Origin of the sequence: Pseudoalteromonas luteoviolacea DSM 6061 (assembly GCF_001625655.1) — a bacterium.
Classification (GTDB): Bacteria; Pseudomonadota; Gammaproteobacteria; order Enterobacterales; family Alteromonadaceae; genus Pseudoalteromonas; species Pseudoalteromonas luteoviolacea.
The window spans coordinates 1-56,566 of record NZ_AUYB01000151.1; the positions used below are offsets into that span (position 1 = coordinate 1).

At 42.6% G+C, this 56,566-nt stretch carries 59 protein-coding genes (1 of these 59 cut by a window edge); 46 read left to right on the plus strand and 13 right to left on the minus strand.

The genetic code is table 11. From position 1 onward, the window contains the following. A partial coding sequence (locus N475_RS25775) for a hypothetical protein (RefSeq protein ID WP_162269627.1) occupies positions 1-245 on the plus strand: 245 nt, incomplete at its 5' end. An 89-nt stretch (positions 246-334) separates the two neighbouring features. On the opposite strand, the gene N475_RS23615 is transcribed toward N475_RS25775, so the two are convergent. After that, positions 335-2,473 (minus strand): winged helix-turn-helix domain-containing protein, encoded by a 2,139-nt coding sequence (locus N475_RS23615; RefSeq protein WP_063366062.1) that lies wholly within the window; start codon positions 2,471-2,473, stop codon positions 335-337. A 247-nt stretch (positions 2,474-2,720) separates the two neighbouring features. Here N475_RS23615 and N475_RS23620 point away from each other — a divergent pair, with 247 nt between their 5' ends. The 7 genes from N475_RS23620 to N475_RS23645 all read left to right on the plus strand — a co-directional run bounded on the left by N475_RS23620 (position 2,721) and on the right by N475_RS23645 (position 9,843). Beyond that, positions 2,721-3,566, plus strand: coding sequence for an alpha/beta hydrolase (locus tag N475_RS23620; RefSeq protein WP_063359178.1), 846 nt, complete (start codon positions 2,721-2,723; stop codon positions 3,564-3,566). Between the two features lie 10 nt (positions 3,567-3,576). Then, positions 3,577-4,797, plus strand: a complete 1,221-nt coding sequence (locus tag N475_RS23625) for a serine hydrolase domain-containing protein (protein WP_063366063.1) — start codon at positions 3,577-3,579, stop codon at positions 4,795-4,797. Between the two features lie 157 nt (positions 4,798-4,954). Further along, positions 4,955-5,110 carry a hypothetical protein gene (locus N475_RS25635; RefSeq protein WP_155730994.1) on the plus strand — a complete coding sequence of 52 codons (156 nt, stop codon included), beginning with the start codon at positions 4,955-4,957 and terminating at the stop codon, positions 5,108-5,110. A gap of 536 nt (positions 5,111-5,646) precedes the next feature. Beyond that, positions 5,647-6,786: a cytochrome c oxidase subunit II gene (coxB, locus tag N475_RS23630; RefSeq protein ID WP_063359176.1), complete on the plus strand. Its 1,140-nt coding sequence runs from the start codon at positions 5,647-5,649 to the stop codon at positions 6,784-6,786. Further along, positions 6,786-8,375, plus strand: a complete 1,590-nt coding sequence (ctaD, locus tag N475_RS23635) for a cytochrome c oxidase subunit I (protein ID WP_063359175.1) — start codon at positions 6,786-6,788, stop codon at positions 8,373-8,375. Before coxB ends, ctaD begins: the two co-directional genes overlap by 1 nt. 3 nt (positions 8,376-8,378) lie before the next feature. Beyond that, entirely contained in the window at positions 8,379-8,975 is a 597-nt protein-coding gene (locus N475_RS23640) for a cytochrome c oxidase assembly protein (protein WP_063359174.1), read from the plus strand. Beyond that, positions 8,968-9,843, plus strand: a complete 876-nt coding sequence (locus N475_RS23645; protein WP_063359173.1) for a cytochrome c oxidase subunit 3 — start codon at positions 8,968-8,970, stop codon at positions 9,841-9,843. Before N475_RS23640 ends, N475_RS23645 begins: the two co-directional genes overlap by 8 nt. On the opposite strand, the gene N475_RS25265 is transcribed toward N475_RS23645, so the two are convergent. Then, the gene (locus N475_RS25265) at positions 9,749-10,051 is read right to left on the minus strand and encodes a DUF2909 domain-containing protein (protein WP_081216101.1); all 303 of its coding nucleotides are present in this window, start codon (positions 10,049-10,051) and stop codon (positions 9,749-9,751) included. The two genes, N475_RS23645 and N475_RS25265, sit on opposite strands and share 95 nt — an antisense overlap. Before the next feature lie 78 nt (positions 10,052-10,129). Here N475_RS25265 and N475_RS23650 point away from each other — a divergent pair, with 78 nt between their 5' ends. From N475_RS23650 to N475_RS23710, 13 genes are all read left to right on the plus strand, one after another. Beyond that, positions 10,130-10,792 carry an SURF1 family protein gene (locus N475_RS23650; protein WP_162269628.1) on the plus strand — a complete coding sequence of 221 codons (663 nt, stop codon included), beginning with the start codon at positions 10,130-10,132 and terminating at the stop codon, positions 10,790-10,792. Beyond that, positions 10,785-11,249: a hypothetical protein gene (locus tag N475_RS23655; protein WP_063359171.1), complete on the plus strand. Its 465-nt coding sequence runs from the start codon at positions 10,785-10,787 to the stop codon at positions 11,247-11,249. The genes N475_RS23650 and N475_RS23655 overlap by 8 nt, the downstream gene beginning before the upstream one ends. A gap of 9 nt (positions 11,250-11,258) precedes the next feature. After that, positions 11,259-12,254 carry a COX15/CtaA family protein gene (locus tag N475_RS23660; protein WP_063359170.1) on the plus strand — a complete coding sequence of 332 codons (996 nt, stop codon included), beginning with the start codon at positions 11,259-11,261 and terminating at the stop codon, positions 12,252-12,254. Further along, positions 12,251-13,156 (plus strand): heme o synthase, encoded by a 906-nt coding sequence (gene cyoE, locus N475_RS23665; protein WP_063359169.1) that lies wholly within the window; start codon positions 12,251-12,253, stop codon positions 13,154-13,156. Before N475_RS23660 ends, cyoE begins: the two co-directional genes overlap by 4 nt. After that, complete coding sequence (locus N475_RS23670; RefSeq protein WP_063359168.1) at positions 13,156-13,773, plus strand: SCO family protein; 618 nt, start codon at positions 13,156-13,158, stop codon at positions 13,771-13,773. Before cyoE ends, N475_RS23670 begins: the two co-directional genes overlap by 1 nt. 130 nt (positions 13,774-13,903) lie before the next feature. After that, positions 13,904-14,176 carry an STAS domain-containing protein gene (locus N475_RS23675; RefSeq protein ID WP_063359167.1) on the plus strand — a complete coding sequence of 91 codons (273 nt, stop codon included), beginning with the start codon at positions 13,904-13,906 and terminating at the stop codon, positions 14,174-14,176. Between the two features lie 9 nt (positions 14,177-14,185). Continuing rightward, a complete protein-coding gene (locus N475_RS23680; protein WP_039607675.1) occupies positions 14,186-14,548 on the plus strand; it encodes a response regulator in 363 nt (120 codons plus the stop codon). Between the two features lie 18 nt (positions 14,549-14,566). Further along, positions 14,567-16,717 carry a chemotaxis protein CheA gene (locus N475_RS23685; RefSeq protein ID WP_063366064.1) on the plus strand — a complete coding sequence of 717 codons (2,151 nt, stop codon included), beginning with the start codon at positions 14,567-14,569 and terminating at the stop codon, positions 16,715-16,717. Continuing rightward, positions 16,714-17,220 (plus strand): chemotaxis protein CheW, encoded by a 507-nt coding sequence (locus N475_RS23690; protein WP_063359165.1) that lies wholly within the window; start codon positions 16,714-16,716, stop codon positions 17,218-17,220. The genes N475_RS23685 and N475_RS23690 overlap by 4 nt, the downstream gene beginning before the upstream one ends. 12 nt (positions 17,221-17,232) lie before the next feature. Further along, positions 17,233-19,959, plus strand: a complete 2,727-nt coding sequence (locus tag N475_RS23695; RefSeq protein ID WP_063359164.1) for a methyl-accepting chemotaxis protein — start codon at positions 17,233-17,235, stop codon at positions 19,957-19,959. Positions 19,960-20,067: 108 nt separating this feature from the next. After that, complete coding sequence (locus N475_RS23700; RefSeq protein ID WP_063366065.1) at positions 20,068-20,892, plus strand: CheR family methyltransferase; 825 nt, start codon at positions 20,068-20,070, stop codon at positions 20,890-20,892. Next, entirely contained in the window at positions 20,889-21,512 is a 624-nt protein-coding gene (cheD, locus tag N475_RS23705) for a chemoreceptor glutamine deamidase CheD (protein ID WP_063359162.1), read from the plus strand. The genes N475_RS23700 and cheD overlap by 4 nt, the downstream gene beginning before the upstream one ends. Positions 21,513-21,523: 11 nt before the next feature. Continuing rightward, positions 21,524-22,552, plus strand: coding sequence for a protein-glutamate methylesterase/protein-glutamine glutaminase (locus tag N475_RS23710; protein WP_063359161.1), 1,029 nt, complete (start codon positions 21,524-21,526; stop codon positions 22,550-22,552). A 5-nt stretch (positions 22,553-22,557) separates the two neighbouring features. Here N475_RS23710 and N475_RS23715 read toward each other — a convergent pair whose 3' ends face one another. Then, positions 22,558-23,604 carry a polysaccharide deacetylase family protein gene (locus N475_RS23715; protein WP_063359160.1) on the minus strand — a complete coding sequence of 349 codons (1,047 nt, stop codon included), beginning with the start codon at positions 23,602-23,604 and terminating at the stop codon, positions 22,558-22,560. Here N475_RS23715 and dinF point away from each other — a divergent pair. Further along, positions 23,569-24,900 (plus strand): MATE family efflux transporter DinF, encoded by a 1,332-nt coding sequence (dinF, locus tag N475_RS23720; protein WP_081216099.1) that lies wholly within the window; start codon positions 23,569-23,571, stop codon positions 24,898-24,900. The two genes, N475_RS23715 and dinF, sit on opposite strands and share 36 nt — an antisense overlap. Here the strand turns inward: dinF and N475_RS25270 are convergent. Continuing rightward, positions 24,845-25,120: a hypothetical protein gene (locus N475_RS25270; protein WP_081216098.1), complete on the minus strand. Its 276-nt coding sequence runs from the start codon at positions 25,118-25,120 to the stop codon at positions 24,845-24,847. The two genes, dinF and N475_RS25270, sit on opposite strands and share 56 nt — an antisense overlap. A 10-nt stretch (positions 25,121-25,130) precedes the next feature. Continuing rightward, positions 25,131-25,706 (minus strand): Fe-S biogenesis protein NfuA, encoded by a 576-nt coding sequence (nfuA, locus tag N475_RS23725; protein ID WP_063366066.1) that lies wholly within the window; start codon positions 25,704-25,706, stop codon positions 25,131-25,133. 144 nt (positions 25,707-25,850) lie between these two features. Between nfuA and N475_RS23730 the strand changes: the two genes are divergently transcribed. Further along, positions 25,851-28,385 carry a M14 family zinc carboxypeptidase gene (locus N475_RS23730; RefSeq protein ID WP_063366067.1) on the plus strand — a complete coding sequence of 845 codons (2,535 nt, stop codon included), beginning with the start codon at positions 25,851-25,853 and terminating at the stop codon, positions 28,383-28,385. Between the two features lies 1 nt (position 28,386). Here N475_RS23730 and N475_RS23735 read toward each other — a convergent pair whose 3' ends face one another. Next, positions 28,387-29,064, minus strand: a complete 678-nt coding sequence (locus N475_RS23735) for a ComF family protein (protein WP_063359157.1) — start codon at positions 29,062-29,064, stop codon at positions 28,387-28,389. 57 nt (positions 29,065-29,121) lie between these two features. On the opposite strand from N475_RS23735, the gene bioH reads away from it, so the two are divergent. From bioH to N475_RS23750, 3 genes are all read left to right on the plus strand, one after another. Continuing rightward, a complete protein-coding gene (gene bioH, locus N475_RS23740; protein ID WP_063359156.1) occupies positions 29,122-29,859 on the plus strand; it encodes a pimeloyl-ACP methyl ester esterase BioH in 738 nt (245 codons plus the stop codon). A gap of 103 nt (positions 29,860-29,962) precedes the next feature. Continuing rightward, positions 29,963-30,271 carry a hypothetical protein gene (locus N475_RS23745; RefSeq protein ID WP_063359155.1) on the plus strand — a complete coding sequence of 103 codons (309 nt, stop codon included), beginning with the start codon at positions 29,963-29,965 and terminating at the stop codon, positions 30,269-30,271. A gap of 2 nt (positions 30,272-30,273) precedes the next feature. Then, positions 30,274-31,185, plus strand: a complete 912-nt coding sequence (locus tag N475_RS23750; protein WP_063359154.1) for a putative metalloprotease CJM1_0395 family protein — start codon at positions 30,274-30,276, stop codon at positions 31,183-31,185. 54 nt (positions 31,186-31,239) lie between these two features. Here the strand turns inward: N475_RS23750 and N475_RS23755 are convergent, their stop codons facing one another. Together N475_RS23755 and greB are read right to left on the minus strand one after the other, a co-directional pair. Further along, positions 31,240-33,573: a Tex family protein gene (locus N475_RS23755; RefSeq protein WP_063359153.1), complete on the minus strand. Its 2,334-nt coding sequence runs from the start codon at positions 33,571-33,573 to the stop codon at positions 31,240-31,242. Positions 33,574-33,658: 85 nt separating this feature from the next. Continuing rightward, positions 33,659-34,132 carry a transcription elongation factor GreB gene (gene greB, locus N475_RS23760; protein ID WP_063359152.1) on the minus strand — a complete coding sequence of 158 codons (474 nt, stop codon included), beginning with the start codon at positions 34,130-34,132 and terminating at the stop codon, positions 33,659-33,661. 149 nt (positions 34,133-34,281) lie between these two features. On the opposite strand from greB, the gene ompR reads away from it, so the two are divergent. The 3 genes from ompR (at position 34,282) to N475_RS23775 (ending at position 36,917) form a co-directional block, all read left to right on the plus strand. Beyond that, the gene (gene ompR, locus N475_RS23765; RefSeq protein WP_063359151.1) at positions 34,282-35,001 is read left to right on the plus strand and encodes an osmolarity response regulator transcription factor OmpR; all 720 of its coding nucleotides are present in this window, start codon (positions 34,282-34,284) and stop codon (positions 34,999-35,001) included. Next, positions 35,001-36,302, plus strand: a complete 1,302-nt coding sequence (gene envZ / locus N475_RS23770) for a two-component system sensor histidine kinase EnvZ (RefSeq protein WP_063366068.1) — start codon at positions 35,001-35,003, stop codon at positions 36,300-36,302. Before ompR ends, envZ begins: the two co-directional genes overlap by 1 nt. A 246-nt stretch (positions 36,303-36,548) precedes the next feature. Continuing rightward, positions 36,549-36,917, plus strand: coding sequence for a hypothetical protein (locus N475_RS23775; RefSeq protein ID WP_063359148.1), 369 nt, complete (start codon positions 36,549-36,551; stop codon positions 36,915-36,917). A gap of 116 nt (positions 36,918-37,033) precedes the next feature. Here the strand turns inward: N475_RS23775 and N475_RS23780 are convergent, their stop codons facing one another. The 3 genes from N475_RS23780 to hslR form a co-directional block, all read right to left on the minus strand. Next, positions 37,034-38,572, minus strand: coding sequence for a phosphoenolpyruvate carboxykinase (locus tag N475_RS23780; protein ID WP_063359147.1), 1,539 nt, complete (start codon positions 38,570-38,572; stop codon positions 37,034-37,036). A 261-nt stretch (positions 38,573-38,833) separates the two neighbouring features. Further along, entirely contained in the window at positions 38,834-39,679 is an 846-nt protein-coding gene (gene hslO / locus N475_RS23785; RefSeq protein ID WP_063359146.1) for an Hsp33 family molecular chaperone HslO, read from the minus strand. 10 nt (positions 39,680-39,689) lie between these two features. Then, positions 39,690-40,064, minus strand: coding sequence for a ribosome-associated heat shock protein Hsp15 (hslR, locus tag N475_RS23790; RefSeq protein ID WP_169809468.1), 375 nt, complete (start codon positions 40,062-40,064; stop codon positions 39,690-39,692). Positions 40,065-40,363: 299 nt separating this feature from the next. Between hslR and gspC the strand changes: the two genes are divergently transcribed. The 13 genes from gspC to N475_RS23855 all read left to right on the plus strand — a co-directional run bounded on the left by gspC (position 40,364) and on the right by N475_RS23855 (position 52,382). Then, complete coding sequence (gspC, locus tag N475_RS23795; RefSeq protein WP_063359144.1) at positions 40,364-41,260, plus strand: type II secretion system protein GspC; 897 nt, start codon at positions 40,364-40,366, stop codon at positions 41,258-41,260. Between the two features lie 28 nt (positions 41,261-41,288). Next, positions 41,289-43,349, plus strand: a complete 2,061-nt coding sequence (gspD, locus tag N475_RS23800; protein WP_063366069.1) for a type II secretion system secretin GspD — start codon at positions 41,289-41,291, stop codon at positions 43,347-43,349. Then, positions 43,342-44,898, plus strand: coding sequence for a type II secretion system ATPase GspE (gene gspE, locus N475_RS23805; protein WP_063359142.1), 1,557 nt, complete (start codon positions 43,342-43,344; stop codon positions 44,896-44,898). The genes gspD and gspE overlap by 8 nt, the downstream gene beginning before the upstream one ends. Next, positions 44,898-46,124, plus strand: coding sequence for a type II secretion system inner membrane protein GspF (gene gspF, locus N475_RS23810; RefSeq protein WP_063366070.1), 1,227 nt, complete (start codon positions 44,898-44,900; stop codon positions 46,122-46,124). The genes gspE and gspF overlap by 1 nt, the downstream gene beginning before the upstream one ends. A gap of 76 nt (positions 46,125-46,200) precedes the next feature. Further along, positions 46,201-46,626, plus strand: coding sequence for a type II secretion system major pseudopilin GspG (gspG, locus tag N475_RS23815; RefSeq protein ID WP_063359140.1), 426 nt, complete (start codon positions 46,201-46,203; stop codon positions 46,624-46,626). Then, positions 46,626-47,222, plus strand: coding sequence for a type II secretion system minor pseudopilin GspH (gene gspH, locus N475_RS23820; RefSeq protein WP_063359139.1), 597 nt, complete (start codon positions 46,626-46,628; stop codon positions 47,220-47,222). Before gspG ends, gspH begins: the two co-directional genes overlap by 1 nt. Continuing rightward, the gene (gspI, locus tag N475_RS23825) at positions 47,219-47,608 is read left to right on the plus strand and encodes a type II secretion system minor pseudopilin GspI (protein ID WP_081216096.1); all 390 of its coding nucleotides are present in this window, start codon (positions 47,219-47,221) and stop codon (positions 47,606-47,608) included. The genes gspH and gspI overlap by 4 nt, the downstream gene beginning before the upstream one ends. 2 nt (positions 47,609-47,610) lie before the next feature. Continuing rightward, positions 47,611-48,372: a type II secretion system minor pseudopilin GspJ gene (gene gspJ / locus N475_RS23830; RefSeq protein ID WP_063359181.1), complete on the plus strand. Its 762-nt coding sequence runs from the start codon at positions 47,611-47,613 to the stop codon at positions 48,370-48,372. Continuing rightward, a complete protein-coding gene (gene gspK / locus N475_RS23835; RefSeq protein ID WP_063359138.1) occupies positions 48,369-49,355 on the plus strand; it encodes a type II secretion system minor pseudopilin GspK in 987 nt (328 codons plus the stop codon). Before gspJ ends, gspK begins: the two co-directional genes overlap by 4 nt. Then, the gene (gspL, locus tag N475_RS23840; RefSeq protein ID WP_063359137.1) at positions 49,352-50,560 is read left to right on the plus strand and encodes a type II secretion system protein GspL; all 1,209 of its coding nucleotides are present in this window, start codon (positions 49,352-49,354) and stop codon (positions 50,558-50,560) included. The genes gspK and gspL overlap by 4 nt, the downstream gene beginning before the upstream one ends. Further along, positions 50,557-51,033: a type II secretion system protein M gene (gene gspM, locus N475_RS23845; protein WP_063359136.1), complete on the plus strand. Its 477-nt coding sequence runs from the start codon at positions 50,557-50,559 to the stop codon at positions 51,031-51,033. The genes gspL and gspM overlap by 4 nt, the downstream gene beginning before the upstream one ends. 2 nt (positions 51,034-51,035) lie before the next feature. Further along, entirely contained in the window at positions 51,036-51,797 is a 762-nt protein-coding gene (locus N475_RS23850; RefSeq protein ID WP_063359135.1) for a type II secretion system protein N, read from the plus strand. A gap of 3 nt (positions 51,798-51,800) precedes the next feature. After that, positions 51,801-52,382, plus strand: coding sequence for a YecA/YgfB family protein (locus N475_RS23855; RefSeq protein ID WP_063359134.1), 582 nt, complete (start codon positions 51,801-51,803; stop codon positions 52,380-52,382). A gap of 37 nt (positions 52,383-52,419) precedes the next feature. On the opposite strand, the gene N475_RS23860 is transcribed toward N475_RS23855, so the two are convergent. Beyond that, positions 52,420-52,623 carry a hypothetical protein gene (locus N475_RS23860; protein ID WP_063359133.1) on the minus strand — a complete coding sequence of 68 codons (204 nt, stop codon included), beginning with the start codon at positions 52,621-52,623 and terminating at the stop codon, positions 52,420-52,422. Further along, the gene (locus N475_RS23865; protein WP_063359132.1) at positions 52,623-52,979 is read right to left on the minus strand and encodes a hypothetical protein; all 357 of its coding nucleotides are present in this window, start codon (positions 52,977-52,979) and stop codon (positions 52,623-52,625) included. The genes N475_RS23860 and N475_RS23865 overlap by 1 nt, the downstream gene beginning before the upstream one ends. A gap of 215 nt (positions 52,980-53,194) precedes the next feature. On the opposite strand from N475_RS23865, the gene ccoG reads away from it, so the two are divergent. The 4 genes from ccoG to N475_RS23885 all read left to right on the plus strand — a co-directional run. Then, the gene (gene ccoG / locus N475_RS23870) at positions 53,195-54,622 is read left to right on the plus strand and encodes a cytochrome c oxidase accessory protein CcoG (RefSeq protein ID WP_063359131.1); all 1,428 of its coding nucleotides are present in this window, start codon (positions 53,195-53,197) and stop codon (positions 54,620-54,622) included. 146 nt (positions 54,623-54,768) lie between these two features. Then, positions 54,769-55,743, plus strand: coding sequence for a serine/threonine protein kinase (locus N475_RS23875; protein WP_063366071.1), 975 nt, complete (start codon positions 54,769-54,771; stop codon positions 55,741-55,743). Between the two features lie 18 nt (positions 55,744-55,761). Further along, complete coding sequence (locus N475_RS23880) at positions 55,762-56,388, plus strand: thiol:disulfide interchange protein DsbA/DsbL (RefSeq protein WP_063359129.1); 627 nt, start codon at positions 55,762-55,764, stop codon at positions 56,386-56,388. A 13-nt stretch (positions 56,389-56,401) separates the two neighbouring features. Then, positions 56,402-56,566, plus strand: partial view of a thiol:disulfide interchange protein DsbA/DsbL gene (locus N475_RS23885; RefSeq protein ID WP_063366072.1) — the start only. It continues 468 nt past the right edge of the window; 165 of the gene's 633 nt are visible here — the first part of the coding sequence; the start codon lies at positions 56,402-56,404; the stop codon falls past the right edge of the window.

The window sequence follows — 56,566 nt, forward strand, 5'->3', positions numbered from 1 at the left end:
GATTTAGTTGCGCAGAACAGATTGATTTACCACGTAAGCAGGGGACAGTTATTATGGATGAGTCTGTATGTCCCAGCAGCTGCTACAAATTCGAAATGACGGTAAAGCTTGGTGAGTGGATAGAGCAAACGGCAAAAGATCTGCAACAGCAGGCTGCAGTGACTTTTATGCTAACTCATAGTGATTTCGAAGAACTTACGAAAGACATTAATTACATTCGAACACTGCAGTTAGTGTCACCGTGAAGGTGGTATGCATGATGCTGTCTGTGCTTTAAGCTGATACCAAAAAAGCCCGAGCAATTGCTCGGGCTTTTTTAGCTTTTACTGAACGGCTATTGTTTTAATACCAACTCGGCAAGTTCTTTTTTGGCTTCAATGCGCAGAGAAATAAATGCTTTATCTCCACGCACATCACTCAGGTAATCAATGTTTCTAGGTATATCTCCAATGATGGTAAATTGTCGTGTTTTGAGGGAGTAGCGCCACAGCTGAAAGCGTTCGTTAATACCATAGATGATGTCGTTGTCGATGACGAATTGTAGGTTGCTGCCCTGCTCATTGAGTGCTTCTATGAGCGTGTTTTCTAAGGTGCTAGAGTACCAAAACCTGTCTAGTCCATCCGTATAAACGAGTCTGCCTGTACTGTCTTTTTGCGCCCAGTTTACTGGTTGATTGGTTAAAATTGTATGGCTTAGTTGGGATAAATCGAGTTCGGCGAATTTGACGATGCCATTGATACGTATATTTGCCAAGGCGGTTTGGGCTTGGCTATCCCAATGGAATAACTGTTCAATCGGGTAATTAAATGCATAGGTTTGGGTATCGCCCGTCAGTGAGAGGCGTTGTAATTCCTTTGATACATTGACTAACAGGCTTTGCCCATCATTGGCCCAGCGCATCCCATAAATAAAGGAATCTAACGGAAAGTTAGAAAGTTGTCTGACTTTGCTATTCTCTTTTATCCATACTTGCTGAATGCCCGAGCGAAAGGTATAGAAAGCTAATAAATTGCCATTGGGTTGAAAAGTAGCCCCACCTTCTGAGGTGATTGAGCGTTCTTCAATGGTGTGTAACTGTCGATGTTTATCCCTTAGCGGATCTTCATAATGTGCAGCCAACTCAGATAGAGAAACGCTCGCCATATCTCTATCATAAAAGCCTTTAATCACTAGTAACCGAGAACCATCTGGATGAAATCGTGGTGAGCCCATAGGCACATCAACTGGGAGCTCAATATTAGAGATTTTACCCTCATAGGACAGTGTAAATAGCTGTCGCCCAGTGCTAAACATGAGCCGGTTTTTAAACGATGAAAAATTTGGGTAAATATAGCGATGTTTTGCGATTTCAGGCGGCAATTCGATTGGATTTTGCGATATCACAGTGCCGTCTGGTTTGAGCATCGTTAAATTATAACTACCATCTTTGCTGATATGGGTGAGTGCGATTAAATCATCGGCGAGGGAATAATCATAATCAATAACGCTTCCTTCAATTGGCGCAAATACATCACGACTTTGTTGATCATCGATTGAATAACTGATGAGTTTCCAACGCTGCTCACTTTGCTGTAAAAGCGCGATTTGATTGCCTTGCATCCAAATGGGAGTGTTTATTCGGGTATTTTTACACTCCATTAAAGTTGATGGAACTTGTGCATTTTGCAGGGATTTCACAAAGTCAAAGCCCATTAACTTATAACATTGTTTTTGTGTGATAGGTTGTCGGCAGTCTTGTTCTTGAATGAAGTATAGTGTTTTTCCATCTTTGGAAAAGGTATGCGAGCCATGGGAGTTAAGTTTTTGAGTTAGCTGGAACTCTTCTTGTGTTTTAGTGCTTTTTGCCCAAATATTATTGATGCACAGTCGCTCTTCATAGCGATGAAAAACAACGTATTCTCCATCGGGGGAATATATTCCTGCATTTTCTCTATGATCTGTGGCCGTTAATGCATTTAATTTGGCAATTTCTAACTTGGCTGGGGCACTTTTAGGCAATAAGTACATAACCAGTGCGACTAAAGCGACGCTGCTTACAATTGCAGTGGTACGTTTGATTATTGACCCGCGTTCTGAGTTTGTGACGGTTTGCGTGTTAGTGGTTGGCTGTTTAGGCGCTTTTTTTGCTCTACTTGAGTTGGCAGTATCATCTTCTTGCTGCCATCTTACATTGCTTTCTAAACTGTACCCTTGTTTAGCATGGGTCTTAATGAAGACTTGAACTTTACCGTCGTCCCCCAATGCTTTTCGTAATTGAGCAATACTGCGTTGCAAGGTATTTGGTGAAACAACTGTGCCAGCCCAAACGGTGTCTAACAAGGTATCTTGGCTAACGACTTTTCCTTGATTTTGTGCGAGTGCAGTCAGTACAGCGATGGCTTTGGGGGCAAGTGTTTGGGTGTAATCTTGGTGTGTTATTTGGTTGCGAGAGATATCAACAAAAAAATCCCCGACCCAGTATTGTTGCGTCATAGTCCTTCTTACTCAATCTGAAGCTAATCGATAAATGCGCTTAAAAGCCCGCCAAACGAGAGTAACACAATCTTTTAGATAACAAAATTCCATTTTTAATATGTTGAATATTAAGCTTTTTTAATAAATCAGAGTGAATCATCCAAACATCAGTGCAACGTCATGTAAGGCGATTGGCGCAACGCTAATGTAACTGAGTAATTATTTTAGAAGATACACAAATGTGATTCATTTTAGAGGAATAGCGATGAATAAAATAATTTTGTTAGTGGTCTTGGCACTTTTACCGATGTTGAATTTACAAGCCAAAGAACTTGAGCCATATACAATGCCCAGAACAGAAGTACTGCCGCTCAAAAGCTCAGTAAATGGGGGGCAATATGAACTATTAGTAACACTACCAGATGGGTACTCCAAAAACACAAAACAACACTATCCGGTGATCTACTATACAGATGCAGTATGGCAGATTGACCTGCTGTCTGCCGCGACAACTTTTTTAATGGAAGACGTCATTTTAGTCGGGGTTTCATGGCAAAAAGACATGGATGCAGCAATGCTAGCAAGTTCTGGTGAACATGTTAGTCGTTTTAGAGACTACACTGTCACACCGTCCAAAGACTCTAAACGTCAAGCCAAGTATCAATTTGGCAAAGCGAATGAGCATTTAGAATTTATTCGCAAAGATGTATTTACCGCTGTAGAAGCTCGCTATCGAACGGTTCCTCAGCAGCGTGCATACTTTGGTTATTCACTGGGGGGGCAATTTGGCCTGTATGCTTTACTTGCACACCCTGATACTTTCAAAAACTACATTCTAGGCAGCCCTTCTATTGGGGGGAGTATTGATTACCTGAGTAAGCTCTTGGATAAGCAAAATACGATTAATGCCAATGTGTTTATCTCCTATGGTGACAATGAATCGCGCTTGAGCAAGTATGTTGACGACTTTCTTACGGAACTTAAATCAAGCAAACAGAGTCGGCTATCGCTAACGCATGAGGTAATGAAAGGAGATCACTCTCAAGCTGTGCCAATGACCGCAGCACGAGGTGTAACTTGGTTATCACAACGTCAGGTTGAACTTCACTAAGGAGAGAGCAATGCGCATACTTTTAAGTAACTTTTTTAAAAGACTGGTGGTTTTTATCAGTTGCATCGGCTCAATTGCCTGTACAGAAGCGATATCGGCAGTTGAGTTAGTAATGGCTCCACAGGTGTCGAAATCAGAAGCAAACTTACCATTTGAGAAACTTCCGGACTTGAAAAAGCCCTTTGTAGATTTGTCGCCAAAACAGCAGCCGGATGGTATTTTGGTTGGGGAGTTTAATAAAAGCGGTGCAAATAGTGCAAAGTTAATTGAGTTTGCAGAGGCTCTATCTACAAAAGGGCTCGGTCGCTATGACAGTGTATTGATAGCTCATCAAGGTAAGCTGATATTTGAATCTTACTATCGACGGGGGCGTGTGGATCTTCCTCATTGGCAAGCATCTACCACTAAAGCATATTTAAGTTTGGCTGTTGGTCGAGCGATTCAACTTGGCTATCTAAGCATGGCCGATTTAAACAGGCCCGTCGCAAGCTTTTTAAACAAGCTGGATCCAACAAAGTTCGTAGACGGGGCATCAACCATTACGCTTCATCAGGCGATGACTATGCGCTCTGGATTACGGATCAACGCCAAACAAAAGGAGGCATTAAAAAACCGCCAAGATAAGATGACAGGTCAAAATCAAGTTCAAGCACTTTTTGAAGTAACTGCGCCCATTTCTGCTCAACAGCAAGTTTTTCATTATCAGAGTGAAGATCCTATTCTGGTTATGCAAGTGTTGAATGCGGTTGTGCCTGGAGGTGCACGGTCATTCATTGAAGTTGAATTATTCAATAAATTAGGCATCGAGAATTTTAAGTGGAGAGACGATGTAAGTGGTTTACCCATGGGGCCTTTTGGATCGCAGTTACTGTCTCGCGACATGTTGAAACTGGGCCTGCTAGCATCAAGAAATGGTGAATGGCAGGGGGAGCAAGTTATATCCAAGGCATTTATAAAATGGTCAACCCAGAGAATAATAGCGCATAAAGATTCGGATATTTTCTTTACTGGAGATACTGTTGTAAATGCAGGATATGGCTACTATTGGTGGCAAGCAGATATGAAAGTAGGAGACAAATATTATAGTACTCGTTCGGCTCAAGGTGGTGGCGGGCAGTATATTGTTTTAATTGATGAACTTGACCTAATTGTTGTTACAACGGCACATGAGCGTAATGATGAAACAATGAAGTTAGTGTCGGAAAAAATATTACCCTTGTTTCTAATCTGAAAATAAGAAAGAAATTTTATCCTTCAAACCGCTTTCTTTAAAAACTGATAAAGTTTGAAGGGAATTAAATATTTTATAAAATATTATTTTTCATTGATTTAAAATTTATTAGGGGGTAGTTTGATACTTCCAAACACGGAAATAAAAAGGAATATTTATGAACATTAAAATTAAAAAAACACAGCTTAAAAACCTTAATCAAAGCAAAAAGTCTCTTTCTTTAGATGTAACTCCGAAAGTTGGCGGTGCAGGGCATCACAGAACTGCAAGCCATTGTATTACACAGCATGATGACACACTTCCATGCGCATAACTAAGTCATTTAAATACAAGTAAATGATTTTTGTAAAGCAGCTAATATGCTGCTTTTTAAGTTTTCTGCTATGTATTTGAACACAGAAAAAAGTCAATATCGAGTGTTAACGCATTTTTACGATTATACCTGAATTGGGTATATTGAATTTTGTTTTTTTTGTAAATTAATTTCTTTAATCTCATCTTATATAATTGAATCTTTCTAGTCCCTTTTTTAAGAAGTAAAATCATATTTCTAAAATGAAGTGACTGATTATATTGGTAATGTTTTTCATTAACGTGTTAGTTCTAAATAACTAAATCTCATACCCATCTGATAATACATCTTATTATCGAATCTGTACCTTTTTATTTGTTGAAATAATTAACCTAAATAAAACTGGATATTCACAGTGATAAAACTTGCAAGCTGGTTATTTATTGACTAGTTGTTAAGGAAGTCGTGCGGTATTGGCAATAAATTATGCCTTTTTGACAGTCACCCAATAATAAAAATCCTTTGAGCATATCGCGATAGGAAAGCGGAGACGCCACATGAATCTTTCTAAATTACAGGTGTTTGTTTTTTCATGGTTTTTTAGTGCTGGAACGGTAGCCAGCGACTATAACTTGCGTCAGGGTGTGACTGACGTAAGTCATGAAGTCTATGAACTTCATATGACGATATTTTTGATTTGCTGTGTCATAGGAGTCATTGTCTTTTCTGTGATGTTTTGGGCTTTAATACATCATCGCAAGTCAAAGGGAGTAGAGCCAGCTCAGTTCCACGAAAGTACAAAAGTAGAAATCTTTTGGACGGCAGTGCCGTTTCTTATTTTGGTGGTTATGGCTATCCCAGCAACAAAAACCCTCATAGCAATGGAAGATACAAGTAAGTCAGACCTCACAATCAAAGTTACTGGCTCTCAATGGAAGTGGCATTACGAGTACATGGGGCATGATGTGGACTTTTTCTCAGTGCTTTCTACACCCCGAGAGCAAATCAACAATCAACAAACCAAGCAAGAACATTACTTGTTAGAGGTAGATAAACCTCTAGTGATACCAACTGACCGCAAAGTGCGATTTTTACTTACCTCCGATGATGTTATCCATTCTTGGTGGGTACCAGACTTTGCAGTGAAAAAAGATGCCAATCCGGGCTTCATTAATGAGGCTTGGACACGAGTAAACGAAGAAGGCCTATATCGAGGTCAATGTGCAGAGTTGTGCGGCAAAGATCATGGTTTTATGCCAATTGTTGTTGATGCCCGTAAACCAGAAGCATTTGATTTATGGTTGGCACAAGCGAAGCAAGACAAGCAGCAAGCGGCAGCAGCCGAAGCCGCTTCTGCCAGCAAGACTTTGTCAAAAGATGAGTTAATGGCAGATGGAGAGCGAGTCTATATGGCATATTGCGCGGCTTGCCATCAACCAACTGGTATGGGGTTGCCTGGCGTATTCCCTGCGATGAAAGGAAGCCCTGTGGTGAATGGTGAATTGAAAGCTCACATCGATATTCTCATTAATGGGCGACCAGGTACAGCCATGCAAGCATTTGGCAAGCAACTCACGCTTACAGAAATAGCAGGTGTTATTACATACAAAAGAAATAGCTGGGGAAATGACACTGGTGAAGTAATTCAGCCAGGACAGATTCAGGCCTTTATCGATGCGACTAAGGAGAAAGAGTAATGTCTATTGCTGCAGAAGAACAACAAACATCGCACGAGCATTCTCATGGCGCACCTTCGGGTTTAAAGCGTTGGTTATATACCACAAACCACAAAGATATCGGTTCACTCTATCTGCTGTTTTCGCTTTTGATGTTTTTGACTGGCGGAGCCATGGCAATGGTGATTCGTGCTGAGCTGTTTCAGCCAGGAATGCAGCTCGTTGATCCTCACTTTTTTAACCAGATGACAACAGTCCATGGCCTCGTCATGGTGTTTGGGGCTGTGATGCCAGCTTTTACCGGGCTGGCTAACTGGATGATCCCTATGATGATTGGTGCGCCTGATATGGCGCTACCAAGAATGAACAACTGGAGTTTTTGGATATTACCATTCGCCTTCGCAATCTTATTGATGTCTTTATTTATGGAGGGTGGGGGACCCGCATTTGGATGGACATTTTATGCGCCATTATCCACAACCTATAGTAATGATAACACTGCATTATTTGTTTTTGCTGTTCATATTATGGGCATTAGTTCAATAATGGGGGCGATTAATGTCATCGTGACTATTGTTAACATGCGGGCACCAGGTATGACTTGGATGAAGCTCCCACTATTTGTTTGGACATGGTTGATAACCGCCTTTTTACTGATAGCAGTTATGCCGGTACTGGCGGGAGCTGTGACTATGGTATTAACAGACAAATACTTTGGTACGAGCTTTTTTGATGCGGCTGGTGGAGGTGATCCAGTGATGTTCCAGCATATATTCTGGTTCTTTGGACACCCTGAAGTTTACATCATGATATTGCCTGCGTTCGGTATTATTTCGACGATAGTTCCTACTTTTTCACGCAAAAAGTTGTTTGGTTATGCTTCTATGGTATACGCGACATCATCCATTGCGTTGCTATCTTTTGTAGTGTGGGCGCATCATATGTTTACTACTGGAATGCCCTTAGCTGGTGAATTGTTTTTCATGTATGCAACCATGCTAATTTCAGTTCCTACGGGTGTTAAGGTGTTTAACTGGGTTGCGACGATGTGGCGTGGCGCGATCAGCTTCGAGATCCCCATGATGTTTGCGATTGCGTTTATTGTGTTGTTTACCCTAGGTGGCTTTTCTGGCTTGATGTTAGCGATCACTCCTGCTGACTTTCAGTATCATGACACCTACTTTGTGGTCGCACACTTCCATTATGTGCTCGTAACTGGTGCTGTATTTTCCATTATGGCAGCGGCATATTATTGGCTACCTAAATGGACTGGGAATATGTACAGCGAGACACTTGCACAATGGCATTTTTGGATGTCGTTGGTAAGCGTAAATGTGTTGTTCTTCCCGATGCATTTTGTTGGTTTGGCGGGTATGCCTAGACGAATTCCAGATTATGCGCTTCAGTTTGCAGATTTTAACGCCATCATTAGTATCGGCGGATTTGTGTTTGGATTGTCACAGTTGTTATTTGTGGCGGTTGTGTTTAAGTGCATTCGTGGTGGAGAGTCTGTGCCTGACAAAGTTTGGGATGGTGCCGAGGGGTTGGAGTGGCAGGTCGCATCACCTGCTCCATACCACACGTTTTCTAAGCCACCTAAGGTAGACTAACTAATGCATACGCCATTGTTGAAAAAACTGATACTTGCAGTGCTTGGCATGTTTGCTTTTGCATTTGCTCTGGTGCCTTTGTATGACGTGTTTTGCGATATTACAGGTCTAAATGGCAAAGTGGATTTGGTTGTTGCCGAGAAAAGTAAAGAGATAGATAAGTCGCGATCAGTGGATGTGAGTTTTACAACTCATGCAAAAAGCAGTGCTCCGTTTAGCGTAAAGGCTCAGCAATACTCTGTCACGGTTCAACCAGGAAAGTTATCCGAGGTGGAATTCGTAGCTCAAAATTTGAGTGATAAAGCACGGATTATGCAGGCAATACCCTCGGTTTCACCTGGCCAAGCTGCTAAATACTTACATAAACTAGCATGCTTCTGCTTTGACCAACAAAGCTTAGAAGCAAATCAAACAATGAAGTTCACGTTACGTTTTTACGTCGACACAGAGTTACCAGCAGATGTTCAAGAGCTCACACTGTCATATACCTTGTATGACATCACAAGCAATACCGCTCAGATAACTCAGGCGCCCAATATTTCAGACCAGTTACTGAGTGTAGTTGAACATGCTCATCAGCGAGGACATAACAATGGATAAAAGTTATCAAACGTATTATGTACCAGAGCAGAGTCCATGGCCAATTATAGGTGCTGTAGCCATGTTTCTAATTGCCGTTGGTGCAGGTTTGACAGTGATGCAGCTAAATAGTGATACGAGCTATGGCGCTTGGGTTTTGTTTGCGGGGATTTTAGTGCTGATTGCCATGATAGTTGGTTGGTTTAGACATGTAATCGATGAATCAATGAGTGGTTTATATTCTGCACAAATGGACCGTTCGTTTAGGCAAGGAATGGGGTGGTTTATTTTCTCCGAAGTGATGTTTTTTGCCGCATTTTTTGGCGCGTTGTTTTATGTTCGTATGTTTGCTGTCCCTTGGCTTGGCGGCAGCAGCAACAACTTAATGACAAATGAAGTACTGTGGCCAAGCTTTGAAGCCGTATGGCCACTCTTAGTGACGCCAAGTGGAGCGGTAACACAAGCTATGCCTTGGCATGGGTTGCCACTTATAAATACCATTATTCTACTGACTTCTTCTGTGACTTTACACTTTGCTCATACTGCTATCGAGCAAGATCAACGTGCCAAATTGACCTTATTTTTAGGCGTGACAATTCTACTTGGTTTCATATTTTTGGGGCTTCAAGTTGAAGAGTACATCCATGCATATCAAGAACTCGGTCTGAAGTTAGACTCTGGAATCTATGGCAATACTTTCTTTATGTTAACAGGCTTTCACGGCATGCATGTAACGCTTGGTGCGCTCATGCTGTTAGTGGTTTGGCTAAGAATTATTAAGGGGCATTTGGATTCTAATCAACACTTTGCGTTTCAGGCTGCGGCTTGGTATTGGCACTTTGTTGATGTTGTGTGGCTTTGCTTGTTTGTATTTGTGTATGTGTTGTAGCGGCCTCAAAACGGTTGAGTTTTATCAGACCAAATTGGCTCGACAACGAAATAAATAAGATCACAGCCAGAGAGTAAAAAACTCGTTTCCCGAGCATTTTTGACATATTTTTTGAGGTCTCTTGGCCTTTAAGCATCGCAAAAAGAGCTCGGAATAAGTGATAAAGAATAACAAAAAGTAGTGCGGTAATAATCCACTTTATTAGCATGAGGGTTCTACCATTAGCCTGTTTAAAAAAAAGACTAGTACAGTTCTTACCATTTTGGCAGTGATAATTGTGGTTTCTGTGTGCTTTCGGCTGGCTTTTTGGCAGTGGCAAAGAGCCCAAGAAAAACAAGGGCTCATCGAGCAAATAGATGCCAGTAGTGGAGAGTATTGGTGGCGTAAGGTTTCGAAGCCTGAACAACTACAAGGCGCGACAGCTCAGATCCGAGGGCGCATTGACACTTCACAATTTTGGTTTTTGGATAATCAAATTGTAAATGGTCAAGTAGGCTACGACTTGGTTGTGCTGTTCTTACCTCAAGATTATACCGAATACTTTGTCCTTAATTTGGGTTTCATAGCTGGTGAGCGAGATCGTAAACAGTTACCTGATTTTGACCTACCGACGAATGAAGTAATGATCGAGGTCGAGTTTAAAATTGGCGATTGGGCAGGGTTTACTTTAGCCACATCACCTAATCAAAGTGCTCATCACAGTAACGTATTACAGTACTTAGATCATACATTTTTTGTTCAAAATACGGGTCAACAGCTCTCACCTTTATTGATGATTGCGAAAAATGCCGTATTTGATGACGTTGAGCCACACTACCAAGCAGTAGTAATGAGCCCTGACAAGCACCGGGCCTACGCATTGCAATGGCTTTTAATCGGTATATCTGCAGGTGTGATTGCGTTTTTTGCATATCGACCAAAGAAACTAGGGAGTAGTCACTATGAATAAAACTCTGGCATTGTTTATTGGATGCTTTCTGTTGCCAGTGGCAGCGGCCATCGCGGTATTAAAGTTTGATCTGGCGCCTACTTCAACCACCAATTACGGGCGCTTTTTAGAGCATGAGGTCGTTCTCCCCTTAAAATCAGAAGACAAGATGTGGAGTATCGTACTCAATGTACCTTCCCGGTGCGATGCAGTTTGTGATGTACAACGAGAAAATGCAGAACAACTAAAAGTAGCTTTAGGAAAACACAGCCAAAAAGTATCCGTTGTGTTGCTCGAAGAGCCAAATTCGGTGCAGTCCAACGGCACGCTAGTTCCTGGTGCATTTTATTTGGTGGATAAGCATGGTTTAGTGGTATTGGAATACCTCTACCAACCTAATCCTGAATCAAACCGATTAGTGCTCAAAGGTTTGTTAAAAGACATGAAAAAGCTACTCAACTACGCTCGTTCAAAATAAGGAGGGAATATGTCGCATGTATTTCGTCGCGCGATCACCTTTGCCTGCATATTGGCAATGTGTGTAGTGGTTTTGGGGGCGTATACTCGCCTAAGTAATGCAGGGTTGGGTTGCCCAGATTGGCCTGGCTGTTATGGGTTCTTGACAGTTCCGAATGAGCAGCATGAGATAGCTGTGGCGCAGCAAGAGTTTCCAAGTAGCAAGCTTGAGCCACGTAAGGCTTGGATTGAAATGATTCATCGCTATTTTGCAGGTGGATTAGGGGTCGTTGTGCTATTTATCTTTGCAGTGATTGTTCGTTCAAATCAAAGACAAGCACCAAAGTTGTTGGCTGCAAGTCTACTGGTGATGATTTGTTTTCAAGCGTTACTCGGTATGTGGACTGTGACTTTGAATTTACAACCATTTGTTGTCATGGGCCACCTGCTGGGTGGTTTTACAATTCTTTCTCTGCTTACTTTAATCTATCTGCGAACTGCGAAAAATGACATAACTTTTGATAGCAATGCATCTGTTTGCTTAAAAGCGGGGCTAGCATGTTTGGCTGTATTAGTGATGCAAATAGCCCTTGGAGGATGGTTAGCTGCAAATTATGCGGCGCCCCATTGTACAGGCTTGCCGCTATGCTCAAATGGTGAGTTATTTTCTTGGAGCAGTCTACTAAAAATCCCCGAACCAGCGAGCACTTACGAATATGGTGTACTGCCTTTTGAAACGCGCTTGTCAATTCATTTGGTTCATCGTATTTGGGCAGCCGTCACAGTTCTGGCAATGATTGGTCTTGCTGTGGTCGTGCACATGAAAATACACCAGCCGATTATTCGTCGTGCTGCTAATCTTGTGTTGACCCTAGTATTGGCGCAGGTAGCTATTGGAGCAATTATTGTTCACTTCAGTTTTCCTATTCTTTTAACGCTATTTCACAATCTGATGGCGGCAATCCTATTGTTGTCACTGATAAGGGTATGTTATTTCCTTGGCCGGGCGAAAAAGGTGATGCTATGAGTTTACTGGTTGAGAAGTACCTGACGTTTGTTGCCGTAATACCTAAAAATGCTGCGTTATACTTAAGAATATGCAAGCTTAAAGTCGTTTTAATGCTCGTTATCACTGCGTGGGTCGGAATCGTTTTGGCTCCTGATATGGGGCGCTCTTGGTTGGTCCAGCTTGCTAGCTTAGCTGGAATCGGTTTGGTTTCAGCGGCTGCTGCCGCTATCAACCATATTGTCGATCAGGACCGAGACCAAAAAATGGCTCGTACGCGTCACAGACCTCTAGCTCAACAGCAATTGAGCGCAAAACAAGCACTCTGCTTTGCGGCGAGCATTGGTATCATGGGTGTCATTCTACTGCTGGTGTATAGCAATTGGTTATGTACCCTGTTAACGGTTGGGGCGTTGTTTGGATATGCTGTGGTGTACTCTGTTTTTCTGAAACATATGACACCGCAAAATATAGTTATTGGTGGGTTGGCAGGCGCGATGCCTCCGCTATTGGGTTGGGTCAGTGAAACAGGCTCTTTTAATGCCGAGCCTTGGCTGCTCGTGATGATTATATTTACCTGGACACCTCCACATTTTTGGGCATTAGCTATAGCGCGAAAGCAAGATTACGAGCGTGCTGATATTCCAATGCTACCGGTTACGCATGGTGTCCGGTTTACCAAATTGTGCATGTTAGTTTATTCTGTGTTATTAACTTTAGTATGTTTATTGCCATTTTTAATCGGAATGTCAGGGTGGCTATATTTGATTATATCCAGCCTTCTAAATGCTATATTTGTGCAAAAAGTAACCAGGTTGTATTTTGAATCAAAATCTGAGTCAGCAATGTCAGTTTTCCGTTTTTCAATTACGTATTTGCTGTTACTCTTTGTTGTATTATTCGCCGATAAGCTGATTTTGTAATGCGTTTAACATTAATGTTTATTTCATTGGGTATTCTATTGAGTATACTCACCGCATGTAAATCAGATGAGATTGTTTCTGAGTTAACTGTTCACTACCCAAAGCCCAAAGAATTAAAGTCCTTTGAGCTGTTGGATCAACATGAGCGGGTTGTGACTAACCAAGATTTAGCTGGCCGCTGGAATCTGTTGTTTCTCGGTTACACTAGTTGCCCTGATATTTGTCCAATGACGCTCTCAAAATTGACCCATATAAATACCAAAATCAGTCAATTGGCAGACTCTCAAGTGTGGTTTATTTCGGTCGATCCAAATAGAGATACCAGTGTAAAACGTCGAGCATATATTGATTACTTTGATAACTCATTTATTGCGGCGACACAGCAGCACAAGCAGCTTTTCCCCTTCGTTCGAGATATTGGCCTTATTTACGCGATTAATGATGATGGGAGTGGGGGGGATTATTTCGTAGACCACAGTGCTTCTATCGCATTAATTAACCCTCAAGGTAAACTAGAAGCTATTTTCAAACCTGAATTTAAACACGGCGAGGTGCCAAATATCAATGCTGATAAAATGGTGCGAGACTTTAGAATAATTCTAGAAAAAAGCAAGTAGCATTTCCCGCACGCAAGATCCTATTCTAAATACATAATATTTGATTTCTTTTGCCAAGATTTTTGGCAATTTCATCATCAACGACTAATCTAATCTTATCTATAACTTTTACAGGGAATGTGCCAAGCGCATGATAAAACTTCCTTCAGAGTTAGCTATCAATAAAGTTGAAGAGCTGTATCAGCAATTTGTTCATGAACTGGAAACGGGGCAACCCATTTGTATTGATATCCACGATGTGATCAAAGTAGATACAGCCAGCATCCAAATGTTGTGTGCGTTGCAAAAACGCTTAATGAATTCAGATCAACAGATAACTTGGCATGGTGAGAGCCGTGTTCTATTTGAGTCTGTTGAGCAGTTGGGTTTAACCGATATTTTATCCTTTAGCAGTAAGATTTAAGAGGTCAATATGAAAAAGATTTTAGCTGTGGATGATTCTGCTTCGATGAGACAAATGGTGGGCTTCACTCTTAAAAAAGCAGGGTTTGATGTCACAGAGGCAAAGGACGGTAGCGAAGCGCTAAATCTCGCTAAACAGCAGGGATTCGATGCCGTGATCTCAGACGTTAACATGCCAGTAATGGATGGGATTACCCTTATTAGGGAGTTACGAAATCTACCTAATTATAAATTCACGCCCTTACTGATGTTAACGACAGAATCAGGCCTTGATAAAAAAAGCGAGGGGAAAGCCGCCGGTGCAACTGGTTGGATAGTCAAACCCTTCAATCCGGATCAATTATTAGCTGTATTGAAAAAAGTCATTCGCTAGTACCAAAGAGGTATAGGCATGAGTATCGATTTAAGTCAGTTTTTTGATGTGTTCTTTGAGGAGAGCTTTGAAGGCTTGGATGCCATGGAGGCAGAACTTTTAAACCTTGAGCCAGGTAAAGAAGATTCTGAAACCATCAACACCATCTTTAGGGCTGCGCACTCTATCAAAGGAGGCAGTGGGACGTTTGGATTTGTATCTGTTTCTGATTTTACTCATGTACTTGAAACACTACTTGACCAAATTCGCGATGGACAAAGGGTGCTTACCGCAGAGCATGTGAACCTGCTGCTAAAGTCTGTAGATTGTGTAAGAGCGTTACTTAGTGCGTTGCAAGCAGAAGAAGAACCTGATTTAAGTGAAGCACAAGCACTAAAGGCGCGTTTCGAGGCGATTTTAGGTGGTGAAGAGCCATCTAGCGAGTCGGCGGAAGCGGCTGCTCCTGAAGTGGAAACGTTGCAGAGTACGACTTACCAAATTGAGTTTAAGCCCGAACCCCACTTGTTTAAAACAGGTAATGAACCACTTTATATGTTCTCTGAATTGGCTGAATTAGGAGAACTTGAAGTCAGTGCATTTCATGATGCGATTCCAGATTTTTTGGCATTTGATCCTGAAGATTGCTTTTTGCATTGGCGCTTCTTTTTGACCACAACCCGTGAAGAGCAAGCAATTGCCGAAATATTTGAGTGGGTTGAAGATGATGCAGAGATAAAGATAGAAGCGTGTGGTGGTTTGTTTGATGATGAGCCGGCACAGCCTCAGGCCGCTCAGGTAACAGAACAAGCTGCAACACCAAGCGCGGATGTTGCGACTGAGTCAGGTACAGTAAAACAAGATGCCGAAGCTGAACAGGCCCAGCAAACACTTGAAGCTGTACAGCAGAAAGTCGAAACAGTTAAAAATATTAAGTCAGAGAGCAGAAAGTCTAATGACTCTGGAGCAACATCAATTCGGGTTGGTATTGATAAAGTTGACTCACTTATAAATATGGTTGGTGAGTTAGTAATTACTCAAGCTATGTTAAGCCAAATTGGTGATCAAGAAATAACAGAATCAAGTATAGCCGCACTACAAGAAGGCCTTACCCAGCTTGCGCATAATACACGAGATTTACAAGAAAATGTGATGCGTATCAGGATGCTTCCAATCAGTTTTGTGTTCAGCCGTTTTCCTCGTTTAGTTAGAGATACCTCACAAAAATTAAATAAGCAGGTTGAGTTAAAGCTTGTTGGTGAGCAAACCGAGCTCGATAAGACAGTGATGGAAAAGCTGTCAGACCCTATGGTTCATTTAGTGCGAAACTCTCTCGATCATGGTTTAGAAACCCCCGAAGAAAGAATCGCGAATGGTAAAGATCCTGTTGGAACAGTCACACTCAATGCTTTTCACCAAGGCGGCAATATTGTTATCGAAATAATGGATGATGGTAAGGGACTGGATACTGAAAAAATACGCAGTAAAGCCATCGCCAATGGCTTGATCCAAGAAGCAGACGAATTAAGTGTTGAAGAAATCAATGAACTTATCTTTATGCCAGGGTTTTCGACCGCAGATAGTGTCAGCGATATTTCCGGCAGAGGCGTGGGGATGGACGTCGTAAGACGAAATATTCAGGCTTTAAATGGTTCGGTGGAAGTGACATCTAAGCAGGGCGTTGGTTCTACGTTTACTATTCGACTACCACTTACTTTAGCTATTTTAGATGGCCAGTTAGTACAAGTTGCTCAGCACACTTACATTATTCCTCTTATTTCAATAGTTGAGTCCTTGCAAATTGACATATCCAAAGTGAGTAAGGTTGGCAAAGGGCTTGAGGTCTTAAGACTTAGAGATGAATACATTCCCATTTTAAGACTCTATGGCATTTTTAGCCACCAAGGTGCGAGAGAAGAATTAGATAAAACACTATTGGTAGTCGTGGAAAGTGACAACTACAAAATAGGTTTGTTGGTAGATGATTTACTGGCTCAACAACAGGTAGTGATAAAGAGCTTAGAGGCAAATTATCAAAAAGTAGATGGGATATCTGGTGCAACTATCTTGGGAGACGGCACGGTTTCTCTGATCATTGATATTAGTGGCTTGATAAAACTAAGTGGATTGCGCCGCCCTGGTTCAACTGAACTGTTAGTTGATTTGAAAGGCGAGGAGGCGGAACCTGCATGATTGATCAAGTAGGCGTAAATCAACAATTGATGTTCGATGGAGAGTCGGACGAAAAGCAGTTTTTAACTTTTATGATGCATGACGAAGAGTACGGTATGGATATCTTAGCCGTGCAAGAAATTAGGGGCTGGGAGCCCGTAACGACGATCCCTAATTCGCCTAACTTTGTTCGCGGTGCGATGAATTTAAGAGGCACTATTGTGCCAATCATCGATTTGCGGATGCGTTTTGGCATTGAAGCGATTGAGTATGGACCGCTGACCGTCGTGATTGTGGTGTCGGTGCAAATAAAAGAGCAGCAAAAAATTATGGGGCTAGTCGTGGATGCAGTTTCAGATGTGTACAGCATAGCGGAAGAGAAAGCGAAGGATGTACCCGACTTTCAGGACTCTGACAATGCGTACTTTGTTCACGGACTAGTCAATGTAGGGCAAAAAATGGTTGTGCTTTTAAATCTAGAAAAGGTTTTAGATTTGAGTGATAAAAGTGGGCTCAAGGGCTAATTGGGGGTCGAAATGAGTGAACAGAGTATCCAAAGTAGTATTAATAACAAGATCTTAATTACAGGGGTCATACTAGTTGTTAGTGTCATTCTTGGTGCTCAGCTGGGGCAGGCTGAATCAGAGCAAATGCGTATGTTATCGTTTGTTGTGCCATTACTAGGGATTGCGGCATCATTGATATTTTTGAAGCAAGGCCTATCTGGTTTAACATCTCAATTAGCTACGGTGTACAATGCTTTACCCAATATTCAAGCTCGTGATGAAGCGTTGTTGGGGCAAGTTGATTTCTCTAGTTTTCCACAACTCTATCGAGCGTTATCCAAACGTGAATTGGAACAAGAAGTCCATCAGGATGACCACACTCAGAGTCTACTATTGGCACTGAAAGGCTGCCAAGCTAATATCATGGTGGCAGACAGTGATAATAACATTGTTTACATGAATGATTCAGTGACCAGTATGCTTCGCAAAAATGAGCATCAGTTACGACAGGACCTACCCAACTTTAATGTGGCAACAACTATTGGCAGCAATATTGACATGTTCCACGCTAACCCGAGCCATCAACGCAATTTATTGGCGAACTTAAGAGATGTGTACAAAACGCAAATTACGGTATCGGGGCTTACTTTCGACTTGATAGCGACCCCTGTTTTTGACGATGACAATAATCGTATTGCTACCTTGGTGGAGTGGGGTGACTTGACAGAGCAATTAGCCATAGAGAAAAAGCAAAAAGATGAGGCGGCTAAAAATGCGCGTATTTCCAGTGCGCTAAATGTGTGCCAAGCGAATGTCATGTTGGCCGATGATGACTTTAATATCGTGTACACTAATCAGTCGGTTACTCAGATGCTTAGAAAGAATGAAGCTAAGCTACAAGAAGCCCTACCGCGTTTTAATGTAGATGGTTTGATAGGCCAAAATATCGACATTTTCCATGCTAATCCTGCTCACCAAAGAAACTTGCTTAGCAGCATGACCGGGACTTACAACACAAATATTCAAGTCGCTGGGTTTACTTTCGGCTTAATCGCGACGCCCGTACACAATAGTGAAGGAAAGCGCATAGGTACTGTTGTTGAATGGGAAGATAAAACTGAGCGCTTGGCTCAAGAGCGTGAGGCGCAATCTATAGCAAATGAAAACTTACGAGTACGCCGAGCACTAGACAATGTGGCAACCAATACAATGATTGCAGACTCGCATTTCAATATTGTTTATATGAATGAATCAGTGGTTGCCATGATGAAAAATGCGGAGCGAGATATTCGTCAGGATTTACCAAATTTTGATAGCGCTAAATTGATTGGTGCGAACATTGATGTTTTCCACAAAAACCCTGCGCATCAGCGCAACATGGTAACTAACTTAACAGATACTTATAAAACAGAAATAAAAGTCGGTGGACGCACATTTGGTTTAGTCGCGAACCCGATCATCGCCGCAGATGGTGAACGTATTGGAACTGTGGTTGAGTGGGAAGACAGAACTGATGAAGTTGCAATAGAGTCTGAAGTAAATGAATTAGTCGAGTCTGCGCGCTCTGGTAATTTGTCAGCAAGATTAAATGAGAATGATAAGTCAGGCTTCTACTTGAGACTCGCTCAAGGGCTAAATGGGCTAGTGTCAATCGTTGACGATGCCGTGTCAGACACCGTCAATATGCTTGATGCATTGGCCAATGGTGATTTGACTCAGCGAATCAATGCAGACTATAAGGGCGCATTTGATAAGCTCAAGCAAGATGCTAACACCACGGCAGACAAGTTGACGGAAGTTCTAAATCGCATTAGTTCGTCTGCAGCGATGGTGGCAAGTGGGGCTGAAGAAATTTCTCAAGGTAATGCTGATTTAAGCCAGCGTACTGAAGAGCAAGCATCTTCGCTCGAAGAAACGGCTTCGAGTATGGAGGAGATGACCAGTACAGTGAGGCAAAACGCAGACAATGCCAAAGTTGCCAATGAGCTGGCATCTGAAACCAGCGAAAGGGCTGTTGCTGGCGGTGAGGTAGTTAACCGAGCTGTTGCAAGTATGTCCGAGATCAATGAATCCAGTAAGAAAATAGCCGATATTATTAGTGTAATCGATGAAATAGCATTTCAGACCAATTTACTTGCACTCAATGCTGCGGTGGAGGCTGCAAGGGCAGGAGAGCAAGGGCGTGGTTTTGCAGTTGTTGCTGGAGAAGTGCGTAACTTAGCTCAGCGCTCAGCGGGAGCAGCAAAAGAAATTAAAGACTTGATCAGAGACAGTGTAGGAAAAGTAGAGGACGGTACATTATTGGTGAATGAGTCCGGTGCAACGCTTAAAGAGATTGTTGAGGCTGTTAAGCGCGTAACAGAGATGATTTCAGATATTGCAGAAGCATCCGAAGAACAGAGTTCAGGTATCGAGCAAGTGAATAAGGCAGTTGCTCAAATGGATGAAATGACACAGCAAAATGCGGCACTAGTTGAAGAAGCGTCTGCGGCAGGCGAATCTATGGCGGAACAAGCCAATGATATGAGAAGATTGCTTAACTTCTTTAATGTTGGTGAATCTGGTGGAGGTAATGGACTGCCCGAGGTTGCCAATATTTCAACAGAGCGGTTGAATAAACCACAGCCTTTATCGGGCAACACTGCGAGTATTAAGCTGCCAAGTGCTTCTCCAAATGGCAGTGCAGAATTGAGCCGCAATACTTCCGAAACAGCAAATCGATTTGCTGATGATTCTGATGAATGGGAAGAGTTCTAAAACCCTATTTTAAGTGCGTAAAGGGAAGCGCATGCTTCCCTTTGAGTTCGGTACTGTACTTGCCATTAATTCCGGTTAAAAAGTGAACTATTTTAAAAGTGTGCTCGTATGAAAGAATTTCCATTCACGGACAAGGATTTTCAGAATATTTCTGACAGAGTGTACAACGCCTGTGGCATTGTACTTGGGCCCCATAAAAGGGAGATGGTGTATTCAAGGTTAGCTAGGCGAATAAGAGCGAATGGACTGAGATCTTTTGACGAGTACTTGAACTTTTTGAATAGGCAGGGTGATCAGGAGTTTAGCCATTTTATTAATGCTATCACGACAAACCTTACTTCGTTTTTTAGAGAGTCACACCACTTTGAGTTCTTAAGGTCAGGCCTTTTACCGAGTATTAAAGCTGACAATAAATTATCCAAGCGAGTTCGCATCTGGTCTGCGGGGTGCTCAACTGGTGAAGAGCCCTATAGCATAGCAATGACAATCGCAGATGAATTTCCCAGTGACTGGGATGTGAAAGTGTTGGCAACCGACTTGGATTCGAATGTACTGCAAAAAGCTTCAGAGGGCACATATAACAGTACGTCGGTAACGGGTTTAGAAGAAAGTCACCTACGAAAATGGTTTTTAAAAAGCAGCGATGGAAGTCAATATAGAGTCAAAGATAAGTTAAAAGACCTGATCTATTTTAAGCGTTTGAACTTGTTAGAGCCCTGGCCAATGCGAGGCCCATTCGATCTAATATTCTGCAGAAACGTTTTGATATATTTCGATAAAGAAACAAAAGACAATTTGTTTAAGGGATATCACGATTTACTCGACGAATCGCATGGGCATCTTTTTATTGGTCACTCAGAAATAATGAGTAAAGAGCGAACCGATTTTAAGAACTTGGGCAAAACAATGTATAAGAGGATCGACGCGGGATGAATCAGTTTAGACCGGTTATTCGGGGCTTTGAGCATGTTAAGCGATTTTGGGATGCAGGTCGTAGCAAAGTTGTGGCCAAAGTATTGCCTGGTGAGTTTTATGTTTCAAAGAATGACGAATTGATCTCGACTGTACTAGGTTCTTGCATTGCTGCCTGTGTGTATGATGAAAAGCTTGGCATTGGAGGGATGAATCATTTTATGCTGCCTGGTGCGCAAAATATGAAAGAGATTACCAATGTACATTCAGACGACTTTAACTGTCGATACGGCAACTGGGCAATGGAGTATTTAATTAATGAAGTACTCAAAAATGGCGCCAGTCGTGACAATCTAAAGGTAAAGTTATTTGGTGGTGGCAAAATAATCAGTGCCATGACCGATATAGGTGTAGGTAATATACGTTTCGCACATGCCTATGTTGAAGAAGAAAATCTGAATTTGGTCTCTCATGATGTGGGGGGACCATGGCCGAGAAAGGTGGTATTTCACCCTCAATCTGGTACAGCTAAAGTTAAAAAATTGCGTCAGATGCATAACGATACAATTGAAAAACGTGAAGTTAAATACCTTCATGACATTGAGATGCAAGATGCGCAAACTGACATCGAATTATTTTAGAGGAAAGTCAAATGATTAAGGTACTCATCGTAGATGACTCCCCTCTATTAAGAGCAGTCCTTAAAGCTGTTTTAGAGCAAGCTGGAGATATTCAAGTTGTTGGCGCGGCTAAAGACCCTTATGAAGCAAGGGATATGATAAAAGCGACGCAACCCGATGTACTCACGCTGGATATTGAAATGCCTAAAATGAATGGGTTGAGCTTTTTAAAAAACTTAATGAGATTAAGGCCGATGCCGGTGGTAATGCTGTCGACTTTAACACAAAAAGGTTCACCCGAAACGCTGGAGGCTTTGGAAGTTGGGGCTGTGGATTTCATTGCAAAGCCAATGACTAACGTTGCCGAACAGTTAGAAGCGTACGCCGATGTCTTGTATCAAAAAATACGTACCGCGAGTCGCGCAAAAGTAAGGGCTTTTAAAGCAGACAAAAGTAATGGAGAAGCAGCACCTAGTCGTGATACTGCATTTAAAGCCAATAGTGTGATTGCGATTGGTGCGTCCACTGGTGGGACGGAAGCGCTGAGAGAGGTATTGACTAAATTGCCCAGCAATTGCCCCCCTGTTGTGATCACACAGCATATCCCTCCCGTCTTTAGTGCTTCCTTTGCGCAGCGTATGGACAGATGCTGTACCGTTTCAGTCAAAGAAGCTGAAGAGGGTGATATACTGGATGTGGGTAAAGTTTTTATCGCACCAGGTGATAAACATCTACTTGTTGTGCAAAAAGGGAGTAAATTGGTCTGTCAGTTAAATGATGGTGATAAAGTTAATCGCCATAAGCCAGCAGTTGATGTGCTATTTGACTCTTTACTACCTGTAGCAAAAAAAGTGCATGCGGCATTGCTCACCGGTATGGGGAGTGATGGGGCACAGGGACTTTTAAGATTGAAGGACTTAGGCGCCAATACTTTCGCACAGGATGAGGCATCCTGTGTTGTGTGGGGGATGCCGCGTGCCGCAGTCGAGCTCAATGCTGCCAATAAAGTGGTGTCTTTAGACAACATGGCAACGAATTTACTTAAGTCTGCAAGTCGCTAACTCAATTACTTGTCTTGAATAACCCAAGGTTGTGAAAACCAGTAGAAGTGGCCTTTGTGTGTTTTTGATGGAGCGGTGCAGTTATATCTCGAACGCCCATTTGGTAGTTCCTCTGGTGAGGAGACCTGTACCTCGTTTTTACCATTCCATGCTAATTTTGCACGGCCTACGCCTGATACGAAGCAAGCAAACTGACTTTGGTAGAAGTCCATATCTTTAAAAGATAGGATAAAAGTAGGTTTTCTGTTCGTTGTTACTGAGTTGTCATAATCCAGTTTATCTATGGCAAAAGGCAGAGACTTAATTTTTACTTTCAAGGTTTTTAGGTTGCTGTAAATACCTGAAGCAGGAAAGCGAGGAACACGCGTAAAATCGGTTGTCACGCCAACAGCACCCGAGTGTTGACCAATACCAATTAGCCCCAACTCTTTTACCAGCGATTGTACTGAGTTATCAAACTCACCATAAGGGTAGGCAACATAAGGTAGATTATGGCCTATTTCAGTAGCGATGCGCTGTTGGGACCATGTAAGATCATTTGCGACTCTTTTTTTCCACTGGGTATCGCTTTCTCCTTTTAAACGGAGGTGTAAGTAATCGTGTTTGGCACTGTGATTAGCTATCAACGCTCCGCGCTTAGACAAAGTCCTGAGCTCATCCCACGTCATGACGTAGCTCTGCCCTTCGTCAATGAGCTTAGGGTTGACGAATATAGTGTAAGGAAAGTTAAAAGCTTCCAACAATGGTGCCGCTGCTTCTATATTATTGTCATAGCCATCATCAAAGGTGATTGCGACGGTGTTTATCGGTAGAGGTTTACCGGCTCTCAACTGCTCAATGAATGTATCTAAAGCAATGACATTGTATTTTTCTGATTTTAAGAACTCTAAATGGGACTTAAATGTATCCGCGCTGACACTGGTTACAGGGGGAAGTTTCTCACTCACGTGATGATACTGTAGTATAGTCGCACTTTGTGCCGATGTGCTGACCAACCCAACAAACAGAATTAAATTATGAAGCTTTTTCATTACCTGCGTACACCTTATCATATTCCACTACTCACTCTCGCAGCACCGATGATTTTATCAAATATTTCGGTTCCACTGTTAGGTTTAGTTGATACAGCGGTAATTGGTCATCTAAGTCATGCTCATTATCTTGCCGGTATTGCGCTGGGTTCCGGCAGTATTGCCTTGTTATTCTGGTTAGCGAGCTTTTTACGAATGAGTACGACGGGTGAAATCGCTCAGGCTTTTGGGGAGAAAAACCAAACAAGAGCAATGCAATCATTGCTAGCAAGTGTAACTCTAGCACTGACTTTTGCGTTAACCTTGATTGCTTTATCCCCTTTATTGTTGCAATTGATAGAGCATTTGGCCAACCCGACCGAACAGGTAATGGAACAAGCTCATATTTACTTCGCTACTCGTATTTATAGTGCTCCAGCTGCGATGATAAACTTAGTACTATTGGGCTTCATGTTAGGTCTGCAATATGGGAAAGGGCCTTTTTATGTGGTGCTGTTTACTAATTTAGTAAACATAGTATTGGATTTAGTTTTTGTGCTTGGGTTTGAGTGGGGCGTTGCTGGTGCTGCTTGGGCTTCGGTAATAGCTGACTACAGTGCGCTATTATTGGCATGTGTGTTAACTATTAAATTGCTTAAACGTAAGGGCTGGCAGCCAGCATTTATATTCCCAAATAGAGCTCAAATCACCCATTTATTATCTCTCAATAAAGATATCTTCATTCGTTCGTTAGTTTTGCAACTGTGTTTTAGTTTTATGACATTTTATGGCGCAAGGCTAGGAGATAACATACTCGCAGCTAATGCTGTTTTACTTAATTTTCTTATGCTTGTTAGCTTTGCGCTTGATGGCATCGCTTATGCTGCTGAAGCAAAAGTGGGTCAGGCGAAAGGTGAGGGAGACGTTAAAAAGCTGAAGGCTTGGGTCAATGTAAGTGTATTTTGGGGCTGTGTTTTTGCTTTACTATACTGCACCATTTTCGCAGTGTTTGGGAAGCTGATTATTTCTTCATTGACCAGTATCCCTCATGTGATTGATACTGCTACAAGTTATTTACCTTGGCTCGTTGTCTTGCCGATTATTGCTATGAGTTGTTTCTTATTTGATGGCGTATTCGTCGGTTTAACAAGAGCAAGAGAGATGCGTAATAGCATGATAGTTTCAGCTGTTTGCGGGTTCTTCTTGCCCTTTTTATTAATGCACGAACTCGGTAATCATGCGTTATGGTTGGCGATGACTTGCTTTATGGCACTGCGTGGTATTACTTTGATTTATCGCTATCGAAAGCTCGACGCGCAGCAAGCCTTGCTGAAATAACTTGCGAGAATCGGTTCGCAAATATACCGACGTATCCATACCCTGCGATACCTAAGGCTGGGAATAATACAGCTAAGCCCACCTTTTGCCATACGGGATCGTGATATTGGCCAAGGGCAAATAGGCCCATTGCACAGACGAAAATACCAATTCCAGTGAAAAAGAATTTGAGGCTGCGCTTGGGGTTGGACCCCAAGCGGTAAATTAACTGTGTGAACATTGGCGTCGACTTAATAGTAAGAGTGGTCGCCACGAGCGTGTTCAGTGATATCTCGTACGCCAGTAATTTCTTCAAACTTGGCAATCATCTCTTTTTCTATACCTTCTTTAAGAGTGACATCGATCATCGAGCAACCGTTACAACCACCACCAAATTGAAGAACAGCAACCCCTTCATCAGTGATCTCAACAAGGCTAACTTGGCCACCGTGATTTGCCAGCTGTGGGTTTACATCTGTCACCAACATATGCTCAACACGCTCTTCCAGCGTTGCATCATCTTTAAGCTTTTTAGCTTTAGCATTGGGAGCTTTCAAAGTAAGCTGACTGCCCATCTTGTCAGTTACAAAGTCGATCTCAGCTTCTTCAAGAAATGGTGCGCTTTCTGCGTCTACGATGGCGTCAAAACCATTAAAATTGAATCTTAGGTCCGTGTCTTCTACGGCATCAGCAGGGCAATACGATACGCCACACTCTGCTTGTGCAGTGCCTGGGTTGACGACAAATACTCTGATACTGGTTCCCTCAGCTTGCTCGCTGAGTAGTTTTGCGAAATGTGTTTGTGCGGATTCTGAAATTGTGATCATAATCTGGCTATACTTGACTAAATTACTCGGTTACTTCCTATGATACCCCCCTCATCCTGTTGTAGCTAGTGTTGGGCGTAAAAATTTGCTGCTAAATGGGATGAATTGGTAGCTTAGAGGTCAGATTAAAAAGACGGAGTTGCTATGAGAATCATGTTCTTCTTGCTTGGGTTGCTGGTATTTCACAGCCAAGCGAAACCGCTAAGTTACTATTTTCCTTCTGGTATAGAGTTTGACCAGAGTATTACAAAGCCCAGTGAAGTGCTTGGCTACGAAGTAGGACAGTGGCATGTAAGGCATGACCAATTAGTAAACTATTTGACTGTGCTAGCTCAGCAGAGCCCTCGAATGAGCATCTCTACGATTGGATATAGTCATGAACGTCGGCCTTTAATTTTGCTGTCAGTGACCTCCAAAAGCAATCAGAATAATTTAGAGCAATTGAGGCAAACACATCTTGAGAGCTTGAATACAGATAAGGATCGCAGTGAGTCCCCCAATGTAATCTGGATGGGTTACAGTGTTCATGGCAATGAGCCATCAGGCAGTAATGCTGCGTTGTTGTTGGCTTATTACTTGGCTGCGGCTAAAGGCGAAGAAATAAATGCGCTGCTAGAGAATAACATTATATTGATTGACCCGGCATTAAACCCAGATGGTTTGGCCCGATTTGCGCATTGGGCCAATAGCAATAGGGGTTTAAATCTTTCAGCAGATCCTAGCCATAGGGAACATGTTGAAGCATGGCCTTCATCACGCACTAATCACTATTGGTTTGACCTCAATCGCGACTGGTTGCTGCTGCAGCACCCTGAATCACAAGCTCGAGTGGAACAGTTTCATCGTTGGAAGCCCTCTGTTCTAACCGACTTTCATGAAATGGGCACGAACAGTAGCTATTTTTTCCAACCTGGTATTCCCAGTAGAACGCATCCTATAACCCCAATACAGAATCAGACTTTGACCCATAAATTGGCAGAATATCATGCGGAAACTCTGGATGCTGAGCAGCAACTTTATTTTACCCAAGAAAGTTTTGATGACTTTTATGTAGGTAAAGGTTCAACGTATCCTGATATTAATGGTGCGGTTGGCATCCTATTCGAGCAGGCCAGCAGCCGCGGACATGTTCAAGAATCCATTAATGGTGATTTGTACTTTCACCGCACCATTAAAAACCAACTGCTTACGTCTTTGTCGACCTTTAAAGGGGCCATGGCAAATAAAGCCGCTTTAATGGCATACCAGCAATCTTTTTATCTTGATGCCCAAGAGCTTGCGAGCAAAGAGGATGTGAAAGGATATGTGGTCTCAAAAGGGGCTGACAAAGCCCGGTTTGAAGCGTTTATTGAGTTACTTAGTCGCCACCAGATAACCGTATATGAGATCACCAAGTCAATTAAGGTTGCAGGAAAAACATATCAACCCAAAGATATATTTGTCCCGCTCAGTCAAGCACAATACCGCCTTGTTAAGGCGGTATTTTCAACGCAGAAAAATTTCGCTGACAATACCTTCTATGATGTTTCTGGGTGGACCTTACCCCATGCATTCGATTTGAATTTTGCGCCCATTAAGAGCCGTTGGGGGCTAAAAACAGCTGCTGAACCAAGAAAAGTTATACCGCTTCGAAGTCAAAATGAATTCGTACCAGATGCATATGCATATGCTTTTTCATGGGATGAGTACACAGCGCCAAAGCTGTTAAATGAACTACTCAAAGAAGGAATTGATGCGCGTGTTGCATTGCAATCATTTTCTGCGCGCACAAGTCAAGGTGAACAAACCTTTTCACAGGGTACAATAGTCATTCCAGCAGGGGTGCAAACAAACTCGGATTGGCAAACGCGTTTTGCTGAGATGCATCAGCGCTATGCAATAGAGGTATTCGCAATTCGCAGCGGTCTCACTGCGCAAGGAATTGATTTAGGCTCGAGGTTAATGATGCCATTAAGTCAGCCTAAGGTTTTACTGGTAGGTGGAAAAGGAACCAGTCAGTACGAAGTAGGTGAAATGTGGTATCACTTAGATAGACATGTAGGGATTGCACCAACGCTTATCGAGCAGCATCGTCTCGCGCGTGCAGATCTATCTCGCTATACGCATATTATTATGGTGGACGGGAACTATCGTGGACTCTCTAAACAAGTAAAGACAGCCATTATGTCTTGGGTTAAAAAAGGCGGTATCATCTGGGGCCATAAACGTGGTGCACAATGGTTGATTGAGCAGCAACTACTTAATGTAGAGACAATTTCAAGAAAGGAGATGCGTGCGCAATTTGAGTCAAAAAATATGCCATTTTCTGAGCGTGAGTCACTCGCTGCAAAGCAGCGGATTGCTGGCGCTATATTTAATGCCCGTGCAGATCTTTCCCACCCATTGGCTTTTGGCTTGGAAGACGAAATTTTACCTGTATTCAAAAACAGTACATGGGTGATGAAACCCAATGCGCAGCCTTTTACAAGTGTCCTTAAATATACTGATAGCCCCTTGCTCTCTGGTTACGCAGATCATCGTAATGTTACACAAATTGCAGCAAGTAGCGTATTGATTGCAGATGAGTATGGCAAAGGGGTCGCGATTGCAATGACAGATAACCCTGTATTCAGAGGGTATTGGTATGGGACCAGCAAGTTGGTAAATAATGCACTGTTTTTTGCAAACGCTCTGAAATAATTTAAATTTCGGTCAGGCAGGTTGCATAAACCCACACTTGGCATGCACCTGCCGCTTTGCACAGTGCCGCAATTCGGTTAATCGTGGCCCCTGAGGTAACGACATCGTCAATTAAAAGTACGCGTTTATTTGCTAGAGAGCGTTTGACAAAATATGCCTGCATCGCATTTTGTTTTCTGGCTTGTTTACCCATCATCACTTGTGATCTTGCTGAATGTTTTCCAATTGCATCCAAAACAGGGAGCCCATGCTGGCTGAGTACAGGCATCCAAGTTTGATAGACCTGATTATATCCCCTCAAAATAAGTCGAGTCTTTGCGACTGGCACGAGAATACACGCGTCAATTTCGATATGCTCCGCAAACTGTTGCCTTTGCCAGTGTTCAGCAATAATTTGCCTGATTATGTTTGTTGCCACACGGCTGTTTTGATATTTAACTTGCTTTAACCAATTAGACATAAAGCCTTGATACCAAGCACATGCAGACAGTCCATCACAATGTGGCAAGTGAAACATACGGTTTATATCTGGGCGTGTCAGCAAATTAACTTCATCATGGGTTAGAAGCGGCAAAGTTGACTGGCAAGTCTGACATAATCCCGGCGTATCCACTGGAGTCTGGCATAACTGGCATTGGGGTGGAAAAAAACCTTTTTTAAGAGAGTGGAGAAGTGACATTGCTTTCATTCCTTGAATCGCTATCATATCGCTAATTTTGGCGTTAGGTGTAAAAATATGCAAAGTGAAGTTGTGCTTATACATGGTTGGGGGATGAATCAGCAAGTTTGGCAGCTAGTAGCTACAGAGTTAGCCACGGAACTAGGTAGACCTGTTCGTGCGTTGAACTTGCCTGGATTTGGTGGGGAGGCACTGCCAAATGGGTCATATGATCTTGATTCTGTTGTTGAGCAAATCAGCGAGCGAATTGCGCCAAATAGCATTTTAGTTGGTTGGTCATTAGGTGGATTGGTTGCAACTAAGCTAGCCTCATCAAAGCCGGAAAAAGTGTCTCATCTTGTATTGGTTTCTTCTAATGTGCAATTTTGCGAATCCGAACAGTGGCCAGGCATTAAAGCTGAGGTCCTTGCGCAGTTTAAAGAACAATTAGCAAAAGATAGCCGAAAGACCATAGAGCGCTTTTTAGCAATTCAAGCGATGGGAAGTGAACATGCGAAAGCGGATATCAAACAAATTAAAGCACTGTTACTACAAGCTCCAGAGCCTTCTGATGTTGCTCTTAGTGCGGGATTAGACATCTTACAAACGACTGATCTAAGACAGGAGTTCAGTGAGTTAAAGTGTCAGATAAGCGGGATATTTGGTCGTTTAGATGCACTTGTTCCAGTGGCCGTCGTCGAACAATTGAGCGAACTTAATCACATATTTACCCATAAAGTCTTGTCAAAAGCCTCTCATGCTCCTTTTATTTCTCATCGTCAAGAATTTATTAGTTACCTAAAATCAGTCCTTTAAAATCTAATCTTAGTAAAGGCGGCAAAAAATTGCCGCCTTTACTTTATTTTGGATATATTATGAGCAATAATTACCTTAGTGAAATTGTATTTAGGAGTGCGTTATGCCTATTGGAGACGTTCTAAACGCAGGCGTTGAAGGTTTTAACCGAGCTCAACAGAACATTGAGCGTGCGACAGCTGACATAAATCGTGCGACTGTTGACCAGCAAAGTGATGAGCAGTTAGCTCAGCAGCGACAGTTGCAAGCTGCGCGTCCAGAAGAAGCAGTAACGGCTCCAGTGTCTCAACCTCCGAGAATAGATGAGTCGTTGGTGAACTTAAAAGTTGAAGAATTCAACGCAAAAGCAAATGCGCAAACGATTCAAACAGCAGACGAAGTGCTGGGTACTTTAGTTGATATCAAAGTGTAGTTATGAACATAGTTACGCCTCAACCGGCGATAAACTTAAATACTGCAAACGTCTATACCGAAACAGCTAGGCGCGATAATGAGCTGCGTGAAATAATCCCCAAACCTGCAGCCGTAGCGCCTTCGGCTGCAGAAAACAAAGCCCTTCAAGATAATGACAAATCTCGCGGCACCCAAGATGAAAGTCAAGAAACGTATGACTCAACGGGGCAGCTCAAAGAAAACAAAACAATAAAAGAAGGCAGTGAAGAAGAGACTGCTGATCAGCAAAGTAAAGAACGTAGTGAAGAACAAGCTGACGAGCGAGAACAAGCTCAACAAGAGCAAGATGAACAGCAAGTAGTAGAGCTCAAAGATAGGGACCGTGAGGTTCGTTTGCATGAGCAAGCGCATGCGAGGGTTGGCGGGCAATATGCTGGCGCGCCAAGCTACGAATATCAACGTGGCCCAGATGGCAATAATTATGCAATCGGTGGTCAGGTTATGATTGATGTGGCACCTATTGAAGGTGATCCACAGAAAACTATTGAAAAAATGCAAACCGTCAGAGCCGCTGCTTTAGCACCAGCAGAGCCTTCTGGTGCGGACCGTGCTATCGCCGCGGACGCCACCTCTAAAATTGCCACTGCACAAGCTGAGCTTGCTAAGCAATCAATCAGTGGTGAGGGAGAAGGAAGTGAACCGCAGACGAGGGTACAAGGGTTTCAAAACCGTCGTTTAACAGAAGAGGGAGCTGCGCAGTCTGAACAGCCAGTATTGGAAAGAAAGCGCTTGCAGCAAGAGGCAGATCCTTTTGCAGTGGCGTTACCAATCGAAAGAGATCCTGAGATTGAGTCTCGGGCACTGAGAATTGAGGGCTTTTATAACCAAGTAGCCTCCCCTACGAACGTTGCACAACTTTCAGTCACGGTGTAACACGTAGACAAAAAAGGAAGGCATAGAGGCCTTCCTTTTTCATGTTTGATTTTGTTACTTTTTCAATTTAGCGAATGCTTCAGCAAAGGCATTGCCCATTGCCGCGTTACCTTGGTCGCGGCGATTGCCTTTATTTTCACGACGTTCAGGTTTACGACTTTGGTTGTTTGACGATTTACTTTGTGGCTTTTTACCGACATTTTGCTCCGATGGCGCAGGTGTTGAATCATTAAGTCGCATTGTGAAACTAATGCGCTTCCTGTTAACGTCTACTTCAATGACTTTTACTTTAACAATGTCACCAGCTTTGACGACTTCTCTTGGATCTGAGATAAACTTGTCTGTAATGGCCGAAATATGAACCAAACCGTCTTGGTGCACACCGACATCGACAAAGGCACCAAAATTGGCTACGTTTGAGACCACACCTTCTAAAATCATGCCCACTTCTAAGTCTGAAATTTTCTCAACTCCAGCTTTAAACTGCGCAGTTTTAAACTCTGGTCGTGGATCTCGACCAGGCTTATCAAGCTCGCCAATGATATCAGTGACTGTCGGTAAACCAAACTTCTCATTCACAAAGTCAGTCGGTGTTAGTTGCTTAAGTACGTCGCTATTGCCAATAATGCTCTGAACTTCAAGACCCTTAGATTTGGAAATTTCTTTAACAACAGGATAAGCCTCTGGGTGGACCGCAGATGCATCTAACGGATCGTCACCATTTGGAATACGCAAGAAACCTGCTGCCTGTTCAAAAGCTTTCGGTCCCAAGCGTTCAACCTTTTTAAGTTGTTTGCGATTTTCAAAAGAGCCATTGCTATCACGGAATTTAACGATGTTACTAGCAAGCGTTTTATTTAAACCAGACACGCGGGTTAACAATGGTACTGAAGCGGTGTTCACATCGACACCGACCGAGTTTACACAGTCTTCTACAACGGCTGTAAGCGCAAGACCTAATTGACTTTGGGATACGTCATGTTGGTATTGCCCAACACCGATTGACTTAGGTTCAATTTTCACAAGTTCCGCCAATGGATCTTGTAAACGTCTTGCAATAGAAACCGCTCCACGCAATGATACATCTAAATCAGGGAATTCATTGGCGGCAAATTCAGAAGCAGAGTAGACTGATGCGCCGGCTTCACTCACCATGATTTTGGTCAGGTGTAAATCGGGTGCTGCTTTTATCACTTCAGCGGCAAGTTTGTCTGTTTCTCTGGATGCAGTTCCATTTCCAATTGCGATCAGCTGTACTTTATGTTGGCGACTTAGCTGCTCAATGGTGCGGATCGATTTGTCCCAGTGATTTTGAGGAGCATGTGGGTAAATAGTTGTAGTAGACAGTAACTTACCTGTTGCATCGACAACTGCAATTTTACAACCAGTTCTTAATCCTGGGTCGATCCCCATAGTGACTTTAGGACCAGCAGGAGCTGCCATTAGCAAGTCTTTGAGGTTTTTCGCAAAAACATCGATAGCGCCATTTTCGGCTTTTTCTCTAAGTGTACCTAGGAATTCATTTTCCAGATGTAAGGCGAGTTTGATTTTCCATGCCCATTGTACAACGGTCATCAGCCATTCGCTGGCAGGTGATCCTGATACAGACAAACCGTAATGGTCAGCAATCATTTGGGCACAAAATTGTTGATGATCCTCAGCCTCTGGCTCAGGGTTAATAGTCAGTTGCAAAATCCCTTCGTTGCGGGCTCGAAGCATTGCCAGAGCTCTATGTGAAGGTACCTTACTTAATAATTCGCTGTGCTCAAAATAGTCTCTGTATTTACTGCCATTTTCTTGCTGACCGTCAATTATAGAGCTTTGTAACTGCGCATTGTCGGTAATGTGACGCCTGAACTTTGCAAGCAATTTGGCGTCTTCTGCAAAGCGCTCCATGAGAATAAACTTAGCGCCTTCCAAGACACTTTTAGTGTCAGCAAAACCAGCATCAGCATTAATGAAGTCTTCAGCTAGCTGATTAGGGACTAAGTTTGGATCTGCAAACAGCTGATCTGCAAGTGGCTCAAGCCCTGCTTCAATTGCAATTTGGCCTTTGGTTCGGCGTTTTGGCTTGTATGGAAGATAGAGATCTTCTAACTCTGTTTTACTCGTTGCAGACGAGATATCACTTGCCAGTTGAGTAGATAGTTTACCCTGCTCTTCTATCGTTTTGATAATAAAGGCACGGCGTTCTTCTAATTCTCTAAGGTAAGATAGTCTTTGCTCTAGCAATCTAAGTTGTGTGTCGTCTAGTCCACCTGTCACTTCTTTACGATAACGGGCGATAAACGGTACGGTTGCGCCCTCATCTAACAATGTGGTGGCTGCCAGCACTTGCTGCTCTGAGGCATTTAGCTCCTGGGCTAAACGAGCTGAGATGTTGCTCATGCAAAATCCTTATAATGTTCAATTAGCTACGCTAAAAATTCAATTAAGCTTAGGACGGCATCATATCATATTTCAGTACGTATGATCAGGCCTGATATTCAATTCTATTAACATACCACTGAGCTTCTCCCTGGGGTGTTTTGACGATAAAATCATCGTCCACACCTTTTCCTAATAGAGCTCTCGCCATGGGAGAATCAATAGAAATATAGTCATTGCGCTCGTATATTTCATCAGGGCCAACAATTCTAAAGCGTTTCGTTTCCCCCTCGTCATTTTCTATCTCAACCCAAGCGCCAAAATACACTTTTCCAGCTTGTTGCGGGTTATATTCAATGACTTTCAAATCGGGTAAACGCTTTCGTAAATACCTAACTCTTCGATCTATTTGCCTTAACAGACGTTTATTAAAGGTGTAATCGGCATTTTCTGAACGATCGCCAAGACTTGCTGCCCAGTTCACTATTTTAGTGATTTCTGGACGCTTTTCGAACCATAGGTGGTCATGTTCTTGTTGTAATTTGCGATAACCTTCAGGTGTGATCAAGTTAGTTTTCATAGTCAGTCGTATCAATCAACCCATTTGGGGTACATATGTTTCGTGTAATTGTAACTTTCAGTAACAATCTTATCTTTATGTTATGGTGTCTAAGCAGCTAAATTTCAATTATATTTAAGCAATAGAATAGAGATAACAAGAAGAATCATATGGGAAATGAAACAACAAAAGTGCTTGTGGTTGATGATGACATGCGTTTGCGAAGCCTCTTAGAGCGCTATCTCGTCGAACAAGGTTTTATTGTCAGAAGTGCGGCAAATGCAGAACAAATGGATAGATTACTGGAGCGCGAAAACTTCCACTTAATGGTACTTGATTTGATGTTACCGGGCGAAGATGGTTTATCTATTTGTCGACGCTTGCGTCAAAAGGAAAATGAGATCCCTATCGTCATGTTAACCGCAAAGGGTGATGAAGTAGATCGCATAATAGGCCTAGAGCTCGGTGCTGATGACTATTTACCCAAACCGTTCAACCCAAGAGAACTTTTGGCCCGTATTAAAGCAGTTTTAAGAAGAAAAACCAAAGAAGTGCCAGGGGCTCCAGCAACGCAAGAGAATGAAGTAGAATTTGGTATATTTCGTTTGAATCTCGCGACTCGAGAGATGCAAAAAGGAGAGGAAACCATTGCATTGACCAGTGGTGAATTTGCCGTTTTAAAGGCTTTGGTGAGTCACCCAAGAGAGCCCTTGAGTAGAGATAAGTTGATGAACTTAGCTCGAGGAAGAGATTACAGTGCATTAGAAAGAAGCATTGACGTGCAGGTATCTAGACTACGTCGTATGATTGAGGAAGATGCCTCTAACCCAAGATATATTCAAACTGTTTGGGGCTTGGGCTACGTATTTGTGCCAGATGGCGAGAAGTAATGGGCATTTTTCCTCGCAGTGCCTTTGGCCAAACCGTATTTTTTGTAGCAGCGTTATTGCTGATCAATCAAATAGTTTCATACATCACTGTGACATTGTATGTCTTTAAACCGACTTTTGAGCAAGTAAACCTCATGTTGGCTAAGCAGGTCAAAACGGTGTTTATTGATTGGGAAGAGGGGGTTGAAGTCGACTCTGAGTTATCTAAAAAGTTTTTTGAGATCACAGGTATTGACGTGATGTCACAAAAAGAGGCCTATCGAAATGGCCTCGGGCAGGCTAGAGAGTATAACTTATTGTCGCGCAGTATGTCTGAGCAGCTAAATGGTTCCGCAAGAGTCCGAATTAGCCAAGGGGACCCTGTAGTTTATTGGGTAGAAGCACCTCAAGCGCCTGGTTACTGGGTAAGAGTCCCTTTATCCGGTTTTTCGGAAACCAAGCTCGAATTCCTAGTATTCTATTTGTCTAGTATTGGCTTTTTGAGTGTCTTGGGCGGATGGCTTTTTGCGCGTCACTTAAACCGGCCTTTACGTGCTTTGCAAACTGCTGCAAGCCGAGTTGGGGCGGGCGACTTTTCAATGCGCTTAGTAGAGCAGGGTTCTACGGAGGTGATTGAAGTAACTCGCGCATTCAATCAGATGTCTAAAGGGATAGCCGCACTTGAAAGTGATAGACGATTGCTTATGGCTGGTGTATCGCACGATCTGCGCACGCCTTTAACGCGAATAAGACTGGCGACAGAAATGATGTCAGATGAAGAAGACTACCTGAAAGAAGGGATTATCGACGATATCGAGGATATGAATGCCATTATCGATCAGTTTATTGAATACCTGCGCCATCATAGCAGTGGGGAAATGAACTTGGACGATGTTAATGCGTTGGTTGAAGAAGTCGTTCATGCCGAGCAGCAGCACAAACGCGTCATTAATTTTACCATGGCGCCAAGTCTACCGGGTGTATTAATGAACACCGTTGCGTTGAAGCGTGTTATCACTAATATGATCGAAAATGCCATCCGCTATTCAAATGAAGATATTGAGGTTGTCACACTGTGGGAGAAAAAGTGGGTCATCGTACAGGTCAAAGATAGAGGGCCCGGTATTCCTGAGGCAGAGCTTGAATCTGTCTTTGAGCCCTTCAAGCAAGGGGATCAAGCTAGGGGCTCTGAAGGTAGTGGTTTGGGCCTCGCAATTATAAAACGTATTGTCACAACTCATGGTGGCCAAGTGGCGCTTTCTAATCGCAAAGAGGGTGGATTGTGCGCTGAGGTACGATTACCTATTGCAAAGAAGGGTTAAACCCGCTCCTTTAGCTCTACAGCACTGTGTAACTCTCAGTGCTGTAGTTTCTTAACTATTCCTTTCCTTAACCTTTACTCACGGAGCTGTTGGTTCACGATACCTGCCCCTATCTATAGCATTCTGAATAAGTAGTTATAAATAAATATAAATAAGAATTACATTGATTATTATTTGACCTGTGTTTTTGTTGAGGGTACATTATTCGTGCAATTACTTTAACTTGAATAATCATAAGGAGATATTATGAAGAAGTTAGTTGCAATCACCGCTATTGCGGTAAGTGCCTTAAGTTTTAACGCTGTGTCAAATGAAGTTAAACCACTGAGTCAAGTGGGTGAATTTGGAGAAATAGTTTTCTCTTTAGAGGATCAGTTTACTACAGCGGGCATGTCTATCCCTGAATATAAAAAATACTTCCGCTATATTATAAGAACGGATGAAGTGGCAAATATAACGAATAAGTGCCGTATTTTAACTTATGTGTATCACGATATCGACTACAACACCATCATTCCAGTTGATTTCAGAATTGAAGCTTATTCAAAAACTAAGCTTCATAAGGAATATCGAGGGTTGAGAGGTCGTTTCGCGTCAGCACAAAGACTTTGCTAATTAGACTGCACGGAGTGTAGCGTAAGCTACACTTCGCAAGTAAAACCAAATCTAAATGACACGCACAAAAAAACGCCCAACGAGGGGCGCCTTTGATAAAGGAATTGGTTCAGCTATTAACCGCGAGGACCCGCTGACTTAATTGCGTCAGATACGTCATATTTCTCGAAGTTAGCTTTGAAGTCCGCCGCTAGCTTTGCTGCGTACTCGTTATACTTGTCTTTATCTTCCCACGTGTTAATTGGGTTAAGAAGCTTCTGCTCAACGCCTTCAACTGAAACTGGTACGTCTAAGTTTAGAGCTTCAATGTGCTGAGTCTCAACACCTTCAAGCGTATCGTTAACAATCGCGTCAATAACAGCACGAGTAGTAGGAATATCAAAACGTTTACCTACGCCGTAAGGGCCGCCAGTCCAACCTGTATTTACGAGGTATACCTTGGCACCAAACTCACGTACACGCTTCATTAGTAGCTCTGCATAAACGCCTGCAGGACGAGGGAAGAATGGTGCGCCGAAACATGTTGAGAATGTTGACTCGATATCAGACGTTGAACCTATCTCTGTTGAACCTACTTTTGCAGTGTAACCACTTAGGAAGTGATAAGCTGCTGCTTCTTCAGACAAGATAGAAACTGGAGGTAAAACACCACTTACGTCACATGTTAAGAAGACTACTGCGCGAGGCTCGCCTGCACGGTTTTCAACTTTGCGTTTTTCAACGTGCTCTAAAGGATAAGCTGCGCGAGTATTCTGCGTTAGGCTTGTGTCTGCGAAGTCTGGTACACGGTTTTCGTCTAATACAACGTTTTCTAAAATTGTACCGAACTTAATTGCATTCCAGATAACAGGTTCATTTTTCTGAGACAGGTCGATACATTTAGCATAACAACCGCCCTCAATATTAAATACGCTGCCTGGTGCCCAACCGTGCTCATCATCACCGATAAGGAAACGCTTAGGGTCCGCAGAAAGGGTTGTTTTACCAGTACCTGAAAGGCCAAAGAATAATGTTGTATCGCCTTCTTCACCAACGTTTGCACTACAGTGCATTGGTAATACACCTTTTGCTGGTAGTAGGAAGTTCTGTACAGAGAACATTGATTTCTTCATTTCACCGGCGTAATGCATACCTGCGATTAGCACTTTGCGCTCAGCAAAGTTGATAATAACTGTACCGTCACTGTTTGTGCCATCACGCTCAGGGTCACATACAAACGAAGGTACATTCATTACCTGCCATTGGGGTAAATCAGATGCATTGTATTTGCTAGGTTCGATAAACATGTTCTTCGCAAAGATGTGATGCCATGCAGTTTCAGTTGTAACAACAACTGGTAGATAGTGCTCTGGATCTGAACCAACTTCTAAGTGAGAGACAAAGTGGTCATTGCTGTGTACGTGTGCTTCAACACGTGCCCATAGCGCGTCAAACTTTTCTGCATCGAAAGGACGGTTTACGTTGCCCCATTGGATGTCATTTTCAGTGCTTGGCTCTTTAACGATAAAACGGTCGTTTGGTGAACGACCTGTGCGGCGGCCTGTTTTTGCTACAAAAGCTCCATTAGCTGCTAAAGTCCCTTCACCACGCGAAATAGCGTGTTCGACAAGTTCAGCTGCAGTTAAATCGACAAAACGAGTAGCGCTTGAAGTCATGTTTTTACCTAAATGTGAGAATTGAACGGGATAGCTCTGGTTAATTAGTACCTAAAGCTTGATTTCATACTAACAGAAGCATTTATGATATTCGAGCCCTAAAGGGGGGAGAAATTGCAATTTTTTGTCAAAAAAAGTGAATAATTTCAATGATACCGGTGTCATGAAAAGTCACTTTTAAATGACACCGGTATCATATTTTTGTAATAAAAAACCGCCAAAAAAGGCGGCTTTCATTTAATTAAACAAGATGTACCTTATTTAATTAAAAATTGACTTGATGTCTTGTTCAGAAAAGCGGTAATCAGTCAGGCAGTAATGACAGCTTAGTTTAACTTCACCGTGCTGTTCTATATCTTCCAATAATGCAGCTTGACCTACATTTACGAGTGCACTGATGGTTTTTTCTCTGCTGCATCCGCAAACAAAATTCACAGCTTGCGGTTCAAACAGCTTAGGATTGTCTTCGTGATACAAGCGCGTTAATACCGTCTGTGCATCTAGTTCTAGCAGTTCTTCATCTTTAATAGTGTCACTGATAGCTTCTAAATGTTCAAAATCACTTTGCGACTTTTCTTTATTTACAGGTAATACTTGCAAGAATAAGCCTGCCGCTTTTACTGACTCTTCCTTTATATCAGTTGCAAACCACAGTCGAGTTTGCAGTTGCTCAGATTGAATGAAGTAGTCTTCAAGACATTTAGCTAAAGAGTCAGAAGTTAGAGGTACGACACCTTGATATCGCTCGCCCTTTTCTGGCGAGATGGTGATGATCATATGACCCTTGCCAATTAAATCGCTGATACCCGAGCCGTTAATAGGCCCTTCAACACGAGCAATACCACGCATGTTTTGCTGATGATTGCCGTTAATAACGGCGTATTTAACTGGACCATCACCTTGAAGCTGAACGGCAATATCACCTTCAAACTTTAGCGTTGCAGTCAGTAAACTTGAGGCAACTAATAGTTCGCCAAGTAAAGCTTGCACTTCTACCGGGTAGTTGTGACCGGCAACAATGTCTTTTAGTGTGTGCTCGATCTGTACCAGTTCGCCTCGTACATCGAGATCATCAAAAATATAGCGATGAAGTAAATCTTGTTTCATCTAAGAGACCCTAATTTGATTTCAGTTTAAGCAGCTCGCGTCGCTGCTTTTTATCTGGCTTATGCTCCGGACGTGGGGCAAAGAAACTATTGTTTTTTCTGGCAATGGCGTTTTGTGCACGCTTTTCTATACTCTCCGCTGATTCCTCATAGAGAGTTTGTGCAATCGGCGCTGCTTGGCGTTTATCCATTAACTTCAAAACGGTGATATGCTTTTCGTCGTGACCCTGTGCTAATTCAATATAAGCACCGACATCAACAGTACGGCTGGGTTTGCACCGCTGACCGTTATATCTAACTTTTCCGCCTTGGATCATTTCACGGGCGATTGTACGCGTTTTATAAAACCGCGCAGCCCAAAGCCATTTGTCCAATCTGACTTTCATATCATCTTGGTTGTTTTCTGGGTTGACTTTTGTCACAATTCGTTAACTATGTTGGCATATTGCTCAGCGGTGAAATTTACCATATTTTGACCGCCAAAAAAAGCATAGCACCAGAGATGGCAGGGAAGGTACTTCGTCGAAGTCTGAACAAATGGTTAATGTTGTGTTCATTTGCTTCGTGTCATACCTTGTACCCATTAAATTAAAGTTTCATATTTGGGCGCTTGTTGAATCGAGGTTGAAACGGTACACTGAGGCGCTCAACAGAATAAGAAAAAGTCTCATTAAAGAAATTTTATATGGAATTACAGATACAACAGTTACAAAAGATAATACAAGGCTTACCCCATGCGAAGCTTAGCCGCGCGGTGGTTTTTTTGGCTGTTGTATATATTGCTTTTCTTCTTTCTCAACTATTTTGGCTGCTTTGGCCAAAACCAGAAACCAAACTTCTTTCCACGAATCCTACTCATACTCAAAATGCACAACAGACGGTAAGTAGCAGCTCTATTTTGGCACAACACATTTTTGGCAAAGCCAATGAAAGGCCAAAAGTAGAGGCGAAGCCAAAACCTGTGATTTCTAATGCACCAGAAACGCAGCTAAATGTGCGCCTAACGGGAATTGTCGCTGTAAGTCAAAATGATGTTGCTGGACTCGCGATTATTGAGTCTCAAGGTCGGCAAGAGACCTACTTAGTGCAGGATGCAATTAAAGGTACTCGGGCAAAGCTAGCGCAAGTGTTACCCGACCGCGTTATTTTAGACGTTAGTGGTCGCTTTGAAACATTAATGTTGGACGGAGTGGATTTTACTCAAAAAGTGGCGGTGCTGACGGCGCCAAAACGTAATGTGGAACCTAAGAGTAAAAAAATCAGTGAGAATACGCGTTCAGAACTTGCTCAGCGTCGTCAAGAGTTGCTTAACGAACCAGGTAAGTTATTTGATTACATTAGAATTTCGCCAGAACGTCGCAATGGCCAATTAGTTGGTTATCGTTTACGTCCCGGCAAAGATCCTGAACTTTTCAAAAAGATGGGACTAAAAAATAACGATCTAGCCATTGCTATTAATGGTTACCAACTCACGGATATGAAACAGGCTATGACAGCAATGAATGAGCTCAGAGAGAGCACAGATGCTAACATAACAATAGAACGCGATGGTCGCATCCTAGATGTGCAATTTAGCCTGTAAAAGACACTAATTTTGGAGTTTAAGAATAATGGGTAGAAAGCTACACCTCACAAGAATCAGAAAAGGGTTAGCTAAATATGCAGCTCTGTTGTTTGCGGCTGGTTTGTCATTGTCTGTTTCTGCTGTTGAGTATGCGGCAAACTTCAAGGGTACCGACATAAACGAGTTTATCCTCATCGTGGGGAAAACACTCAATAAAACAATCATCATCGACCCTAATGTGCGCGGTAATATCAACGTTCGTAGTTTCGAACTAATGGATGAAGAGCTGTACTATCAGTTTTTCTTAAGTGTATTGGAAGTATACGGTTACTCAGTAGTGGAAATGCCTAATGGCATCATGAAAGTAGTACGTAGCTCAGATGCGAAGAAATCGAATGTACCGTTGGTGAATGACAACAGCGAAGGTGACGGCGATGTCATGATCACGCGGGTTGTAGAAGTTAAAAATGTTTCGGTACAAGAGTTAGGTCCTTTAATCCGTCAGTTTAGTGACCAAAAAGATGGTGGCCACGTAACAAACTTTAACTCTGCCAACGTAATGATGTTGACGGGACATGCTGCATCTGTAAACCGCCTAGTTAATATCATTCAGTCAGTCGACCAAGCGGGTGACCAACGTGTCGATATTGTTAGGCTGAAGCATGCAACTGCAGATGATGTGGTGCAAGTTGTTGAAAAAATCTATAAAGATACCGGAAAAGGGCGAGTGCCTGAGTTCCTGATCCCGAAGATCGTTGCAGATGGCCGTACAAATAGCGTCGTTGTGAGTGGTGAGAGCCAAGCGCGCACTAAAGCGATTGAACTGATTAGACGCCTTGACGATGAACTTGAGAACCAAGGCAATACCCAAGTATTTTATCTTAACTATGCAAAAGCTGAAGACCTAGTTAAAGTTCTACAAGGCGTGAGTAAAACACTACAAGAAGAAGCTCAAGGTGGTGGTAAATCGACGCGTTCGCGTAGCAGTAATCGAAATGAAACGAGTATTGAAGCACACGCAGATTCAAACTCGTTAGTGATTACAGCGCAGCCAGATACGATGCGTTCTTTAGCAAACGTGATTGAAAAGTTAGATGTACGCCGTGCGCAGGTCTTGGTTGAGGCGATTGTTGTTGAAGTATTAGAAGGCGATGGCATTAACTTTGGTCTTCAGTGGATCACTGAACAAGGCGGTATGTTGCAATTCAATAATGGTACTACCGTACCAGTTGGCGCATTGGCCGTTGCAGCTGAACAAGCCCGAGACAAAACAATTAAAAGAACCGTTACAGGCGATGATGCTCAGCTAAATGACTTTGAAGAAACCGTTGAAGGTGATTTGAACGCGTTGGGTCAACTGCTAGGTGGTGTGAATGGTTTAGCAGCGGGTGTTGTTAAAAATGACTGGGGTGCAATCATTCAAGCCGTTTCAACAGACACTAATTCAAACATTCTTGCAACGCCTTCAGTGACTACCATGGACAATGAAGAAGCGTCCATGATTGTAGGTCAAGAAGTTCCAATTATTACCGGTTCTGCAGCAGGTGATAACAACTCGAACCCATTCCAGACAGTAGATCGTCAAGAAGTGGGTATCAAACTTAAAGTAACGCCACAAATCAACGATGGGACTGCGGTTCAATTGACGATAGAACAAGAAGTATCAAGTGTGAGTGGTGCAACATCTGTTGATATCTCAGTTAACAAACGTGCGATTAATACAACGGTTATTGCTGACGATGGTGGTATGGTCATACTGGGTGGTCTAATTGACGAGGACGTACAAGAAAGTGTGTCTAAGGTACCACTACTGGGTGATATTCCTATTCTAGGTCACTTGTTCAAATCAACGAATACCAGTAAACGTAAGCGTAACCTATTAGTATTCATTCGTCCTACTATCGTACGTGATAGCCGCAGCATGAATGAATTAAGCCATGCTAAGTACAAGTTTATCCGTAACGAGCAGCTTAAAAAGCATGATGATGGTATTGATTTGATGCCATTTGAGGATGCACCTGTACTGCCAGAATGGAATGATGCGATGGTACTGCCACCGACGTATGAAGAGTACTTACATCAACAAAACGAGAAGAAAGATGACTGATGCCAACTTAAGTGTTGTAGAGGCGCCAGTCGAAAGTGAAGTCACCGCCGCTGCAGATGAAGTGTTGGAAGAGCAGCAGGCACAGTTGAGACTTCCTTTCTCTTTCGCTCGACGCGAAGGGGTATTACTGAGCGATGATCCAAAAGGGCTAAAAGTATTTCATAAAGGCAATGTTTCTCTTGATGCATTGCTTGAAGTACGCCGTGTTGCAGGCGCTGGCTTTAATGTTGAAATCATTGATGAAGAGAAATTCGAGTTGCTGTTAGAGGCGTCATACCAACGAGACAGCTCTGAAACTCAGCAAATGATGGAAGACATTGGAAATGAAGTCGATCTGTTTTCTCTTGCTGAAGAAATGCCACAAACTGAAGACCTGCTCGCAGCGGATGATGATGCGCCTATAATAAAACTGATAAACGCAATGTTGAGCGAAGCAATTAAAGAAGGTGCTTCAGATATCCATATCGAAACGTTTGAAACGGAGCTGGTTATTCGTTTCAGGGTTGATGGTGTTTTAAAAGAGGTATTAAAGCCTAATCGTAAGTTGTCATCGCTACTTGTATCTCGTATTAAGGTTATGGCAAAACTAGATATTGCTGAAAAACGAGTACCTCAAGATGGTCGTATTAGCTTACGGATTGCTGGCCGTGCCGTAGATGTGCGTGTGTCGACCATGCCTTCAAGTTTTGGTGAGCGAGTAGTTTTACGTCTACTAGATAAAAATAATGCGCGCTTGAACCTTGAAGACTTAGGCATGACTGAGCGCAATCGTGAACTGTTCTCAGAAATTATTGCTAAACCGCATGGAATTATCTTAGTTACCGGCCCGACAGGTTCTGGTAAAAGTACGACGCTATACGCAGGCATGACGCAGATTAATTCCAAAGATCGTAATATTCTGACCGTTGAAGACCCAATCGAATATGAAATCCCAGGTATTGGCCAAACCCAGGTTAATCCAAAGGTTGATATGACATTTGCTAGAGGTCTGCGCGCTATCTTACGTCAAGACCCTGATGTGGTAATGGTTGGTGAGATCCGAGACTTAGAAACGGGTCAAATTGCCGTACAAGCGTCATTAACAGGTCACTTAGTAATGTCGACTCTGCACACCAACACCGCTTCTGGTGCAATAACGCGTATGGAAGATATGGGGGTTGAACCATTCCTATTGTCTTCGTCATTACTGGGTGTGTTATCGCAGCGACTAGTTCGTACATTATGCCCTAGTTGTAAAGAGCCACATTTAGCTGACGAGCGCGAATGTGAATTGCTTGGTGTTGATAAAGGCTCTAAAACAACCATCTACCGAGCTGTGGGCTGTGAAGAGTGTAACTTCAATGGTTACAAAGGCCGAACAGGTATTCACGAGCTATTAGTAGTCGACGAGCATATTCGTGAGCTTATTCACAATGGCAAAGGTGAGCAAGCCGTTGAGAAGTATATTCGCAAACGTAGTCCCAGTATCCGCCAAGATGGTATTGCTCGTGTGTTAGACGGGCAAACTACGCTTGAGGAAGTCATGCGAGTCACGCGTGAGGAAGGATAATGGCTGCATTTGAGTATCGCGCCTTAGACGCGAAGGGTAAGGAAAAAAAAGGCATTCTAGAAGCAGACACTGCCAAACAAGTTAGGCAGATGCTCCGCGAGAAAGCGATGATGCCATTGGATGTAGAGCCTGCTGCTGAGAAAGAAAAGTCTCAGGCCAGTGGAGGCTTCAGTCTATCAAGAGGTTATAAGCCGTCGGTTAGTGACATTGCGCTTATCACACGACAGCTTGCCACGCTGATCCAATCTTCGTTACCCGTTGAAGCCGCGGTGATGGCTGTGGCCGAGCAATGCGAAAAACCTCGTTTGAAGCGTATGTTAATGGCTGTTCGTTCAAAAGTGGTTGAGGGTTATACCCTAGCTGATGGCATGTCTGAGTTTCCTCATGTATTTGATAACCTCTACCGCTCTATGGTAGCTGCTGGCGAAAAGTCGGGACACCTGGATGAGGTACTCAATCGCTTAGCAGATTACACAGAGCAACGACAACACATGCGTAGTCAAATAACACAGGCAATGGTATACCCAACTATTTTGGTTATCTTTGCGATTGCGATTGTGTCGGTTTTGCTGGGTACTGTAGTACCTGAAATACTAAAAACCTTCGAGAAGTCTAATCAGGTCTTACCTTGGACGACCGAATGGGTACTGGCGGCTAGTCACTTTGTACAAGATTATTGGATGCAGGCGACAGTGGCTTTAGGTGGATTAATTGTTGCTGTTCAGCATACGTTAAAGCGTCCTAAAGCACGCTTTTGGTATGACACAAAGTTATTGCAAATGCCGGGGATCGGTAAAATCAGCCGTGGTATTAATACGGCAAGATTTGCCAGAACATTAAGTATTTTGTCATCAAGTGCAGTGCCATTGCTAGAGGGGATGAAAATTTCTGGGCAAGTACTTGAAAACGAGAAAATAAAAGCGGCGGTAGCGGAAGCTGCTACACACGTAAGTGAAGGTGCAAGCCTGAAAGCCGCATTACATCAAACCAAACTATTTCCACCCATGATGCTGCACATGATTGCCAGTGGTGAAAAGTCAGGTGAACTGGAACAAATGCTTGAGAGAGCCGCCAATAACCAAGACAGGGAATTCGAAAGTATGGTTAACGTTTCACTAAAACTACTAGAGCCAGCAATGATTGCCAGTATGGCACTTATCGTTCTGTTTATTGTGATGGCAATACTTCAACCGATTATGGCGATGAACAAAGCGATTGGCCTGTAGTCAAATAATTTAAAGATAAACGCAAGCAACACCGCATATAGCGCAGTGTAAAGCAAACAGCATAGAGGTATAAATTGTGAAGAAACAATCCGGTTTTTCATTACTAGAAGTAATGGTGGTACTGGTTATTATCGGTATGATCATGTCTATCGTGGCACCTAACATTATGGGTAACCAAGAGCAGGCTGCAATTGATAAAGCAAATCTTGATATCACGCAGATTGAAAGTGCAATGAAGATTTACAAATTGCAAAACAAGCGTTACCCAACGACTGAGCAGGGCTTAGAAGCACTTGTAGAAAAAACAACGATTGATCCAGTGCCAAAGCGTTTCCCTGATGGCGGCTTTTTAAATGAGCTACCATTAGACCCTTGGGATAACCCTTACCAGCTAGTGAGCCCAGGTGAAATTGGTAAAATTGACATTTTCTCAATGGGCCCAGATGGTGAAGTCGGTACCGAAGATGACATCGGTAACTGGAGAGACGAAGAAGACCGCTAATGCAGTTACCTGTGAAGACCTCAACTTTTAATGTATCAAGATCTCGCGGGTTCAGCCTGCTTGAGATCTTGGTAGTTATCCTGATAATCGGCTTTTCAATCCAGCTTGTGACATTCACAGTAGGAGAAAGTGATGAACAGTTACTCGAAAAGGAAGCTCGCAAATTACATGGTATTGTTAATTTAGCGTCTGAATTCGCAGTATTAAACCAGGTTGAGTTGGGTCTTCATTTAGATAAAAGAAAGATAGAGTTTTTGGTCTTCGACGGTGAACAGTGGACTACTTTCGAAGCCGAAGAGCTTTATAAGCCGATTGAGTATTCAGAGGAATACAAAATCGAGCTCAATTTAGAAGATCTTGCTTGGTCTCAAGATAACTTGTTGGAGCAATCCAATTGGCAAGAGATAATGGGAACTGGTGAAGATGACAACCTGCTAGAGCTAAAGAAAAAGAAGATCCCACAAGTATTAATTTTATCTTCTGGTGAAGTAAGTGCCTTTCAAATCTCTTTGGAACTTACAGAAGAGCCAGAGCCAGTCTACTTTATTGAAGGCGAGTTTATGGCACCGGTTAAGTTAAGGCAGGAACCTGAATGATAAACAAGTCCAAACAAGCTGGATTTACCCTGTTGGAAGTCATGGTCGCGATGGGGATCTGTGCAATTGCAGGCATTGCAGCGCTGCAAGCTACTGGTGCACACATAAATCACATGAGCACGATAGAACAACAAACCTATGCCGCTTGGGTTGCTGAGAATCAAATGGTAATGACCAGAGCAAAAGCCAGTGGTGGTAAGTGGAGTGGTAAAAGCTCAGACAAAGGTGACGAAGAATTTGCAGGGCATACATGGTATTGGAGCCAAAAAGTTGAGAAAACGGAAGATCCACAATTCGTGAAATTGACTATTGAAGTCTTTGAAGACGAACGACGTGAGCACTCTATCTACGATTTAACCACTTTTCTGCATAAGGGCAAAAAGTGATGATGAAAGCTAAGCGTTCTCAAACTGGTTTCACATTGATAGAAGTAATGGTTGCTTTGGTGATTCTGGCGTTTATCGTCACTGCATCTCATCAAATATTAGATACTTCAATCAAGGCAAAAGAAGCGTCAGACGAGACGATTGCTCAACTTGAGGGGCTACAAACAACCTTTCGCTTAATGGACCAAGATTTTAACCAAATGACCAAGCGTGAGGTACGTAATGAAGCGGGCGATTTTAGTCCGACTTACATTATTCATGGTCGTTATTCTCTTGAAAGCCAGTACGATGGTATTGCATTTATTCGTGATGGTTGGACAAACCCGGTGAGCTTGTTGCCTCGTTCAGAGCTACAAGCAGTTGGTTACAGGGTCAAAGATGACAACTTAGAGCGTATATACCGTATTTATGTCGACGAGCTTGATGGTTCTGAACCCCGTGCGCAGGTACTTTTAGAAAATGTCGAAGAGCTGAAAGTCGAGTTTCTAGATGATAAGCATAAATGGCAGGATAATTGGCAGATTAAAGCATTGCCGCTGGCTGTAGCTGTAACCATTCAACAACAAGACTCAGAACCTCTGCGTCGTATTTTTTTAACTCCGGGTGATGGTAAAGTAGCACAGGCTAAAACAGGTCAAAGCAGTGGTAGAAATAGCCCTGGAGATAATGGGCTCGATAATGCAGGTGATGGTTTAGATCGCAATAACAACGGCAGTAACAATAATAGGAATGGCAATAACAGTCAGCGAGGTGGCAGACCGTGAGAAATCAACAAGGTGCAGCGCTGATTATTGTATTGTTTATTGTCGCACTCGCAGCGAGTTTAGCTGCCGAGATGTCTTCATCTTTGATGGTACAGGTGCAAAAGGCTGCAAACATTCAAACTCATCAGCAGGCTAAATGGTATAGTTATGGAGCCGAAGAGCTCGTAAAAAAAGTTTTGCTTGAGAGTCGTAAGGATGATCCAGATAAAGTCCACCTTGGCCAGCCTTGGGCTATTGATGAAGTACCATACCCCGTAGACCATGGTACTTTAAGTGGTAAAGTAACAGACCTACAAGCTTGTTTAAATTTAAATGCGTTAAGGGCACCAAAAGACAATAAAGCAAAAGGAAGCAGTACAGCGACCAACCCTGCGCATAAAGCATTACTGGAACTATTGAAAAATATTGAGGATCTGCCATCCCAAGAAAGTGAAGAGGCGATGGCTGATAGTGTTTATGACTGGTTAGACGAAGACAGTATTACTTTTCGCTCTGGCGCGGAAGAAGACGAATATATGTCTCGACAAATGCCTTATATGACGGCAAATAATCTCATGGCCTCGGAAAGCGAACTTCGAGTCATAAAAGGATTTAATCCTTTGGTAATGGAAAAGCTCTTACCTTATGTGTGTGTGATCCCTGGCAATACAGAATTGTCGATTAACGTCAATACAGTGTTACCTGAACAGGCACTACTTATCAGTGCGCTGATAGAAGGGTTGAGTCTGTCCGGTGCAGAAGCGGTGATTTCAGCAAGACCGGAAGAGGGGTTTGATAACCTGCAAGATTTCATTACCGAAGCGAAGAATCAAGGCGCTCAGGATACCAAAGATGCTGAGAAAATATTCACAATAACAAGCAATTATTTTAAGTTGCGTGCTAAAGCATCGTTTGATGAGCGGTTGTTTAAAATGACCTCAATACTCGAAATAAAAGAGGGTCAGGCAACTGTGTTAGCACGTAAATTTGGAGGCGTTCAGTGACAGAAAAATTGTTGATCCGGGTAGGTCAGTCACAACAAGAACCGGTCAATTGGCTAATTTGGTCCGAGTCTGATACTCAGATCATTGCCAGTGGAGAGTTAGAACATAGCGGTTTAATCGGCGAACTAACTGAAAAAGCGGCATCACGTAGTGTTGCGTTACTATTGCCAGCCTCAAGCGTGCAGTTAAAGCAGGTTGAGTTGCCAACGAAGTGGAGCCGTAAATTAGAGCGAGCGCTTCCTTTCATGTTAGAGGAGCAAGTTGCCTCTGACATTGATGATCTCTTCATTGCAATTGGTAACCCAGTTTCATTTGATGACAAGCATTTCCTTAATATTGCTATATGTGACTTACAATGGCTCACTGATTGGATGGCTGTGCTGTCTGACTTTGATATTGAACCTGCTGTGATAGTCCCAGATGCACTGCTTTTACCTAAGCCTGAAGAGAATGCTCTAAGTGCAATTCAATTACAGCAACAGTGGTTGTTTAAAGGGGCTAACTGGCATATTAGTGCTGTTGAATTAGACTGGGTTTGTGATTATTTAATGTTAGCGCCAGAAACCGAGTTGACTCACTATAGCCCTGCACAAGATCTTGCTACGACCAAGAGCTTGCAAAGTAAAGAAGCAGAATATGACCTGCCATTGGCAATATTTGCAGGCGGGTTAAATGAGCTGCCCATAAACTTGCGTCAGGGACCGTTTGCAGCCAAGAAAAAACAACCCCAGTGGTGGCGAGATTGGAAAGCGGGTGTAATTGCAGCGAGTGTTGCATTGCTGGCATTTGTTTCAGTTAAATCAGCTCAGCTTATGATGCTGCAAAATGAGGCTGATGAATATAAAGCGCAGGCTATGACTGTTTACAAGCAGGCATTTCCAAATAAAGTCGTTCGTCCTCATTTACTGCGTAAGCAAATTCAGAATGAATTAGCGGCGCTATCAGGGGCTGAACAAAGTGGCTTTTTGGAACTTACAAACCATTTTGTATCAATTTATGGTCAAGTAAGCGATTTTGCACCCGAAACATTCCGTTATGATCGCAAGCGCAATGAGTTAAGAATTCGCGCAAAAGCCAAAGGTTTCCAAGTGTTCAGCCAAGTGAAGTCGATCTTAGAGCAGCGTGGAATGTCTGTACAGCAAGGTGCACTAAACAATGACGGCGACTATGTTATTGGCGAAATTAGAATTCGAGGTGCAGCATGAAGCAGCAAGTAATAAACTATTGGCAGTCGTTGAAAGAACAAGAACAAAAATTGTTGATTGTTGCTGGTGTGGTATTTGTAATTTTTGCACTGGTAATGGGAGTTATTAGGCCTCTAAACGAGGGGGTAAAAGCTGCGCAAACGGATGTACAAAAACAAAAAGAATTACATGCTTGGGTTACCAAAAGTGTTGCTCAGCTTAAAGCCAGTGGTGGTAGCAAAGCGGTTGCGGGCAATCGTAACCTAACTCAGTTGGTAAATAGAACCCGTGGTAGACATGGTATCCAGATCAGCAAAATGCAGCCAAGAGACAATACGCTACGTGTTAATATCGATAATGTGGAGTTTAATAAGTTGGTCACTTGGATCGATGAATTAACTAACCAACACGGTGTCAAAGTAGCTAATTTAGACCTCGGTGAAGAAGAGCAACAAGGATATGTGCGTGTAAGTCGTTTGGTGTTAGAGATTTAAATATGAAAAATGCAGTTAGTATTACTCTGGTCTTTTTGTTTTCATTCATTGTATTTACAGTGATAACTATTCCAGCGTCGGTCGCACTGCAATTAGTGCAATCGCAGATCCCTAGCAACGTTCGTTTAGGAGCTGTATCTGGCACCTTATGGCAAGGCCAAGTAAGTGGCGTAAATTATCAAAATTTGCAGCTGCATAACGTGAAGTGGGAGCTTAATGCCCTTGCACTATTGACTGGACAGCTAAGTGGTAAAGTGAACTTTGGTAATGCTCGTGATGCCTCAGAGATTTCTGGTCGCAGTAATTTTGCCGTGTCTATGCTAGGTAACAGCATTGAACTGAATCAAGCTACATTACGCTTTAGTGTTGAACAGGCAATGAAACAAGTGAATTTACCTTTACCTGTCGACGCAAGTGGTCGAGTGATCCTTGAAGTGGCGCAATATAATAGCGGTGAACCGTATTGTGAAGCGCTTGAGGGGGACATCAGTAGCCCTGAAATTAAAGTAAAGGGTATGTCTGGTTGGTTCAGTATCGGCGACTTAAGCGGTGCGCTTAGCTGTAAATCTGGTGATGTTGCCATTGTAGTCGAACCAGAAAACTTACTTGGGTTGCGCGCAGATGCAACGCTTGCTGACAATATGCAGTTTCGTGTTGCAGGCAATATAAAACCGGATGCCTCTTTACCCAAAGAGGTTCACGATGCTGTGAAGTTGATGTTTGGTCGTCCTGACTCACAAGGTCGCTACCCAGTGAGCATGTAATTCATGATGGAATTTAATTTTCAACCTGCACATCAAGAATTGTTGAACGATTACCTCAACTCACGTAGTAACGGTGCTGAGGCAATGACACTTGATACCGTGCAAGGCTTTTTATTTGCGATAGTGTGCAGCCCAGATGGGATAGAGCCAGAGCAATGGCTGAGTGAAGTAACTGGCGCTGATGAAAACGTGACAGAAGAAGTTGTTTTTGCTTTTTTGGCACTACATTACCATGTCAGTGAGCAGGTTTTTACCAGTGGTTTTAAGTTACCTTTCGAAGAAAACGCTGATTGGTCAGTGATGCATCAATGGAGCTTAGGTTTTCTATTAGGTTGCCAGAGTTACTTAAGTGTACTTTCTCAAGCGAATATCTCTGAAGAGCTCAAAGAAGCTTTAATCAGCACTACTGAACTGTTAGGGTTTTTTAGCTTAGAGCTTGAGCAAGTGGAAGCGTACTGCCAATCAACAGGTATTGAGTTGGAAGCATTTCGCAAAGCGCAATATGAATTGGCTGCACAGGTTGCCCCTGCCTTTGCTGATTTGATAGAGCAGATTGCCGTAGAAAGTGGCTTGTACGAAGAGTAGCTTCTTAAATCTGTCTGGGATATGGCTTAACTGACAGTTAAGCCATATCTAATTCAATATACGTGCAGCCTTTTTGGCACTTTGCGTAAGCCTTTTCTCCTTCCTTAACCGCAACGTTTAACTGAATTACTTGGTCGCATTTAGAACACAAAACAGTTTGCCCTTTTGCAATTTTTTTTAGCAGTGATTTTTGCTCATTGAAAGAGCGAGCTCGAAGTTTATTAAATTGAGCTAGATCCATTACATTTCCGCCTTTTTAATGGCTTTGGCGGCTGCATCACAAATCGTTTTAAGTTTTGGGCCATAAAAATACATGTTTAGCTCATTCTCTTGGCAATAGCGTAAATGGAAAATTTTAACCTTCTCATCAGTTGCCAGTACGGTTTTTAAATACGACTGTTCTGATTCAGAAAGTTGAATCGACTGATTGATGAGCTGTCTCGCTTGTTTTGCTGCCAAACTATATTGTGTTTCACTCGTTTCGCCTAAAGTGTCCACCCCTTGTTGCAGAAGCTTGTCTCTGGGCTCTTTGATCAGAGGGTGATCTATGGTGAATAGTGCTAGTACAATTAACACTAACAAAAGATATTTTTTCATAAAGCTCGCTAATTTGATCTATTCGACTCAATCAAAGTGACAGTGTAATAAAATGCAAGAATCAAAAGCAAGCGAAATGCTCAGGAAATATTCGTAGTTTTTGTCTTAGTCGTGCGATTTTCGGCTCGCGAACAGCGTGCTGTTGCATATAATAACCTTAGTAAATATAAGGTCACTGTAGCAAGTAACCTGTCCGAAGCGCTTAAGGAGCTTTTATGGACAATAAAATCAAAGTAAAAAACATTCCCGTCGATGTAAAAATTCAAAAGCCGGAAAACCTACAGCCAGATAGGTTTAACCCGCGTAATCGAATTTACGTGCGTGCAGTGAAAGGAATGCATCAAATTCTTCGTCAGCGAATTGGCTTTTTGGGAATGCTCGCATTCATGGCGTTACCTTGGCTAAATTACAATGGCCAACAAGCAGTCTTGTTTGACCTATTCGAACAAAAATTCAATATTTTTGGCCTAACGCTATGGCCACAAGATCTCACTATCTTGGCCTTTATACTCATGATTGCCGCATTCGCGTTGTTTTTAGTGACGACCTTTTATGGTCGGGTATGGTGTGGCTATACCTGTCCACAAACGGTTTGGACATTTATCTTTATATGGTTTGAAGAAAAGTGCGAAGGTTCAGCAAATCAGCGTAAAAAACTGGATCAAAGATCCATGGATATGGATAAACTATTGCGCAAAAGCGCCAAACATCTATGTTGGATGGTATTTTCATTATATACCGCCATTACCTTCGTGGGTTACTTTACACCGATCCAGGCACTGGTTCCCGATTTGCTAAGCTTTTCAGCCAGCGGCTATGCTGCGCTGAGTGTTATCGTATTTGCCGTATGTACCTATGGTAATGCTGGCTGGATGAGGGAGATTATGTGCCTGCATATATGCCCTTATTCTCGTTTTCAGTCTGCAATGTTTGACAAAGACACATTTACAGTAAGCTACGACAACAAGCGCGGTGAAAATAGAGGGCCGAGAGGGAGAAAGCAAGATCCAAAAGAGATAGGGTTGGGTGATTGTATCGATTGTAAGCTATGTGTTCAGGTGTGCCCCACTGGTATTGATATTCGTAATGGCCTTCAGTATGAATGTATCAACTGCGGTGCGTGTATTGATGCATGTGATGGTGTTATGGATAAAATGAACTATGCGCGTGGGTTAATCTCATATACGACAGAAAGAAACTTGGAAACGGCGCAAAAAACCACAAAACCCATTAGAGCTAAGCTAATTGGTTATGTGATGATTTTGCTAGTGTTGAGTGGCGCATTGGTTGCCAACATTGCAATGCGCAAAACATTTGAGTTGGACATCATTAGAGACCGAAACCAGTTATATCGAGTGAATTACGATGGCTTAGTCGAAAATACCTATACACTCAAACTTATCAACAAAGCTCAAGTTGCTCAAACGTTTACCATTTCAGTCAACGGCCTCGAACAGTTTGAATTGATTGGTAAACAGCAAGTGACAGTATCTGCTGGTTCGACGATTGATGTTCCGGTATCGATTTCTATGGACCCATATGATTTGAAAAAGCTAGTAACTGAATTTAATTTTGTGCTTACTAGCGAGCAAGGTAACCATGCACAAATCTCGCAACCAACTAACTTCTTCAAAGGTCGCTAGCACTTCCAATTAAACAGCAGCCACAATTGTGTGGCTGCGTAGCTAAAGATGTTTGCTTCATCGCACTCTTCCCTTTATCCTAGGCTGTTAAATTTAAAGGCAGATAAGGTCATCAATCGACCTTTTTATATAAGTGGATACCTGTAATGAGTGATTTTAGCTATCAAAATCTCACCCCGGATTTGATTTTGGATGCCATTGAAAGTATTGGTATCTATCCTGAATCAGGGCTGCTGCCACTAAATAGTTATGAAAACCGTGTTTATCAGTTTCGCAGTGACGTCGCCAAACGCTATGTTGCTAAATTTTATCGTCCAAACCGGTGGCGTAATGAGCAAATCAAAGAGGAGCATGCCTTCTCATTTGAGGTGGCAAAATCGGAAGTGCCTGTCGTTTGCCCATTGGAGCGAGATGGCGAGAGCTTATTTGAGCATCAAGGCTACCGCTTTGCATTGTTTCCTAGTGTGGGTGGTCGCCAATTTGAAATGGATAACCTCGATCAATTGGAAGTTTTAGGTCGATACATCGGTCGTCTTCACAGTGTGGCAAAACAATATAATTTTGCTCACCGTCCAAGCGTAGATACGCAAAGTTATCTGGTGCAAGCGAGTGAAGATATTTTAGCAAGCGAATGTTTGCCATCTTCTTTGCAATTAGCGTTCTCCACAGTATTAGAGCAAGTTGTGAAGAAAACGACTGAAAAGTTTATTGTAAATGATACGATCAGATTGCATGGCGATTGTCATGCTGGCAATATTCTGTGGTCTCAAGAGCAACTAATGATTGTCGACTTAGATGATTGTCGACAAGGTCCAGCAATTCAGGATCTCTGGATGATGCTCAGTGGTGACCGTCAAAATCAATCTTTGCAATTAGACACATTACTGGGCGGCTATGAGGAGTTCAGTGAATTAGATATGAGCCAGCTACAACTAATAGAACCGCTAAGAGCAATGCGAATGGTTCATTACATGGGTTGGTTGGCCAAGCGCTGGGAAGATCCTGCGTTTCCGCGGAACTTTTCTTGGTTCGCAACAGACAAATATTGGGAACAGCAGATCTTGGCATTAAAAGAACAATTGGCGGCATTAGATGAGCCGGCACTAAGTATTTATCCATAAAAATTAAGAGAGAAGCACATGTTAAAATCCATAAAAGTAGCAATATTGGCACTTTGTATGCCACTTGCTGCTATGGCAGCAGACTACAAGGAAAATGTTCACTACGAGACATTGTCGGTGGAAAAAAGTAAAGCGCCACGCGTTTTAGAATTCTTTTCTTTTTACTGCCCACACTGTTACAAATTTGAAGGACCTGCAAGAGCGCTTGAAGCCAGTCTTCCCGCTGAAGTCCCTTTTGTTAAAAGCCATGTAAATTTCATGCGAGGCCTACCACCGGAGGCTCAATCTTACTTAAGTTATGCCTATATCATTGCTAAGCAGAATGGTGTGGATTCACAGGTTGTGGATGAAATCTTTAAAACTATCCATGTTCAGCAAAGCCAATTCAGAACGATGGATGATGTGAAAAAATTGCTTGCCGCGCACGGTGTGCCTGCGGAAAAGTTTGATGCGGCATTAGCTAGTATGCCTGTGATTAGTGCTGAGAAAGCTATGCAGGATGAGCAAAAAAGGTTTAGTGAAGCAGGTGCATTGAAAGGCGTACCTAGTTTTATCATCAACGATAAGTACATCGTTAAGATCAGTTCACTTTCCAGTCAGGCTGACTTTAATAACCTAGTAAAATATCTATTAGAAAAAGAATAGTTCGGAGATAAGCATGTTAAAAATGATTAAAGCGGCACTTTTAGCCTTAATGCTGCCAGTAGCAGCGAGTGCTATGACATTTGAAGAAGGCAAGCACTATGAAGTGATCGCTGAGCGTGGCACAAAGAAACCAGAGGTAACCGAGTACTTTTCATTTTACTGCCCTGCGTGTAATAAC

What these genes read in the sequence shown, in the direction of transcription:
- N475_RS23780 (WP_063359147.1), bottom strand. Translation starts at nt 38,572, where the DNA reads ATGACTTCAAGCGCTACTCGTTTTGTCGATTTAACTGCAGCTGAACTT.
- gspD (WP_063366069.1), top strand. Translation starts at nt 41,289, where the DNA reads ATGGGTAGAAAGCTACACCTCACAAGAATCAGAAAAGGGTTAGCTAAA.
- gspI (WP_081216096.1), top strand. Translation starts at nt 47,219, where the DNA reads ATGATAAACAAGTCCAAACAAGCTGGATTTACCCTGTTGGAAGTCATG.
- ccoG (WP_063359131.1), top strand. Translation starts at nt 53,195, where the DNA reads ATGGACAATAAAATCAAAGTAAAAAACATTCCCGTCGATGTAAAAATT.
- N475_RS23675 (WP_063359167.1), top strand. Translation starts at nt 13,904, where the DNA reads ATGATAAAACTTCCTTCAGAGTTAGCTATCAATAAAGTTGAAGAGCTG.
- N475_RS23660 (WP_063359170.1), top strand. Translation starts at nt 11,259, where the DNA reads ATGTCGCATGTATTTCGTCGCGCGATCACCTTTGCCTGCATATTGGCA.
- gspM (WP_063359136.1), top strand. Translation starts at nt 50,557, where the DNA reads ATGAAGCAGCAAGTAATAAACTATTGGCAGTCGTTGAAAGAACAAGAA.
- N475_RS25270 (WP_081216098.1), bottom strand. Translation starts at nt 25,120, where the DNA reads ATGTTCACACAGTTAATTTACCGCTTGGGGTCCAACCCCAAGCGCAGC.
- N475_RS23655 (WP_063359171.1), top strand. Translation starts at nt 10,785, where the DNA reads ATGAATAAAACTCTGGCATTGTTTATTGGATGCTTTCTGTTGCCAGTG.
- gspE (WP_063359142.1), top strand. Translation starts at nt 43,342, where the DNA reads ATGACTGATGCCAACTTAAGTGTTGTAGAGGCGCCAGTCGAAAGTGAA.
- N475_RS23710 (WP_063359161.1), top strand. Translation starts at nt 21,524, where the DNA reads ATGATTAAGGTACTCATCGTAGATGACTCCCCTCTATTAAGAGCAGTC.
- N475_RS25265 (WP_081216101.1), bottom strand. Translation starts at nt 10,051, where the DNA reads ATGCTAATAAAGTGGATTATTACCGCACTACTTTTTGTTATTCTTTAT.
- coxB (WP_063359176.1), top strand. Translation starts at nt 5,647, where the DNA reads ATGAATCTTTCTAAATTACAGGTGTTTGTTTTTTCATGGTTTTTTAGT.
- N475_RS23680 (WP_039607675.1), top strand. Translation starts at nt 14,186, where the DNA reads ATGAAAAAGATTTTAGCTGTGGATGATTCTGCTTCGATGAGACAAATG.
- N475_RS23620 (WP_063359178.1), top strand. Translation starts at nt 2,721, where the DNA reads ATGAATAAAATAATTTTGTTAGTGGTCTTGGCACTTTTACCGATGTTG.
- hslO (WP_063359146.1), bottom strand. Translation starts at nt 39,679, where the DNA reads ATGAAACAAGATTTACTTCATCGCTATATTTTTGATGATCTCGATGTA.
- N475_RS23625 (WP_063366063.1), top strand. Translation starts at nt 3,577, where the DNA reads ATGCGCATACTTTTAAGTAACTTTTTTAAAAGACTGGTGGTTTTTATC.
- N475_RS23735 (WP_063359157.1), bottom strand. Translation starts at nt 29,064, where the DNA reads ATGTCACTTCTCCACTCTCTTAAAAAAGGTTTTTTTCCACCCCAATGC.
- N475_RS23850 (WP_063359135.1), top strand. Translation starts at nt 51,036, where the DNA reads ATGAAAAATGCAGTTAGTATTACTCTGGTCTTTTTGTTTTCATTCATT.
- N475_RS23745 (WP_063359155.1), top strand. Translation starts at nt 29,963, where the DNA reads ATGCCTATTGGAGACGTTCTAAACGCAGGCGTTGAAGGTTTTAACCGA.
- N475_RS23880 (WP_063359129.1), top strand. Translation starts at nt 55,762, where the DNA reads ATGTTAAAATCCATAAAAGTAGCAATATTGGCACTTTGTATGCCACTT.
- envZ (WP_063366068.1), top strand. Translation starts at nt 35,001, where the DNA reads ATGGGCATTTTTCCTCGCAGTGCCTTTGGCCAAACCGTATTTTTTGTA.
- gspC (WP_063359144.1), top strand. Translation starts at nt 40,364, where the DNA reads ATGGAATTACAGATACAACAGTTACAAAAGATAATACAAGGCTTACCC.
- N475_RS23645 (WP_063359173.1), top strand. Translation starts at nt 8,968, where the DNA reads ATGGATAAAAGTTATCAAACGTATTATGTACCAGAGCAGAGTCCATGG.
- gspJ (WP_063359181.1), top strand. Translation starts at nt 47,611, where the DNA reads ATGAAAGCTAAGCGTTCTCAAACTGGTTTCACATTGATAGAAGTAATG.
- N475_RS23875 (WP_063366071.1), top strand. Translation starts at nt 54,769, where the DNA reads ATGAGTGATTTTAGCTATCAAAATCTCACCCCGGATTTGATTTTGGAT.
- dinF (WP_081216099.1), top strand. Translation starts at nt 23,569, where the DNA reads ATGAAGCTTTTTCATTACCTGCGTACACCTTATCATATTCCACTACTC.
- gspH (WP_063359139.1), top strand. Translation starts at nt 46,626, where the DNA reads ATGCAGTTACCTGTGAAGACCTCAACTTTTAATGTATCAAGATCTCGC.
- N475_RS23855 (WP_063359134.1), top strand. Translation starts at nt 51,801, where the DNA reads ATGATGGAATTTAATTTTCAACCTGCACATCAAGAATTGTTGAACGAT.
- N475_RS23695 (WP_063359164.1), top strand. Translation starts at nt 17,233, where the DNA reads ATGAGTGAACAGAGTATCCAAAGTAGTATTAATAACAAGATCTTAATT.
- N475_RS23615 (WP_063366062.1), bottom strand. Translation starts at nt 2,473, where the DNA reads ATGACGCAACAATACTGGGTCGGGGATTTTTTTGTTGATATCTCTCGC.
- greB (WP_063359152.1), bottom strand. Translation starts at nt 34,132, where the DNA reads ATGAAAACTAACTTGATCACACCTGAAGGTTATCGCAAATTACAACAA.
- cyoE (WP_063359169.1), top strand. Translation starts at nt 12,251, where the DNA reads ATGAGTTTACTGGTTGAGAAGTACCTGACGTTTGTTGCCGTAATACCT.
- hslR (WP_169809468.1), bottom strand. Translation starts at nt 40,064, where the DNA reads ATGAAAGTCAGATTGGACAAATGGCTTTGGGCTGCGCGGTTTTATAAA.
- nfuA (WP_063366066.1), bottom strand. Translation starts at nt 25,706, where the DNA reads ATGATCACAATTTCAGAATCCGCACAAACACATTTCGCAAAACTACTC.
- N475_RS23700 (WP_063366065.1), top strand. Translation starts at nt 20,068, where the DNA reads ATGAAAGAATTTCCATTCACGGACAAGGATTTTCAGAATATTTCTGAC.
- N475_RS23775 (WP_063359148.1), top strand. Translation starts at nt 36,549, where the DNA reads ATGAAGAAGTTAGTTGCAATCACCGCTATTGCGGTAAGTGCCTTAAGT.
- ctaD (WP_063359175.1), top strand. Translation starts at nt 6,786, where the DNA reads ATGTCTATTGCTGCAGAAGAACAACAAACATCGCACGAGCATTCTCAT.
- N475_RS23865 (WP_063359132.1), bottom strand. Translation starts at nt 52,979, where the DNA reads ATGAAAAAATATCTTTTGTTAGTGTTAATTGTACTAGCACTATTCACC.
- N475_RS23755 (WP_063359153.1), bottom strand. Translation starts at nt 33,573, where the DNA reads ATGAGCAACATCTCAGCTCGTTTAGCCCAGGAGCTAAATGCCTCAGAG.
- N475_RS23730 (WP_063366067.1), top strand. Translation starts at nt 25,851, where the DNA reads ATGAGAATCATGTTCTTCTTGCTTGGGTTGCTGGTATTTCACAGCCAA.
- N475_RS23715 (WP_063359160.1), bottom strand. Translation starts at nt 23,604, where the DNA reads ATGATAAGGTGTACGCAGGTAATGAAAAAGCTTCATAATTTAATTCTG.
- N475_RS23860 (WP_063359133.1), bottom strand. Translation starts at nt 52,623, where the DNA reads ATGGATCTAGCTCAATTTAATAAACTTCGAGCTCGCTCTTTCAATGAG.
- bioH (WP_063359156.1), top strand. Translation starts at nt 29,122, where the DNA reads ATGCAAAGTGAAGTTGTGCTTATACATGGTTGGGGGATGAATCAGCAA.
- N475_RS23640 (WP_063359174.1), top strand. Translation starts at nt 8,379, where the DNA reads ATGCATACGCCATTGTTGAAAAAACTGATACTTGCAGTGCTTGGCATG.
- N475_RS23685 (WP_063366064.1), top strand. Translation starts at nt 14,567, where the DNA reads ATGAGTATCGATTTAAGTCAGTTTTTTGATGTGTTCTTTGAGGAGAGC.
- ompR (WP_063359151.1), top strand. Translation starts at nt 34,282, where the DNA reads ATGGGAAATGAAACAACAAAAGTGCTTGTGGTTGATGATGACATGCGT.
- N475_RS23690 (WP_063359165.1), top strand. Translation starts at nt 16,714, where the DNA reads ATGATTGATCAAGTAGGCGTAAATCAACAATTGATGTTCGATGGAGAG.
- N475_RS23670 (WP_063359168.1), top strand. Translation starts at nt 13,156, where the DNA reads ATGCGTTTAACATTAATGTTTATTTCATTGGGTATTCTATTGAGTATA.
- gspF (WP_063366070.1), top strand. Translation starts at nt 44,898, where the DNA reads ATGGCTGCATTTGAGTATCGCGCCTTAGACGCGAAGGGTAAGGAAAAA.
- N475_RS25635 (WP_155730994.1), top strand. Translation starts at nt 4,955, where the DNA reads ATGAACATTAAAATTAAAAAAACACAGCTTAAAAACCTTAATCAAAGC.
- N475_RS23750 (WP_063359154.1), top strand. Translation starts at nt 30,274, where the DNA reads ATGAACATAGTTACGCCTCAACCGGCGATAAACTTAAATACTGCAAAC.
- cheD (WP_063359162.1), top strand. Translation starts at nt 20,889, where the DNA reads ATGAATCAGTTTAGACCGGTTATTCGGGGCTTTGAGCATGTTAAGCGA.